At 41.3% G+C, this 57671-nt stretch carries 59 protein-coding genes and 2 pseudogenes (1 of these 61 only partly in view); 40 read left to right on the top strand and 21 right to left on the bottom strand.

Translation table 11 applies throughout. The features are described from left to right. From stlA to AM629_RS01485, 4 genes are all read left to right on the top strand, one after another. On the top strand, window positions 1-76 hold the end of the coding sequence (gene stlA / locus AM629_RS01500; protein ID WP_054475488.1) for a phenylalanine ammonia-lyase StlA. Its footprint begins 1523 nt before the window's first position; the window shows 76 of its 1599 coding nt (coding positions 1524-1599); its start codon lies off the left edge, out of view; the stop codon is at window positions 74-76. A gap of 101 nt (window positions 77-177) precedes the next feature. After that, entirely contained in the window at window positions 178-927 is a 750-nt protein-coding gene (ydfG, locus tag AM629_RS01495) for a bifunctional NADP-dependent 3-hydroxy acid dehydrogenase/3-hydroxypropionate dehydrogenase YdfG (RefSeq protein ID WP_054475486.1), read from the top strand. Between the two features lie 114 nt (window positions 928-1041). Beyond that, complete coding sequence (locus AM629_RS01490; RefSeq protein WP_054475483.1) at window positions 1042-1404, top strand: DUF1283 family protein; 363 nt, start codon at window positions 1042-1044, stop codon at window positions 1402-1404. A gap of 22 nt (window positions 1405-1426) precedes the next feature. After that, the gene (locus AM629_RS01485) at window positions 1427-1699 is read left to right on the top strand and encodes a DUF1161 domain-containing protein (RefSeq protein ID WP_054475481.1); all 273 of its coding nucleotides are present in this window, start codon (window positions 1427-1429) and stop codon (window positions 1697-1699) included. Between the two features lie 63 nt (window positions 1700-1762). Here the strand turns inward: AM629_RS01485 and bioD are convergent, their stop codons facing one another. The 3 genes from bioD to AM629_RS01470 form a co-directional block, all read right to left on the bottom strand. Next, window positions 1763-2434, bottom strand: coding sequence for a dethiobiotin synthase (bioD, locus tag AM629_RS01480; RefSeq protein ID WP_054475479.1), 672 nt, complete (start codon window positions 2432-2434; stop codon window positions 1763-1765). Between the two features lie 109 nt (window positions 2435-2543). After that, on the bottom strand, window positions 2544-3761 hold the full coding sequence (gene mlc, locus AM629_RS01475; protein ID WP_161804201.1) for a sugar metabolism global transcriptional regulator Mlc: 1218 nt from the start codon (window positions 3759-3761) through the stop codon (window positions 2544-2546). A gap of 123 nt (window positions 3762-3884) precedes the next feature. Next, entirely contained in the window at window positions 3885-4799 is a 915-nt protein-coding gene (locus AM629_RS01470) for a LysR family transcriptional regulator (RefSeq protein WP_054475475.1), read from the bottom strand. A 144-nt stretch (window positions 4800-4943) separates the two neighbouring features. On the opposite strand from AM629_RS01470, the gene AM629_RS01465 reads away from it, so the two are divergent. Beyond that, window positions 4944-6194, top strand: coding sequence for an MFS transporter (locus tag AM629_RS01465; protein WP_420806651.1), 1251 nt, complete (start codon window positions 4944-4946; stop codon window positions 6192-6194). 269 nt (window positions 6195-6463) lie between these two features. On the opposite strand, the gene arsH is transcribed toward AM629_RS01465, so the two are convergent. Then, entirely contained in the window at window positions 6464-7162 is a 699-nt protein-coding gene (gene arsH, locus AM629_RS01455; RefSeq protein ID WP_054475471.1) for an arsenical resistance protein ArsH, read from the bottom strand. 84 nt (window positions 7163-7246) lie between these two features. Between arsH and AM629_RS01450 the strand changes: the two genes are divergently transcribed. The 3 genes and pseudogenes from AM629_RS01450 to AM629_RS21705 all read left to right on the top strand — a co-directional run. Further along, window positions 7247-7567, top strand: a complete 321-nt coding sequence (locus tag AM629_RS01450; protein ID WP_054475469.1) for a transcriptional regulator — start codon at window positions 7247-7249, stop codon at window positions 7565-7567. A 44-nt stretch (window positions 7568-7611) separates the two neighbouring features. Further along, window positions 7612-8901, top strand: coding sequence for an arsenic transporter (locus tag AM629_RS01445; RefSeq protein ID WP_054475466.1), 1290 nt, complete (start codon window positions 7612-7614; stop codon window positions 8899-8901). Between the two features lie 111 nt (window positions 8902-9012). Further along, a pseudogene (locus tag AM629_RS21705) lies at window positions 9013-9165 on the top strand (Tn3 family transposase); the annotation flags it as partial. 35 nt (window positions 9166-9200) lie between these two features. Here the strand turns inward: AM629_RS21705 and AM629_RS01440 are convergent. The 8 genes from AM629_RS01440 to AM629_RS01405 form a co-directional block, all read right to left on the bottom strand. Beyond that, entirely contained in the window at window positions 9201-9713 is a 513-nt protein-coding gene (locus AM629_RS01440) for a GNAT family N-acetyltransferase (RefSeq protein ID WP_054475464.1), read from the bottom strand. Beyond that, on the bottom strand, window positions 9710-9991 hold the full coding sequence (locus tag AM629_RS01435; protein ID WP_054475463.1) for a type II toxin-antitoxin system TacA family antitoxin: 282 nt from the start codon (window positions 9989-9991) through the stop codon (window positions 9710-9712). Before AM629_RS01435 ends, AM629_RS01440 begins: the two co-directional genes overlap by 4 nt. A 131-nt stretch (window positions 9992-10122) precedes the next feature. Continuing rightward, window positions 10123-11289: a glutathionylspermidine synthase family protein gene (locus tag AM629_RS01430; RefSeq protein WP_054475461.1), complete on the bottom strand. Its 1167-nt coding sequence runs from the start codon at window positions 11287-11289 to the stop codon at window positions 10123-10125. Between the two features lie 148 nt (window positions 11290-11437). Next, complete coding sequence (locus AM629_RS01425; protein WP_054475459.1) at window positions 11438-12358, bottom strand: DUF1190 domain-containing protein; 921 nt, start codon at window positions 12356-12358, stop codon at window positions 11438-11440. A gap of 12 nt (window positions 12359-12370) precedes the next feature. After that, window positions 12371-12808, bottom strand: coding sequence for a DUF350 domain-containing protein (locus AM629_RS01420; protein WP_054475457.1), 438 nt, complete (start codon window positions 12806-12808; stop codon window positions 12371-12373). Beyond that, window positions 12809-13471: a YjfK family protein gene (locus AM629_RS01415; protein ID WP_083451847.1), complete on the bottom strand. Its 663-nt coding sequence runs from the start codon at window positions 13469-13471 to the stop codon at window positions 12809-12811. Between the two features lie 61 nt (window positions 13472-13532). After that, complete coding sequence (locus tag AM629_RS01410) at window positions 13533-14219, bottom strand: PspA/IM30 family protein (RefSeq protein WP_054475455.1); 687 nt, start codon at window positions 14217-14219, stop codon at window positions 13533-13535. A gap of 20 nt (window positions 14220-14239) precedes the next feature. After that, complete coding sequence (locus AM629_RS01405; RefSeq protein WP_054475453.1) at window positions 14240-14626, bottom strand: DUF2170 family protein; 387 nt, start codon at window positions 14624-14626, stop codon at window positions 14240-14242. A gap of 753 nt (window positions 14627-15379) precedes the next feature. Between AM629_RS01405 and AM629_RS01400 the strand changes: the two genes are divergently transcribed. Beyond that, window positions 15380-15979 (top strand): lytic polysaccharide monooxygenase, encoded by a 600-nt coding sequence (locus AM629_RS01400; RefSeq protein ID WP_054475452.1) that lies wholly within the window; start codon window positions 15380-15382, stop codon window positions 15977-15979. Window positions 15980-16052: 73 nt separating this feature from the next. Here AM629_RS01400 and AM629_RS01395 read toward each other — a convergent pair whose 3' ends face one another. After that, on the bottom strand, window positions 16053-16643 hold the full coding sequence (locus tag AM629_RS01395; RefSeq protein ID WP_235525369.1) for a LysE/ArgO family amino acid transporter: 591 nt from the start codon (window positions 16641-16643) through the stop codon (window positions 16053-16055). A 361-nt stretch (window positions 16644-17004) separates the two neighbouring features. Between AM629_RS01395 and tus the strand changes: the two genes are divergently transcribed. Continuing rightward, complete coding sequence (gene tus, locus AM629_RS01390; protein WP_054475448.1) at window positions 17005-17931, top strand: DNA replication terminus site-binding protein; 927 nt, start codon at window positions 17005-17007, stop codon at window positions 17929-17931. Between the two features lie 60 nt (window positions 17932-17991). Here tus and AM629_RS01385 read toward each other — a convergent pair whose 3' ends face one another. Both AM629_RS01385 and AM629_RS01380 read right to left on the bottom strand, forming a co-directional pair. Next, window positions 17992-18363, bottom strand: a complete 372-nt coding sequence (locus tag AM629_RS01385) for a VOC family protein (protein WP_054475446.1) — start codon at window positions 18361-18363, stop codon at window positions 17992-17994. Window positions 18364-18505: 142 nt separating this feature from the next. Then, entirely contained in the window at window positions 18506-19075 is a 570-nt protein-coding gene (locus AM629_RS01380; protein ID WP_054475444.1) for a hypothetical protein, read from the bottom strand. Between the two features lie 317 nt (window positions 19076-19392). Here AM629_RS01380 and xre point away from each other — a divergent pair, with 317 nt between their 5' ends. Continuing rightward, complete coding sequence (gene xre / locus AM629_RS01375; RefSeq protein ID WP_054475443.1) at window positions 19393-19842, top strand: type II toxin-antitoxin system antitoxin Xre; 450 nt, start codon at window positions 19393-19395, stop codon at window positions 19840-19842. Then, window positions 19839-20318 carry an RES family NAD+ phosphorylase gene (locus AM629_RS01370; RefSeq protein ID WP_054475441.1) on the top strand — a complete coding sequence of 160 codons (480 nt, stop codon included), beginning with the start codon at window positions 19839-19841 and terminating at the stop codon, window positions 20316-20318. The genes xre and AM629_RS01370 overlap by 4 nt, the downstream gene beginning before the upstream one ends. A 62-nt stretch (window positions 20319-20380) precedes the next feature. Here AM629_RS01370 and fumC read toward each other — a convergent pair whose 3' ends face one another. Next, the gene (fumC, locus tag AM629_RS01365; protein WP_054475439.1) at window positions 20381-21775 is read right to left on the bottom strand and encodes a class II fumarate hydratase; all 1395 of its coding nucleotides are present in this window, start codon (window positions 21773-21775) and stop codon (window positions 20381-20383) included. A gap of 233 nt (window positions 21776-22008) precedes the next feature. On the opposite strand from fumC, the gene manA reads away from it, so the two are divergent. The 3 genes from manA to add all read left to right on the top strand — a co-directional run bounded on the left by manA (window position 22009) and on the right by add (window position 25947). Then, on the top strand, window positions 22009-23184 hold the full coding sequence (gene manA, locus AM629_RS01360) for a mannose-6-phosphate isomerase (protein ID WP_054475438.1): 1176 nt from the start codon (window positions 22009-22011) through the stop codon (window positions 23182-23184). 135 nt (window positions 23185-23319) lie between these two features. Continuing rightward, window positions 23320-24867, top strand: coding sequence for a YdgA family protein (locus tag AM629_RS01355; protein WP_054475436.1), 1548 nt, complete (start codon window positions 23320-23322; stop codon window positions 24865-24867). Between the two features lie 78 nt (window positions 24868-24945). Beyond that, window positions 24946-25947 (top strand): adenosine deaminase, encoded by a 1002-nt coding sequence (gene add / locus AM629_RS01350; RefSeq protein ID WP_054475434.1) that lies wholly within the window; start codon window positions 24946-24948, stop codon window positions 25945-25947. A gap of 135 nt (window positions 25948-26082) precedes the next feature. Here the strand turns inward: add and AM629_RS21700 are convergent. The 3 genes and pseudogenes from AM629_RS21700 to vapB all read right to left on the bottom strand — a co-directional run. Beyond that, window positions 26083-26343: pseudogene (locus AM629_RS21700) on the bottom strand (CcdB family protein); the annotation flags it as partial. Window positions 26344-26396: 53 nt separating this feature from the next. Then, the gene (locus tag AM629_RS01345; RefSeq protein WP_054475432.1) at window positions 26397-26816 is read right to left on the bottom strand and encodes a type II toxin-antitoxin system VapC family toxin; all 420 of its coding nucleotides are present in this window, start codon (window positions 26814-26816) and stop codon (window positions 26397-26399) included. After that, the gene (gene vapB, locus AM629_RS01340; protein ID WP_054475430.1) at window positions 26813-27046 is read right to left on the bottom strand and encodes a type II toxin-antitoxin system VapB family antitoxin; all 234 of its coding nucleotides are present in this window, start codon (window positions 27044-27046) and stop codon (window positions 26813-26815) included. Before vapB ends, AM629_RS01345 begins: the two co-directional genes overlap by 4 nt. 307 nt (window positions 27047-27353) lie before the next feature. Here vapB and AM629_RS01335 point away from each other — a divergent pair, with 307 nt between their 5' ends. Both AM629_RS01335 and AM629_RS01330 read left to right on the top strand, forming a co-directional pair. Next, window positions 27354-27755 carry a hypothetical protein gene (locus tag AM629_RS01335; protein ID WP_054475428.1) on the top strand — a complete coding sequence of 134 codons (402 nt, stop codon included), beginning with the start codon at window positions 27354-27356 and terminating at the stop codon, window positions 27753-27755. A 166-nt stretch (window positions 27756-27921) separates the two neighbouring features. Further along, window positions 27922-28314, top strand: coding sequence for a hypothetical protein (locus AM629_RS01330; RefSeq protein ID WP_054475426.1), 393 nt, complete (start codon window positions 27922-27924; stop codon window positions 28312-28314). 253 nt (window positions 28315-28567) lie between these two features. On the opposite strand, the gene AM629_RS01325 is transcribed toward AM629_RS01330, so the two are convergent. Together AM629_RS01325 and AM629_RS01320 are read right to left on the bottom strand one after the other, a co-directional pair. After that, window positions 28568-29545, bottom strand: a complete 978-nt coding sequence (locus AM629_RS01325; protein ID WP_054475423.1) for a bile acid:sodium symporter family protein — start codon at window positions 29543-29545, stop codon at window positions 28568-28570. Between the two features lie 65 nt (window positions 29546-29610). After that, window positions 29611-30648, bottom strand: a complete 1038-nt coding sequence (locus AM629_RS01320) for an oxidoreductase (RefSeq protein ID WP_054475421.1) — start codon at window positions 30646-30648, stop codon at window positions 29611-29613. A gap of 185 nt (window positions 30649-30833) precedes the next feature. Between AM629_RS01320 and AM629_RS01315 the strand changes: the two genes are divergently transcribed. From AM629_RS01315 to AM629_RS01205, 23 genes are all read left to right on the top strand, one after another. Beyond that, window positions 30834-31274 carry a DUF2569 domain-containing protein gene (locus tag AM629_RS01315; RefSeq protein WP_054475420.1) on the top strand — a complete coding sequence of 147 codons (441 nt, stop codon included), beginning with the start codon at window positions 30834-30836 and terminating at the stop codon, window positions 31272-31274. Between the two features lie 108 nt (window positions 31275-31382). Further along, window positions 31383-31964, top strand: coding sequence for an electron transport complex subunit RsxA (rsxA, locus tag AM629_RS01310; RefSeq protein ID WP_054475418.1), 582 nt, complete (start codon window positions 31383-31385; stop codon window positions 31962-31964). Then, on the top strand, window positions 31964-32596 hold the full coding sequence (gene rsxB / locus AM629_RS01305; protein WP_054475416.1) for an electron transport complex subunit RsxB: 633 nt from the start codon (window positions 31964-31966) through the stop codon (window positions 32594-32596). Before rsxA ends, rsxB begins: the two co-directional genes overlap by 1 nt. After that, entirely contained in the window at window positions 32589-34721 is a 2133-nt protein-coding gene (rsxC, locus tag AM629_RS01300; protein WP_054475414.1) for an electron transport complex subunit RsxC, read from the top strand. The genes rsxB and rsxC overlap by 8 nt, the downstream gene beginning before the upstream one ends. A 12-nt stretch (window positions 34722-34733) precedes the next feature. Then, window positions 34734-35813 (top strand): electron transport complex subunit RsxD, encoded by a 1080-nt coding sequence (gene rsxD, locus AM629_RS01295; protein ID WP_054475411.1) that lies wholly within the window; start codon window positions 34734-34736, stop codon window positions 35811-35813. Between the two features lie 9 nt (window positions 35814-35822). Next, window positions 35823-36452 carry an electron transport complex subunit RsxG gene (gene rsxG, locus AM629_RS01290; protein ID WP_054475408.1) on the top strand — a complete coding sequence of 210 codons (630 nt, stop codon included), beginning with the start codon at window positions 35823-35825 and terminating at the stop codon, window positions 36450-36452. Continuing rightward, window positions 36449-37147, top strand: a complete 699-nt coding sequence (locus AM629_RS01285; protein WP_054475405.1) for an electron transport complex subunit E — start codon at window positions 36449-36451, stop codon at window positions 37145-37147. The genes rsxG and AM629_RS01285 overlap by 4 nt, the downstream gene beginning before the upstream one ends. A gap of 1 nt (window position 37148) precedes the next feature. Continuing rightward, window positions 37149-37787: an endonuclease III gene (nth, locus tag AM629_RS01280; RefSeq protein WP_054475403.1), complete on the top strand. Its 639-nt coding sequence runs from the start codon at window positions 37149-37151 to the stop codon at window positions 37785-37787. A 135-nt stretch (window positions 37788-37922) separates the two neighbouring features. Further along, a complete protein-coding gene (locus tag AM629_RS01275) occupies window positions 37923-39866 on the top strand; it encodes an exoribonuclease II (RefSeq protein ID WP_054475400.1) in 1944 nt (647 codons plus the stop codon). A gap of 852 nt (window positions 39867-40718) precedes the next feature. Then, window positions 40719-41168, top strand: coding sequence for a phage tail protein (locus tag AM629_RS01270; protein WP_054475397.1), 450 nt, complete (start codon window positions 40719-40721; stop codon window positions 41166-41168). Between the two features lie 130 nt (window positions 41169-41298). After that, on the top strand, window positions 41299-42381 hold the full coding sequence (locus AM629_RS01265) for a phage tail sheath family protein (protein ID WP_054475395.1): 1083 nt from the start codon (window positions 41299-41301) through the stop codon (window positions 42379-42381). 64 nt (window positions 42382-42445) lie between these two features. Next, window positions 42446-43627 (top strand): phage tail sheath family protein, encoded by a 1182-nt coding sequence (locus tag AM629_RS01260; protein ID WP_054475393.1) that lies wholly within the window; start codon window positions 42446-42448, stop codon window positions 43625-43627. An 18-nt stretch (window positions 43628-43645) separates the two neighbouring features. Continuing rightward, window positions 43646-44104, top strand: a complete 459-nt coding sequence (locus AM629_RS01255; RefSeq protein ID WP_054475391.1) for a phage tail protein — start codon at window positions 43646-43648, stop codon at window positions 44102-44104. Further along, a complete protein-coding gene (locus tag AM629_RS01250; RefSeq protein WP_054475389.1) occupies window positions 44101-44280 on the top strand; it encodes a DUF5908 family protein in 180 nt (59 codons plus the stop codon). Before AM629_RS01255 ends, AM629_RS01250 begins: the two co-directional genes overlap by 4 nt. Next, entirely contained in the window at window positions 44267-44950 is a 684-nt protein-coding gene (locus tag AM629_RS01245; protein WP_054475387.1) for a CIS tube protein, read from the top strand. Before AM629_RS01250 ends, AM629_RS01245 begins: the two co-directional genes overlap by 14 nt. Further along, window positions 44947-46482: a phage baseplate assembly protein V gene (locus AM629_RS01240; protein WP_235525368.1), complete on the top strand. Its 1536-nt coding sequence runs from the start codon at window positions 44947-44949 to the stop codon at window positions 46480-46482. Before AM629_RS01245 ends, AM629_RS01240 begins: the two co-directional genes overlap by 4 nt. A gap of 12 nt (window positions 46483-46494) precedes the next feature. After that, window positions 46495-46917 (top strand): GPW/gp25 family protein, encoded by a 423-nt coding sequence (locus AM629_RS01235; protein WP_054475379.1) that lies wholly within the window; start codon window positions 46495-46497, stop codon window positions 46915-46917. Beyond that, window positions 46914-47330, top strand: coding sequence for a contractile injection system spike tip protein (locus tag AM629_RS01230; protein WP_054475378.1), 417 nt, complete (start codon window positions 46914-46916; stop codon window positions 47328-47330). The genes AM629_RS01235 and AM629_RS01230 overlap by 4 nt, the downstream gene beginning before the upstream one ends. 83 nt (window positions 47331-47413) lie before the next feature. After that, window positions 47414-50110, top strand: coding sequence for a baseplate J/gp47 family protein (locus AM629_RS01225; protein WP_054475377.1), 2697 nt, complete (start codon window positions 47414-47416; stop codon window positions 50108-50110). 26 nt (window positions 50111-50136) lie between these two features. Then, a complete protein-coding gene (locus AM629_RS01220; protein ID WP_054475375.1) occupies window positions 50137-52854 on the top strand; it encodes a baseplate wedge protein in 2718 nt (905 codons plus the stop codon). 304 nt (window positions 52855-53158) lie between these two features. Beyond that, on the top strand, window positions 53159-54592 hold the full coding sequence (locus tag AM629_RS01215; protein ID WP_054475373.1) for a contractile injection system tape measure protein: 1434 nt from the start codon (window positions 53159-53161) through the stop codon (window positions 54590-54592). 9 nt (window positions 54593-54601) lie between these two features. Continuing rightward, window positions 54602-56683, top strand: coding sequence for an ATP-binding protein (locus tag AM629_RS01210; RefSeq protein ID WP_054475371.1), 2082 nt, complete (start codon window positions 54602-54604; stop codon window positions 56681-56683). 24 nt (window positions 56684-56707) lie between these two features. Next, window positions 56708-57607: a Pvc16 family protein gene (locus AM629_RS01205; RefSeq protein WP_054475368.1), complete on the top strand. Its 900-nt coding sequence runs from the start codon at window positions 56708-56710 to the stop codon at window positions 57605-57607. The last annotated feature ends 64 nt before the right edge of the window (window positions 57608-57671 follow it).

Raw genomic sequence — 57671 nt, 5'->3', positions numbered from 1 at the left:
TAAAGATATAATTCGGATTGCAGATGCAATTATTAATGATCAACTTCCTTTGCCAGAAATCATTCTTGAAGAATAAGAATAAAGTTACTGAAATTCTTCAATGATCTCTTGACTAAAAATGCAGAACCCCATTTACTTGCTGGGATAAAAGCAATATCGGTAAATAAGGGGTTTTGTATGATTGTTTTTGTGACAGGAGCAACTTCAGGTTTTGGTGAATCAATCGCTAGAAAATTCATTCAGCATGGTTCTAGTGTTATTGCTGCTGGACGCCGTAAAGAACGATTAAAAAAATTAAAAGAGGAATTAGGGGATAAATTTCACTTTGTTCAACTTGATGTTACTGATCGGATGGCTATTAACCAAGCTATACAGCAATTGCCAGCATCACTCCGTGATATTGATGTTTTAGTTAATAATGCAGGTTTAGCGCTTGGATTAGAACCCGCGTATCTGGCGAACCCGGATGATTGGGAAATGATGATTGACACCAATACCAAAGGGCTTGTAAATATGACCCATGCTCTGCTGCCTAAAATGGTAAAACGAGACCGTGGGCATATTATTAATATCGGTTCTACTGCTGCAAGTTGGCCATATTCAGGCGGGAATGTTTATGGCGCCACTAAAGCATTTGTAAAACAATTTAGTTTGGGTTTACGGGCAGATTTACAGGGGAAACAAATCCGTGTTACTGATATCGAGCCTGGTTTAGTTGGTGGCACCGAGTTTTCTTTAGTACGTTTTAAAGGTGACAACGATAAAGTGAATAAAACCTACGATGGAGCACAGGCATTAACAGCCGAAGATGTAGCAGAAGCTGTTTTTTGGGTTGCCAACTTGCCTGATCATGTCAACATTAATACATTAGAGATGATGCCAGTTTGCCAGTCATTCGCAGGGCTTAATGTACATAGAAATATATAATCACATTCTTCTTGATATTTTGTTGAATATCTCAATGCTATCTTATAGTTTATCTATCTGATAATTCCCTATTGTGCCATTAATGGGTCCCACTTTCTTTCAAGAGGATAAAAGATGAATATTTATAAGTCTTTGATATTAAAAATTATATCAGCTATTGCTCTGGTAATTCCTTTGCTGTGGCAAGCGCCAGCATTGGCGGCAACTTGTACCTCCAGCAGTACCTGTGTCACAGTAAATGGTAGCGGTGATACGGCTATGGAGAAAGAAGCAGCCCGTCAAAGTAAAGAGCAATGGGATGAAACCAAGAATATTCGTACCAAGGTGAATAAACGTGCTGAGAAGGAATTTGATAAGTTAGATAAAGCGATTGATAACCGTGATGCATGCATGAAAAGTACCAATATAAACGCTTATTGGGAGCCGAATACCGAACGTTGCCTAGACAGCAATACAGGTATGCCTATTAGACCGTAAAATTTGAATAAAGGTGATGACCATGAAGAAAGCGTTTTTATTTAGTGCATTGATTTTTACTGTATCTCCATTTGCATTTTCTGCACAAGCTTCATGTGAAAGCGTGAAAGCACAGATTGCGCAAAAAATTATCAATAATGGTGTGCCGGAATCCAGCTTTAAGTTGGAAATTGTTCCTAATGACCAAGTTGAACAAGCCAGTGGTAAGATCGTTGGACATTGTGAGAATAATACCCAAAAGATTGTATATACCCGGCAAGTAAATCAATCCCCAAATTCGCCAGTTGCAAAATAAACTCTCCGTAGAGGGCTTTGGATGCCCTCTTTCCATATCTTATTTAATATTTCAAATCCATAATTATTCTCCAGTTTGTTTTAATATGGTAGAAATATCCAAATAGCTGGATAAATCTTTCTCTTCTGGACGTAAAAGATAAGGAATTTCACCCAATTGTGGTGCGTTGATGTGACGGCGTAACCTATCCAGAACTTTTGCATAGTAAGATAAACCAGGATTAGTTCTGTTTGCTACCCATCCAACTAACTGCAAACCATCATTTATTATTGCCTGTGCGGTCAGAATCGAATGATTTATACAACCAGGCTGAATTCCAACAACTAAAATTACTGGGATTTTTTCCCGAATAACCCAATCAAAATAAAAAGTCTCATCATTTAGCAATACACGCCAACCGCCATTACCTTCAATAATAACGCGATCAGCTTTATTGTTAAGGTTACTTAATCCTTTTTTCATCTGTTCGAAATCAATCTGATTTTCTTCACAGTAACTGCTTTTCCAGATAACTGGGTTTATTTCTTCATATTTAAGCTGGATGGGAGAGGATTTTTGCAAAACTACGGCATCTCGATTGCGCATTCCTTCTTCTGTTTCATACCCTTCTGTAGCTATAGGTTTATAACCTACTGCTGTTGCTCCGTCACGATTAAAAACTTGTAATAATGCACGGGTAACAACTGTTTTACCGATGTTGGTATCTGTCCCCGTCACAAATAAGCGAGTTAACATAAATTTTGTTTTCCATAATGACAGATAAAATCCAGTTAATAAGGAGTTAAGTTTAGAGTATGTGGCTATCAAGGAGATTGCGTTAGCTCAATGTTTAGGTCAATTATCATTATCCTTTCATCAAATTGATCAATAATGAACCATCATATAAAGCTTTTTTAACTGAGGCTACAGCCGATAATGTTCCAGAGTTATTGAATTCCGTTGCAACCAACGTAACTTGTTTACTATAAGCAGGCAAAGATTGCTGTTTAATACATTCATTGATGATCGGGTATAAAATCTGCTGGCAAGTGTTAAGAGGAGAACCAATCAAAATTTTCTCTGGATTAAATAGGTTCACCATAATTGCGATAATACGACCAATTTTCACACCTATATCACGAATAATATCCATGGCTAAAATATCGCGTTTATTGGCTGCCTGACAGAGTGACTCAATAGTTAGCGACTCATCATTAAGTAAAGAATCTGGGGCAGTTGTTAACAACTGTTTTGTTCTGGATAAAATATGGCTGATATTTGTAACGGTTTCCAGACAGCCTAAGTTTCCGCACTGGCAGAGTTCACCGTTGGGTTCAGATTGGATATGCCCTATTTCCATTACACTACGGTTACCTGAATGTAATGTTTGTCCTGCAATGATAACGCCAGCACCGATATTATCATCAATAACAATTTGGATAATATTCTGGCAGTTTTTTGCCGCCCCATATAATGATTCAGCTATCGTCCAGGCGGTTATTTCATGTTGAAGAAATATCGGTAGTCCAGTGCGGCGATGCAAATATTCACTTATTGGCAATTCCTGAACCTGATAGTAAGGAAAACTATGGATGAGTCCTTTGGTTGGATCAACAATAGCATTTATAGTAATACTGATTGCCGTCAAACGCTCAAGACAGGATTGATAGCAGCTGAAAAATGAATCAATTTCATCAACAATTCTGTCTAAAAAGGATTTGTCATTGTTGGCAGGTAATGGCAATACATCTTCAACAATTAATTTGCCACTGAGATCGCGAAGACCCAACATCAAATTTCCCAGACTAATACTGACACATAAAAAATGCCAACTTTCAGAAGCAAGCCTCAGCCCGGTTGCTGGACGCCCTCTGAATCCTAAATCCAGAAACTCTGTTTCCATGACTAAATGAGCATCAACCAGCTCACGGACAATTTTGGTAATACTGGCTGGAGCTAGTTGAGCTTTTTTAGAGAGCTCAATACGGGAAATCGGGCCATATTGATCAATTAATCGGTAAACAGTACCAATATTATTCTGCTTTATTTGATCAATGTGACTTGGTTGTCCATCCATATTCACCCTTTTGCTCGTTAATTAATTCGTGCTCCAAAATAATTGAAGGCTGATTATGTCGATGTTTTAGGCAAAAGGTATCATTCTTTCAATCAATATGTGATATTAAACACGAAATTTAGCTAATTTCTACTCATTTTTCTCGTTCAAAATGTTAGATATGAGTAATTTTATCAGCCTGTTCGCTGCTGCTGATACCGGTCGATTTTTATGGTTTACCAACCACACTTCAGAAAAAGAGTGATTATCCGCTATTGGAATATATTGGACACCATCGACTTTCATTCGCGTAAAGGACTCGGTAACAACACTTATCCCTAACCCAGCAGAGACAAGACCGAGAATTGTCATTGCTTCGCCTGCTTCCTGTGAGATCATAGGTGTCACGCCAGCTTCAGCGAGTAAAGTGATTATTTCATCATATAAAGCCGTCCCGACTTCGCGCTCAAAAAATACCAATGGATAACCAGCCAGCATTTCGAGTTTTATTCCCTGCTGGGTAAATTCCAACAAAGGGTGTCCATCACAAACAGCAAGTACAAAAGATTCGCGAAATAATAGCCGATACTCAAGGTTATCTGGTAATTGAGTATTACGCATGATACCGATATCTATCCGCCCAGTGAGTAATGGTGAGATCTGTTGTTTAGTATTCATTTGGTGCATATGAATAGATACCTCCGGATAACACTCCCGGAATTGGCGTAAACTAAGAGTGACCTTCGGCATAAAAGGGGTTGTAGAGGTGAAACCGATTGATATTTCACCTAATTCCCCTTTTTGCATTCTCGCTGCTTTTGTTGCAGCAGCATCAACCTGAGCCAGAATTTGGTAAGCTTCCTCCAGAAACATGTTACCTGCCGGAGTCAGTTTCACATTTCGGTTATTACGTTCTAGTAACTGTGCGTTTATACTATTTTCAAGCGATTGAATTTGTTGGCTTAATGGCGGCTGTGAAATGTTAAGCCGTTCTGCCGCGCGACCAAAATGTAATTCTTCTGCAACTGCAATAAAGTAGCGTAAATGCCGTAATTCAATAGCCATAATCACCTTTAATATTTAATACATATCATTATGAATGATTAATATATTAGACAAAATATTTCACAATTCATATGCTTGATTTAGTCAAAACCAAAGTTACTTATTATGAGTTAAGTAAGGATTCATGTGAGCACTATCCATAGCATTAGTGAAAACCGGGTTTCTGGTAAGAATCTTGTCCAAAATATTCAAAATGAGAAAAATTATATTCAGAAAAAAGACGCTTTGTACATTAGAGTGACGTTGTCACTCTTTACTGTAGGATTAGCCTCGTTTGCCTTGCTCTATTTTGTTCAGCCGATTCTACCGATGTTATCAGAGGACTTTGGTGTTTCTCCGGCAACCAGCAGTTTATCTTTATCACTTTCGACTGGCATGCTGGCTTTGGGATTATTGATAACGGGTCCTTTGTCTGATGCCATTGGTCGTAAAAATATCATGGTAACTGCATTGTCTGCCGCTGCAATTTTCACTTTACTAAGTGCATTTATGACCAGTTGGTCTGGAATTCTAATTGTACGCATTCTGGTTGGTTTGTCTCTCAGCGGTGTAGCTGCTGTTGCTATGACTTATCTTAGTGAGGAAATTCATCCAAATTTTGTTGCTTTATCAATGGGGCTTTATATCAGCGGTAATTCTATTGGTGGAATGAGTGGACGATTAATATCGGGTATTATCACTGATTATTTCTCATGGCGTATTTCTATCATCGTATTAGGTGCATTTGCATTGATTGCTGCCATTATGTTTTGTCGTATGTTACCTCAATCGCGTCATTTTCGTCCAAGCTCCTTGAAACCAAAATCTTTATTGATAAACCTGAAGTTACACTTTCGTGATAAAGGATTGCCATTATTATTTTCTGAGGCATTTTTGCTGATGGGTGGCTTTATTACGGTGTTTAATTATATAGGTTATCGTTTATTAGACTCACCTTATCATTTCAGTCAGTCAACTGTAGGTATATTATCCATTGTATATCTTGCAGGTACATACAGTGCATCTAAAGCAGGCGCATTAACCCGTAAATATGGACTTGGAAAAGTTTTGATAGCTACGATTAGTATGATGCTGGTTGGTATTCTTATTACTATGCTATCGTCTGTAATGATGATTATGATTGGCATAACAGTATTAACCTCCGGTTTCTTTGCAGCACATGCTGTCGCTAGCAGTTGGGTTGGACGTCGTGCTCGCCGGGCTAAAGCCCAAGCTTCTTCTCTTTATCTCTTTTGCTACTATGCTGGCTCAAGTGTAGCAGGTACCCTTGGTGGTATATTCTGGCTTCAATTAGGTTGGAATGGGGTTGTGTTATTTATTACCATTCTTACCCTTTTAGCCTTATTTTTGGGGTTTAAACTCATTAAGTTACCTGATGCAAAAATAACATATTAGGAAATATAACCACCCAATTTGGGTATTGCTGAACTGCACCAATGTAGCAATACCAGATTGAATCAACGTGAAGCGAAACCGTTATTCATGGATATTGAACAACAGGCCGGGTATGGATATAAAGCTCTCCTAGAGGTCCGTTTGGAAAACGGAAAATATCCCACGCTAAGCCTGTTTTTTATACAGCCATGTAATGATGCTTGATTTCGCTGACTGCACCATGAAGGGCGCAAACTTCACGACAGCAAAGCAGAGACATCACACTTGATTTAAATTTTTGTCTGATTAACCCGCACAGACAGCTCCTCGTGACTTTCTTTTCGCTCACTGTATCTGTCGGCAAGGTATCCCGTATGCCCTTTCAGCAGGAGCGTGACTTTAAACAGCTCTTCAGTGACGTCGACGATACGGTCGTACCACGAGGAGGGCTTCATACGCCCATTGTCATCGAACTCCTGCCAGGCTTTTGCCACCGAGGACTGGTTGGGGATGGTGAACATACGCATCCACCGGCCCAGAATCCGCATCTGGTTAACGGCATTGAAGGACTGCGACCCGCCGCAGACCTGCATCACCGCCAGCGTTTTTCCCTGAGAGGGGCGAACGGCACCTTCGCTTAATGGTATCCAGTCGATCTGTGCCTTCATAATTGCGCTCATCGCACCGTGCCGTTCCGGGGAACTCCAAACCATCCCATCACACCATCTGACCAGCTCACGGAGCTCGACGACCTTTGGATGTGTTTCCGGTGCATCGTCGGGTAATGGTAGTCCGGAAGGGTTAAACATTTTCATCTCCGCCCCCATAGCGGCCAGTAGTCGTCCCGCTTCCTCAGCAGCAAAACGGCTGTACGAGCGTTCTCTTACCGAACCATACAAAATCAGGATTCGTGGTGGTTCCTGTAGATGCAGGCGTTCCGCGATACGTTCATCAAAGCAATCAGCGTTCAGGGCAGGAAATTGTTCCATTTTTCTCCTCCGAAAGATTTGGGGATTCAAATCTCAATATATATGATTTACCATATATGTATTCTAAAGGGAACGGAGTAAAAAATGCTACAACCTGTTCAACTTTTCAAAATCCTGTCGGACGAAACGCGACTCGCTATCATCCTGCTTCTCAGGGAGTCCGGAGAACTATGCGTCTGCGATATTTGTGCAGCCACCTCGGAATCACAGCCCAAAATTTCGCGCCATATGGCAATCTTGCGCGAGGCTGAGCTGGTTATGGACCGCCGTGAAGGGAAATGGGTTCACTACCGTCTGTCACCTCACATGCCTGCCTGGGCGGCTGAAACAATCACGACTTCCTGGCTGTGCCTGCGGGAGGATGTACGTAAATGGCTGGACAAATCGGCCTGCACCTCCTGCTAGGGAAGGAAAACACATGCATATGATCATATTTATTGGAGTCTGAAATGCTTTTGGCAGGGAGTATATTTTTACTGACGCTGGTACTCGTTATCTGGCAACCCAGAGGGCTTAGCATCGGCTGGAGTGCAAGTATCGGGGCTGTACTGGCACTGGCTTCTGGTGTTATTCACCTCGATGATATCCCCGTTGTCTGGAACATTGTCTGGAACGCGACAGCTACATTTATCGCAGTGATTATTATCAGCCTGCTGCTTGATGAGTCGGGTTTCTTTGAATGGACAGCACTGCATGTTTCCCGCTGGGGTAATGGGCGCGGGCGCTTATTGTTTACCTGGATAGTCTTGCTTGGCGCCGCCGTAGCTGCGCTATTTGCCAACGATGGTGCGGCGCTGATCCTGACGCCGATAGTGATAGCCATGCTGCTTGCGCTGGGGTTCAGTAAAGGGACTACGCTGGCTTTTGTGATGGCCGCGGGATTCATTGCTGATACCGCCAGCTTGCCGCTCATAGTCTCTAATCTGGTGAATATCGTTTCGGCTGATTACTTTGGCTTGGGCTTTACGCAATATGCTTCTGTCATGGTTCCCGTAGATGTGGCGGCGATTGCAGCCACACTGATGATGCTGCATCTGTTCTTTCGCAGGGATATCCCGACGACATATGACGTTTCGTTACTGAAGTCACCCACAAGCGCAATAAAGGATTTAGCGACGTTCAGGGCAGGCTGGATTGTCCTGCTGTTCCTGCTGATCGGTTTCTTCGTTCTGGAGCCTTTGGGTCTTCCCGTCAGCGCGATAGCAGCAGTCGGAGCCGTTGTACTGTTTGTCGTCGCGAAGAGAGGCCATGTGATTAATACGGGAAAAGTGCTGCGTGGAGCGCCCTGGCAGATCGTTATTTTCTCCCTAGGCATGTACCTGGTGGTCTATGGACTCCGCAACGCGGGCCTCACGGAGTACCTGTCTGGCGTGCTGAATATGCTGGCAGATAAGGGCTTATGGGCTGCAACGTTTGGTACCGGCTTCCTGACGGCCTTCCTGTCGTCGATCATGAATAATATGCCAACAGTGCTGGTTGGGGCATTGTCGATTGACGGGAGCACAGCTTCTGGTGTTATCAAAGAGGCCATGGTCTATGCCAACGTGATTGGCTGCGATTTAGGCCCGAAAATCACCCCGATTGGTAGTCTGGCCACGTTGCTGTGGCTGCATGTGCTCTCGCAGAAAAATATGAAGATCACCTGGGGATATTACTTTCGTACCGGCATTGTTATGACCCTGCCGGTTCTATTTGTTACTCTGGCCGCGCTGGCTCTGCGGCTCTCTGTCACTCTGTAATGAGATACTGTTATGAGCAACATTACTAACCTCAGCTTCGTTTAAAAATAGCGATATCACAATCCCGTAAATTCAAGCTCGGTTTGCTGGACTGGTTTCGCGATCCCGTCCCTGCGTCGACGTGTGCAGGCGGGACTGAATAAAGGTAAGGCCCTTGCCCGAGCCGTTTTCATGCATCGGTTGGGGGAAATCAGGGATAGTGGGCTGGAAAATCAGAGCTACCGCGCCAGTGGGCTGACATTGCTGACTGCGGCGATCTCACTTAGCATTTGACAATCGTTGGATGTCTTTATAATTGCTCACAGCAAGGTACTGGCAACTTCTATACAGGTTTTAATGGGCAGCCACATTCCAAGACATGAAGGGTCGTCTGGCTCGACGGGTAAAAAATCATACTGCCGATAAAACGAAATGACCTCTGGGGTCATAGGATCAACAAATAGTCCGATAGCTGATATTTGTTGTGCGACCAACACGGTGCGATAGATGGCATCAATCAATAATTTTTCGCCTAATCGTTTCCTCTGGCACGAATGATCCACCGCAAGACGGGCTAGTTTTACTGCATTAAGTGGATGAGGATACTTTTTATAGTCTTTATGGGCGGGCGGCGTTGTTATTGAATACCCAGTCAGCGTGTGATAACCGATGATAGCTTTGGGTGTCGAATCCCAGCAGGCCACGTAAGTTTTTGATATGTGCTTTACGGTTTTCTGCCGGGCTTGTTGCTGTAAGAACTTATTTAATTCATTGACGCGGCAATCAAACACTTTGCGATTATGTTGATGGGTTATTTCTTCAATGGTTATCATTTCACTGCATCCTTGTAGCCCAGCGCTGCTTTAAGTAGCTTCTTGTTTGCTTTTGGAGGATTTTCCAGCGCAGCGAACAGTGCATCCGCACCGGCCATCGACAAATGTAATGTTTCAGTTCGTTCAATCACGTTACGGGCCTTATCCATTGCCGACTCAATAAGGAATTGTGAAAGGGTTGTACCGGAGTAATCAGCCGCCCTTTGAATAATTTCTTGTATCTCTGCGGATGTTCGTGCAACCAAGCGAGTTTCTTTACGTTCTGCGTTAGTGGTCATAATTTTACCTATTGTCATCAGTATTAATAAATTCCATCAGGTATCATTATGGCACGCGAAAATAATGTATGCCACAATGACACACAAAAATAGCAATAAACTCCATTTTTAATCCATCATATGAGGTTCAGCTAACCTAAAATAATGTGAGGCACAAATAACGATGTATCTTTTGTGATTCGGCCAATATCTTCCCTCACCGATAGACCAGCGGGTCTGTCATTAATAAGCCAGCTACCGATAAGTACATGGTTCTCACCGAATTTTGGTAACGGAGTATATTGTTGCACGATGTAACCCTCTTCCCCATAAGGTCCATCGATTTTCTCAATCACTTTGCCGTCTTTATAAATACTGATATTCGACCCCTCACGACTAAATATTGGCTTCTTGACATAATGAGTCAGGCGTTTGGCTTTTGGGTCATCGGCAAAGTAAGCCTCAAGCAGGTTTGGATGTCCTGGGAACATATCCCAAAGCAACGGCAAGATGGCTTTATTTGAGGTAATACACTTCCACATTGGCTCAAACCAGTTAACACCAGCAGTTGCTAGATGCTGAGCATATTCCTCGCGGAACATAAACTCCCATGGGTATAACTTGAACATAGAATCGATGATTTTACTATTGTTGTCCGTAAACTTGCCGCATTCGCTTAGGCCAATGTCTTCAACATAGACAAACTCAGTATGAATGCCAGCATCCTTAGCACAATCAGCCATATAATCGACTGTACCCTTGTCTTCTTCTGTACCCTTGCAGCATGTAAAATGAAGTGTGTTGAATGGCAAAAATGGTTTAAGTTCGTGGAAGCGATTCACAAGCAACTCTTGCAGAAGGTTGAACTGATCTGCCGAGCGCGGTACTTTGCCGCGATTAACCTTATCTTCCAGCCACAACCAACCAAAGAAACCCAGTTCATAGATCGAGGTCGGCGTATCTGAGTTGATTTCTAATAACTTGGCTGGATTTTTACCGTCATAGGCAAAATCGAGTCGACTGTAGAGGCTCGGGTCTTTGCGTTGCCAAGATTCACGCACCAACCGCCACATTATTTCTGGAATTTGGAATTTAGCCATCAGCTTGTCGCTGTTAATCACTCGTTCTATCGCTTGAAGGCTCAGCTGGTGGATTTCCTCTGTCGGATCTTCAATATGTTCCTCTATCTGCTTGAGAGTAAATTGATAGTAACGGTCTTCGATCCAGTACGGTTCATCATCAATCGTGTGGAAACCAAAACCGAATTCTTTTGCGCGTTCTTTCCAATCATGGCGTGGTGCCGTTGAAATTTGTAGCATTCTTTAACCTTTCGATACTTCTTATCTGAATATCGGAGAAAATTATCGCCCAGACGTCTAATTCCGTAATTAATGATGAGCTTATGCAAAATTCTGATAACAAAGAGGCTTGATAAAAACAGCCTCCGAATTAGATGTCAGAGTGGGTTTAACTGCCCCATCCTCCCCAGCTTGACTTTGCTGAGGAGGTTGAGCCAAAACCACCTTTAGATTTGGTAGTTACGATGGGTTTACTATCTGCGGTCTTAATCATGTCCTTGAATCCTGTTGAAGGGCTGACATGAGTGCCACCGTAGTAACCTGTTTCTAATTGCTGCGCTTTCTCACGATTTAGGCGCTCTCTATGCATCCTCTCTCTCTGCTTACACTCTGAATAATTGCCTATTTCAGAAGCTATATAAGCATTTCCCAGAGTGTTTATGTTTAATACTGAGTTTGTCGCAGAGGTATTTTCTGCCCTCTTGCCTGAGTTTTGAAAAACCTCTGGCAGGCGAACAGTCTCTAGGGGATGTAAATAACGTTGGTTCATCTCGAACTGGATATTGTCCATATTAGAGTAAGAGCCAATGACTTTGCCATCAGCGAAGAACAGCTTATCATACAGGTCGCTGTAGCTTGATGTTGAAGTGAATATTGGCTGGTAGAACACATTACGGTATTGGTCAGAAAGGTTGTACTTGTTGAAATCCTCAGGCTTTACATCAGCCATCATAAAGGCAGCCATTTTTGGTCGATAACCAAGCTTGTCCGGCATCTCTTTACATTCGCCGTACTCAAGTTTACACATTGCTTCTTGCCTGAATTTTTGTGATGTACGATCTGCTTCACGTAATGCTGCCTTGTACGTGGCTTCACATTCAGTAGTGATAGTATTCTGTGGATCATTTTGGCAAGCCGCTAAGTCCTTATAGATCCTGATTGACAGTTTGTCGGTTGATTGGCTACAGCTAGCTATACAACCAACACTAAGCGCTAGCGAAGTGAATGAGAAAGTTCGCCAGTATTTACGCTTATTCTCAATGTTGATGTCTGTGCTGCGCATTCTGCGCTTTTTATTCTTGCTCGTCATACAACCTCTGAATTAGTAAGTCATACAAGCTGCGTTTAGAAGACCAACAGAAATTGAAACGGCAGCCAGAACTACAGCTGCTGGGATCTCATTGTTTTCAATACGAGATACGATTTTCGGCATCATGAATACGCGCACCATGAAGAAGCCAGCAATTTGAGCGAGTAATGCAACAACACCCCACATAACGAAATCAGTCACGCCGACAGAGTTGCTTGCTGCACTTGCAATTGCGATGGTATAACCTACCAAAGCCCCTCCCAGCGATATTGCAGCCGCTGTGTTCTTTTCTTCTTTGATCAGCTTCCATTCATCATGTGGAGTCACCATAATGTAAACGAATTTGAATATAATGAAGAAAACGAGCGCCAGACCAAAGCATAATCCAAAGTTGGCTACACTATTAATAAATTGAGTTAAAGCTTGTTCTTCATTTACTAGTGTAATCATTTATGCTACCACTCTAAAACCTGTTTGATTAAGTTGAATACCGGTACTTTGTACCATTAGTCTGTCTAAGTTATTGCTTACAATTTTCTCTTCGCCGGCAATCAGAAGCTCTTCTGTTTTGTTATCTGAAACCTGACGTGTGTAAACCATTACAAACTGGTCTGTTTCAGTCATGTTGCTGTTCTTATGGTAGGTTTTCTCCGTCATAGCTACCGGTTTCGTATTACTCCACAACTGAGAAAATTGAGTGCCATCGAGGTCATATTGACCGTTCGGTGTGATGATGCCATTTTCAATCAACGCATCCCACTGGGTTTGGGAATCGATCGGTTTAGTTTCGTAGAAGTACCAAAGGCTCACTTCTTTCACACCATCATCGTTCTCACCTTCTTGAAGTACCTGGAGGTAGCCTTCATCATCGGTGTAGTAGCGAACCAAGCGCATATTATCGCCAAGGTCAATAACACCAACAGCGCATATAAGCTGAGTTGAGGCCGCATTTTCGATGGTAAGATCAGACTCAATCAGTTTTAGTATGAGCGGGTCTATCTCAAATGCACCACCAATCCGCAACCCCAATATTTCTGGTACCTTCGGACCAACAGGCACAACTTCCTTGCGGCGAAGTGCTTTATTAAACGCGTCAGCGATTTTGGAAAACATAGAAACATCCTTTGAAGAGGAAGACCCTAAGGAACAGGGCCTTTATCTAACAACCAGGGGATTACTTGCCAAGAATACGGGCAAGTTCGTCTTCCGCAGATGCAGAACTTGAGGTAATGCCAGCTGCTTTAAGTTTTTTGTCCAAATCGCTTGAAGTTGCGTTATCGTGAAGCTCTTGCTGAGCCTCGAACTGGGCAGCTTTCTCAGCCTGGCGTGCTTTGATACGTTCAAGCGAATCAAGAGCGGTAGATGTTTTAGATGATGCGCCAACGACAGAGTTGTGGGTAGCAGCCTGTGCTTTTTGTACCTGTTCAGTTGCTTTAACAAGGTCTACTTGGTTCTCAAGCTGAGACACTTTTTCTTTAGCTTCTTGCACAGTGCGGCGGTGGGTAACTTCAACTTTCTTGAAAGCTTCAAGCTGTGATTGCTCTGTTTCCAATTCACCACGCAGGCCAGCAACTTTCTGAGCACATTCTAAAGCAAGCCCATTGTCACCTTTATTAGCCGCAGAGCGAGCGTGATTTTCGTATTCACTGATACTGGTTTCGATAGATGAAACCTTTTTTTCTGCCACTTTGCGCTTAGCGATAATGCCAATCAGGCTTTCATCAGCGCGGCGAATTTCTGCTTTTGTTTCACGAAGCTCCTGATCAAGAATGGTCAGCGCTTTCCCATCAGCTACAGATTCTGCTGCGTTGTTTACAGTTCCTTTAATTGCTTTGAAAAGCTTTTTCCATACACTGCTCATAATATTTTTACCCTATGTTGTTATTTTAGAAACTCAGAATACGCATCAAGAAGCTCAGCAATGTTGGTGAATAACATAGAAACTTCGATGACAATACTCTCCATTTTTGATTCTGAAGATAAAGCGCCAAAAGCTGCATAGTAAGATTGACCATCTACTACAGTAATTCCAACAGAAGTCAGAGGGATCATCTTGTGCGTTTCTAAAATGAACTTATTTAAGGCCGCTGTATCCGAAACATATTCTTCCGAGAACAGCAGCGCTTCTACTGTGATTTGTTTTCCACAAATGGCTAAATGTGCCTTAATGCCGTCTTCGTTAGTGATTACGAGACATTCACCTATTTGCTCTACAGTCCAATTGTTATCAGACTTTTCAAGCTCAGTTATTACTTGATTTAATTCCAAGTTACTTACTCCAATCGTTTGTGTAGTTTTCCAGCCACAACCCGTATTTTACAGCACTAATTTTAACAAATATCGTATCCAGATAAATAGTAGAACACTTAAGCAGTTCAACTAGGTTTTGAACTATCAGAACTATCGCTGAATAATACAAGATCACTAACCAGACTGAATTATGCTTATCATAACATCGATACTCCGTAATTCGCCAAAACGTTTTATTATGCTCCCCCGCTATATTGCTGCTATCCCCACAAACAAATTCATTTGCCAGCCAAATACCATTTTAGGAACTATTGTGTGGATGATTGAGTTCATACTTTGCAATGACTCAATAAAACAGACTGACGGTGACACATCACCATACTATATACCTGTTATCTTTCAAGTTGCCTCTTTATTGGCTGCATTCACTCACCCCGGTCACAGAGTTATCTATGCTCCCTTGCCGTCGCCATCCATCTTGAAATCTATTGGGTATAAATACGTGTTTTTAAATGAGCAGGCGCCCCGTTCAAAATGCAAAAATTGTCTTTTTCATCAGTAAGGTAGAATAAATTATAGAAATCTTATCCTTTTATATTACAAAAAATAATAACAGGCACTTTTAATGAAAAATTTCAATACCTTAATGTAATTAGATTATTAATTAATTTATGAAATGGATAATCATATTATATTCATCTAGGATAATAATTAAGTCCCGGGGCTTTGTTTGTCATAGACTAATTATCCTGTCTAATGGAGGGCACTATTATGTACAAACATAAAGTGAGAATTATGACTTTAGCCACTACTGTAATCGCAGCTTTATTTAATGGAGCATGGGCTCATGGTTACATTGATAGTCCAGGAAGTCGGGCATTCCTTTGTTCTGCACAGGGAAATAAACAAAATACAGATTGTGGGTTGGTAGAATATGAACCTCAATCTCTTGAAGCTAAAAAAGGCTTCCCGCAAGCTGGCCCAGAAGATGGTCATATTGCCAGTGCGGGTATTGGTCACTTTGACGCATTGGATGTTCAAACAGCAGAGCGATGGAAGAAAATTCCCATTACTACCGGTGATATTGAATTCAAATGGGAAATTGTAATCCAACACAAGACTTCAAGTTGGGAATATTTTATTACTAAATTAGACTGGGACCCCAATAAGCCTTTAACCAGAGAGCAATTTAATAGTACACCTTTCTGCTTTGAGGATTACCAGGAAAAAATGCCGGGGAATGAAGTTATTAATAAATGTACTTTGCCAGAAGGTTATCAAGGTTATCACGTTATATTGGGTGTCTGGACAGTTGCAGATACCCTGAATGCATTTTACCAAGTGATTGATACAACAATTAACCCTGCCTGATATCCAATAGATGTTGCAAGACAATAATTATTGGGAACAGCATAACGCTGTTCCTTTTTAGTTTCAATTTAACTTAAATGATGAAAGTACGCTGTACTAACCAGCAGGCCGTAATAAACAGAGTGACTGCGGCAATGCATTCTATAATACGGTACTGCCATGGTTTCGATATGAAGGCTGAGAACTTGCGAGAACTATAGGCCAGACCGTAGAACCAAACAGACGAGGCCGCAAGTGCACCAGCCATGAACAAAATTCGATGACTGGCAGGATAAGGCGCTGCTGTTGATCCCAGGATGACAACGGTTTCCAGTAGCGCTAAAGGGTTCAGGAACGAGAGAACGAGTCCGCGTTTCACCATGTTAAAAGGTCTGGTATTTTGTTTCTCACTGAGGGTAATAGCCTCCCCACTCTCACTTATAGATCGACGCCCTGCCTGGAACGCCAAGAATAGAAGGAACACTATGGTAAATGACATCAAAACCATAGTTATTTCTCGATTCAACGCAATGATACTTCCAACACCTAAAGCACCTATGGTAATCAGGATTGCATCACAAGCCACAAACACTGAAGCGAGCAGAATTGCACGGTCATTCAGCAGACCGACCCGAAGGATTTCTATATTCTGAGGACCAATCGAAATTACCAGCCCTAAGCACAAAATAAAACCATTAATTAATGCCAACATAATCCTTCCAAAGTATTGTTTTAAGTATCACCCGGTATATCTAGATTTGCTGGAAAATCAGGTCGTCTCGATGCACTCTTGCTACCTGATTATCAAATTATTCATGATATTGACCTCCAAAGAAACATCGACACAGCGGCCTACCCCACTGGCAAGTCGCCGCAATGTTCTTTAAGCATAAAACAATCAATGCTGTTACACTATTGGAGCAACAGTTTATGTGATATGGGTATTTATTTAATTTTACTTAGCTGTTTTAGTGGACAGACGAGTTTGATGTTTATGTTTTTTGTTCTATAATGAAAAGCATGTTGTAACTAAAACTGTTACTTATATGAATAAATACTTATCAATTGAAAACTTGAATAGTTGCTTTCAAAAACAAGAAAGCAGATTGAAACAATTGTATGAACTTCTTCATAGTTACACTTTGCTGGCCGCCCATGTATTTGTTCTGCCCAATGTAGAAAAAGGCAGTGAACATGATCCAATAACAGAAATAACTGTTAATAAAACGACAGGTAATGAAGCATTAGATTTAGGTTTAAGCCATTATCTGAAGCTATTTATCCATCACAACAATCAAAATATCAGCAGTAAAGCAGCTGTTCGCCTTCCTGGTGTATTGTGTTTTTCTGTGAACCAACCACAATATCACTCTGCTTTACTTTTGATTGAAGAAATTAATAAGTTGAAAGCAGAACTTGAACATATCGTAACTATTCAATCAGGCGTAAATAAAGAACAACGATTTGAATTTGTTCACAATCAATTACATGGATTGATTACACTAAATGCCTACAGAACCATAACTCCCCTTCTCAATCCTGATTCCGTTCGTTTTGGTTGGGCAAATAAAAACATCATCAATAAAGTCACAAAAAATCAAATTCTGCAACGTTTGGAGAAAAGTTATCACTCTGGGCGTGCAGTTTCTCCTTATTCTCGGGAACAATGGGCAGAATTAGTTGCCAGAGAAATCATCGATATAAAAAAATTGTCCAATGATGTGGTTTTAAAAATAAAACGCCCTGTAAAAGTGCAACCTATTGCACGAGTCTGGTATACCGATCAACAAAAGCAGGTGCAATATGCTTGCCCTCTACCAATTATTGCGTTTTATGTTAACTCTGGTGATAACAAACCAAAGATAGGTGAACTTAGTGATTACAATGCTAATACAATAGTACATCGCCATAAACCCAAAGCTAAACCACTGGAGCTGATTATTCCCAGACTACATTTATATCGTGAAATTTAAACGAAAAGTAGCCAACAATAATTGCAAATTGCAGGGCAAGAAAATTGCCCTGCAAGATTTTTAATCCAAAGGACATACCCGAATAATATGACCATCGGGATCTTCAGCAAGGAAAGTACGGCCAAAAACTTCAGTGTAAGGTTCCTGCACAATCTTGATGTCGGGGTTCTTCTGCCATTCTGCAAAAAAGCGATCTACATCTTCGCTGGATGGCAACATAATACCGATCTCAGAGAACCGCGGGACAGCAACATCTGGTTTTGTTCCCCCCGACCAAATGGCAAACAATGCTTCGTCGCCAGCAGAAAATGCCACATAACGGGGACTCGAAAACACCGGTTCAGAATTGAAAAGTGTCTGGTAAAAGGCCGTTGAACGATCAATATCAGATACGTAGACAAGTTGAAGGTTAGGTTTAGAGGATATTGTCATTATGTAATTCTCATGCAAGTTTGATTCATCTAAGAGAGTAAAAATAAATTGTTATAGGGTTTGAGGTTCAATGGAACAATGGAACAATGGAACAATGGAACGAAAACATACTTAACTATATAAAAATATAAATCGACTCTAATTAACGTAAGTTTCGATTAATATTCCAGTATTCGAGTGTATGGGGTGCGCTAATGCCAAAGATATCGCAAATTTTTATTATCATATAATCAAAATCATTTTTACTACCAACAAAGACATCAGGGAATTCTTTTAGGATTTTATTTGTTTTATCAAACTCCATTTCTGTTGCTTCTGCTTTAAAAAACATTTGCTTATAAGATGGCTCAATAATATCAATTTGGTCCTTGCTCAAAACAAAATAGTGCTCTTTAGATGGGTTAACTTTTTCATAATATTTATCATCAACATATTGCAATACCTCGTCGGAACATTCTCCACAATACCCCTTTCTACTTTCGAGGAGTATTTTCCGCTCGTATGGGTTTTGCTGGTAATAATTAAACCCGAACATTTCATTGTTTTTTATGATGATATCATTTAATCGAGCCTCTACTTTATTGTTCAGAATACCTCCTGTTTCATTATCGCTTCCATAGAGGGAATGAACGTCTACTCTCCGGGGAAGTGAATCTTCAGTGCTACTGATTTTAGTTGAGATATATTGATGATTCGATACTGGTCCTAACATGTAGTTTGTCCTTTTTGGATTCAAAAATAATCGATGGAGTATAATTCACAATCTAAATTCAGTATAGTGAATGCCACCCGCCGTAAAGAGAGTTTACGGCGGATTTGCTAAAAAAGCGTATGAATTTTTCAGAATAACGTATTGAGTCCAAAGCCCTCCCTATGCCGGGAATACGAAACTACTACATCAGCTCCTGCATTTCAAGGGAAAACTGTATGTATACACAGTTATTATGATTTATCCTCAAATCACTTGTTATTTGACCTATTCAGGTCATCTGTCTATTATAAAATTGACAGATGACCAACGAGGTGCTTATGCAAGTTTTTACACCAAGCCATAAAGTCCAAAGTCCTCCCCCACTTTGGCGAACAGTGGGTTTTCCTTCAAGCAGTGGACCACATTTGAATGCAGTATTAAACGAAGGGTTACCAGTCACGATAGTTGAGAAAATACAAAATTGGTCCACATTCGGTAAAGGAGATATCCTGCGGATCGCGGGTATTCAAATACGCAGCTATTCAAGGCGCCGTTCAGGTAAAGGTAAATTCACGGCTGACGAAAGTCAGCGGATTGCCCGATTCGTTCGTGTAATGGATCACGCGGTAGATCTGTTTAACGGTGACAAAGATAAAGCAACTCAATGGATGAAGCGCCCAATCCGAGGTCTGGGATACGTCACACCTGAGTCAATGCTCGATACAGAAAGTAGCGCACTAGATGTCATGAATCTTATAGGAAGAATTGAGCACGGGATTGTATCGTGATCCTATACCGACTTACCCGTTCAAAGTATGTCGAATCAGCATGGAGCGGTACTGGAGGAAAACTGTATGGTGGCCGCTGGCACAATATAGGAAGACCAGCGGTCTATGTCGCCACTTCTATTTCTCTTGCTGTGCTGGAAATACTTGTCCATGTAGGAGATGATGAGCTTCTCGCTGATTTTTCGCTGTTGAGTATCGATATCCCAGAAAACCAAATTGATATTTTAAACATCGATACGTTACCGCCTGATTGGAATGATCCCATCCCTCCGGCTTGCACAATGGAAATAGGCAGTGAATGGTTCGAAGTTAGTCATTCCATTGGTCTGATGGTTCCCTCTGCCATCGTCCCCTACGAAAATAATGTCATGTTGAATCCCATGGCGAAGGATTTTCATAAGTATATCAATACGGTTAAACTCCTTGATTTCGGCATTGATTCTCGATTAGTAAAGGAAAAAAATAATCTGAGATGAGATAGTAAAACAAAAAACCGGAGCACCCGTCTCCGGTTAGTTTTTCATGGTAAAAGCAGCAATTATTTCAAGCTACCAACCATATCTTCAGGACGAACCCACTCGTCAAACTCAGCTTCTGTCAGATAGCCCAGTTTCATTGCTGATTGTTTCAGTGTCAGCCCTTCTTTATGCGCTTTCTTAGCAATTTCGGCGGCTTTGTCATAACCGATATGCGTATTCAGCGCCGTTACCAGCATCAGAGATTCATTCAGCAGTTGAGTGATACGCTCACGGTTAGGCTCGATACCTACAGCGCAATGCTCATTGAAGCTACGCATCCCATCAGCCAGTAAGCGGATAGATTGCAGGAAGTTATCAATAACCATCGGGCGGAACACGTTCAGTTCAAAGTTGCCAGATGCACCACCAATATTAATAGCAACATCATTACCCATCACTTGGGCACAAAGCATAGTGACGGCTTCACACTGAGTCGGGTTAACTTTACCTGGCATGATCGAGCTGCCTGGTTCGTTTTCAGGAATTGAAATTTCACCAATACCACAACGTGGCCCGGAAGCCAACCAGCGAACATCGTTGGCAATCTTCATCATTGAAGCCGCCAGACCTTTCAGTGCACCGTGTGAATGAACCAATGCATCACAGGTAGCCAGAGCTTCAAATTTATTTGGTGCAGTCACAAACGGATGGCTGGTTAATTCAGCCAGCTTCTTAGCAACGCGAACGGCATACTCAGGATGTGTATTCAAACCTGTACCTACCGCAGTACCACCTAGTGCCAATTCACAAACATGAGGAATACTGTCTTCAATGTGTTTCAGATTATGAGTCAGCATGGCTACCCAGCCGGAAATTTCCTGACCCAGTGTTAGTGGCGTCGCATCTTGCAAATGAGTACGCCCAATTTTGACGATATCCTTGTAAGCTTCAGCTTTATCAGCCAGTGTTTTTTGTAATACTTTCAGCTCAGGGATAAGATGCTCACGCAGCGCGATAACTGCGGCAACATGCATTGCGGTTGGGAAAACGTCGTTAGAACTCTGGCTCTTATTGACATCATCGTTAGGATGGATAAGACGTTCGCTACCCCTTACCCCACCAAGAATCTCGCTACCACGGTTCGCCAACACTTCGTTCATATTCATGTTACTTTGTGTTCCGGAACCGGTCTGCCAGATAGCAAGCGGAAATTCTGTTGGATGTTTACCTTCCAGTACTTCTTTTGCGGCAGCAATAATTGCTTCACCCCGCTCTTTCGACAGAAGGCCCAAATCCATATTTACACTGGCCGCAGCCTGTTTGGTTAATGCAAGAGCGTGGATCAATGCAACCGGCATTTTCTCCTGCGAAATGCGGAAATGCTCAAGTGAACGTTGAGTTTGCGCTCCCCATAATTGGTCAGCAGGTACTTCGATAGGCCCCATTGAGTCTTTTTCAATGCGAGTGGCTGCCATTACTATCTCTCCTTAACACACAGAATAATCGAATATGCATATACCTGTTATCTTTCAAATTGCTGCTTTGTTGGCTGCGTTCACTTGCCGCCGCGCTGCAAATTGAAATTTATTGGGTATAACATTCTGTTATCATGCCATATATTAGTTCCTGATTATGCCGACCAAGTCGTGTTTATCGTATTGTAGTCGCAAGGAAATAGATTGATTTTTTAAAAAAGAGAGTAACGGCCATGTTTAAAATGATAAATCAGATCCAACACTATTCCTGGGGAAGCCAAACCGCCCTGACTGATATTTATGGTGTTGAAAATCCAGATAATCTGCCAATGGCTGAATTATGGATGGGCGCTCATCCTAAAAGCAGTTCGATTGTCGTCAATCCTGAAACGGGGAAACCGGTGGCCCTAAATGAATTCATTGCCAGTGATCCAGAAAAATATTTAGGGAAAGAGGTTGCAGATACATTTCACCGTTTACCTTTCTTATTTAAAATTTTGTGTGCAGCTCAACCGCTCTCTATTCAGGTTCATCCCGATAAAAAATCGGCAGAAGAAGGTTTTACCAAAGAGAATGTCGCAGGTATTCCACTGGATTCACCTGAAAGAAACTATAAAGATGATAACCATAAGCCTGAGTTAGTTTATGCCCTGACCCCTTTTCGGGCAATCAATGGATTCCGTCCGCTAAACGAAATCGTACAATTACTGGAATTTGTTACTGCGGCGCATCCCAAGATTCGATTTTTTATCCAAAAACCGAATGAACAAAATCTTGCTTTTTTATTTTGCCAATTACTCAATATGAGCGGCAAACAAAAACAGCTGGCTCTTGGCGTATTAAAGTCAGCATTAAACAGCCGCATCGGAGAGCCTTGGGATACCATAAAAAAAATGGCGGAGTTTTATCCTGACGATAATGGTCTGTTTAGCCCACTTTTGCTAAATGTTATTGAACTTAAACCAGGTCAGGCCATGTTTTTATGCGCCCGTACACCTCACGCTTATCTGGAAGGTGTTGCTCTTGAAGTCATGGCAAACTCAGATAATGTCCTGCGGGCTGGATTGACCAATAAACATATAGACATTCCAGAGTTAATGGCAAATCTTGATTTTGTATCAAAACCAGTAAACACATTATTAACCTTACCAAAACAGCAAAAAACAGCGCAAACCTTCCCTGTTCCCATCAATGATTTTGCATTTTCCATTTATCCTTTATCAGAACAGCCAATTACTCTTGAGAACAATTCAGCATCGATTGTTTTTTGTATTGAAGGTCAAACAGTTATACAATCTGGCGAACACCAATTAAGGATTTCCCCAGGCGAATCAGCATTTATATCTGCTGCCGAGAAGATTGTGATTATTCACGGTTGTGGTTTGGTTGCTCGGATTTTTAATCAATAATACGCTAATCTGGGTTTAAAACTTATTCACAGGCTGTTAAGTGCGACTTAAATTTCAAGTGATGTTAACAGCCATTTTTATACTAGAAGAGTACATATTATTTGCAAATATGTACTAAAAGGATGGATCTCCATTATGAAAAAATCGTTAGTGGCAGTAGGCGTTATCGTTGCCTTAGGTGCAATCTGGACGGGTGCTTCATGGTATACTGGTAAACAAATCGAGCAACATATCGGCCAATCTGTTGCCCACGCAAACGCGGAGCTGGAAAAAGCATTCCCTGAAACTGGTTTGGTATTACAGAGTAAAGATTTCCATCGTGGAGTGTTTAGTTCTGATGTACGTCTTGTCCTGACGGTTAAAGCAGGTATTAAAAACGCAGAAATCAAGCCAGGTGAAGAGATTGCAATTAAATCTGTGATTGATCATGGCCCTTTCCCGCTGGCACAAATAAAGAAATTTACCCTTATTCCTAGCATGGCTTCCGTTCATTCCGAATTGGAAAATAATGAAGATCTAAAACCATTATTTGAAGTCACGAAAGGAAAATCCCTGTTCACGGCTGATTCTCGTGTCAGCTATAGTGGCTCTGTTATTTCTGATGTTGATATCATCCCCGTCGATTTTGCAAAAAATGGCGTTAAATTCAATTTCTCTGGCGCCAAACTGACTTCAGATCTCAGCCGCGAGCTGAAAGATATCTCACTAACAATAAAGAGTGACCAACTGACCATCAACAAAAATGATGAAAACTTCGTTGTTAAAGGTGTTGATTTAAACCTGTCCAATAAAAAAGGCAAATTTGATATCTATGTGGGTGATCAAAACATCAACATTCAGGAAATCAGCCTGAAAGGTATCAACAACCAAGATATCGTTCTCTCTGGCCTTAAAATGGGTTCAAATATCAGTGAAGACGAAACGAATCTGAAAGGGAAAATTACGTATAGTTTAGATGGTTTCAAACTAAAAAATATTGATTTCGGTTCAGGGACATTTGCTATTACAGCGGATCGTCTGGATGGTGAAGCCGTGCGTAAATTTACCCAAGCATATAATGATGCCACAGCCAAATCTCTCGCTTCTGATCATCTCTCTCCCGATGCTGTAGACACAGCGGTTATTGACGCTGTTTTTTCTAATTTGCCTATCCTGCTGAAAAATAATCCGCAATTTGGTATCGAGCCATTAACCTGGAAAAATACCAAAGGTGAAAGCACGATTAATTACAAAGTGAATCTACAAGACTTACCGAAAGATAAAAGTAGCTTATCTTCAATGAAAACAGAGGAAGCTATCCGCACTTTGATTCAGGATATGTCTCTGCATGTGACATTACCAAAACCAATGATACTTGAATTCGCCACCCAAGCATCATTGGTTAATGGTATGGATAAAGACAGAGCTGAAGAAAATGCGGAGCAACAAGTAAAACAATTGGAGCAATTTGGGAAATTGTTTAAAATCACCACTGTTGATAATGACGCCATTAGCATCAAGTTTAACTATGCAAACGGTAATGTAGAAATGAACGGTGAGAAAATGTCCTTACCTAAGTTCTTGTCTGAGTATGGTTTATCCGAATCTTCTGATGATGAAGTACCAGAGCAAACGATGCCAGAAGATGATACCCACAGCAGTGGAAATATACAGGTAGAAGGCACTGTGCCGCCGGCACAATAAAACAGCCATAAACGCTTTCGCTAAAAAGCCAGTCAACAAACCTGACTGGCTTTTTTATATAAAAAAAGGACCCAGAATATGATTGATATACAGCTCCCATTGACAGATTTACACCGCCATCTTGACGGCAATATCCGGCCAGCAACCATTTTAGATCTTGCCCACCAGCATAATATTCAACTTCCGGCTAATAACCTGGAATTACTGCGCCCTCATGTACAGGTGATTGGAAATGAACCCGATCTCGTTAGCTTTTTACAAAAACTGGATTGGGGTGTGGCAGTACTGGCTGATTTAGATGCTTGTCGTCGTGTTGCTATCGAGAATGTTGAAGATGCCGTAAATGCTGGTCTGGATTATGCAGAATTACGTTTTTCCCCTTATTACATGGCAATGAAACATCAATTACCTATTGAAGGGGTTGTTGAAGCGGTTATCGATGGTATCTATTCTGCCCGCCAAAATAATGATATCGACATTCGCCTTATCGGTATTCTAAGCAGGACTTTTGGAGAAAAAGCCTGTACTCAGGAATTGGCGGGCTTGCTGGCTCACCACCAGCATATTACAGCACTGGATCTGGCAGGTGATGAATTAGGTTTCCCCGGCCATCTTTTCCAGTCTCATTTTACTAAAGCCCGTGATACTGGCTGGAAAATAACTGTCCATGCTGGTGAAGCGGCTGGCGCCGAAAGTATTTGGCAAGCCATTCGTGAGTTAGGCGCAACTCGTATTGGTCATGGGGTAAAAGCGATTACTGATCCGGCGCTAATGGATTATTTAGTTGAAAACCGTATCGGAATTGAAGCCTGTTTAACCTCAAACCTTCAAACCAGCACCGTGAATTCTTTACTGGACCATCCACTAAAAAGATTTTTGGAAAAAGGTATTCTTGCTTCCATTAATACAGACGATCCGGCAGTTGAAGGTATCGAAATTCGCCATGAATATGAAGTTGCCGCCCCTGCCGCAGGTTTATCTGCCATTCAAATCCGTCAGACTCAGATAAACGGATTAGAAACTGCTTTTATCAGTGATACAGAAAAACAAGCATTACGAATAAAAGCAGCAAACCGTTAAACATTAAACAGTGCAGGAATGGGTTTTCCATTCCTGATTTTTGTCAGTGAAGCGGCTTCGTATGGCACCATAATTATTCGCTCTTTTCTGTTTTTTTATTTGATATACGCCAAAGCAATAGTAAGCAATACTGATTTATAATGTTTCTCTACTCATCCCCCCATTGATTAATCGAGAAATATTTAACGGATTACGGTATTGCGATGCATCGCAAAATTCAGCCCCCAAAGCATGAACAAATATACTAGCCAGTTCGTGGGTCATGACAGCATATTCTTTGTTGTCTATCAGCCTGATAAGGGGGATCATTCGAACAGGGCGACTGTTGTCAGGATATTTTTCAACTGGCAGCAGTGGGATCACAATTCGGCGGTTTAACTGCCCGATAATGTCACTTATTTCCTATCATAGATTTATATCTATTAAGGTTAAAAAATTTAATTGTAGTATTAGGGTTTCATCCAATCTTCGAGTTTAAGCCCTTCGACTCGTGAAAATTCACGGGTATTATTTGTTACCAATATTGCATTAACAGCAATTGCATGTCCTGCTATTGCAGTAGCATTATTACCTATTGGCATTCCGACATCAGATAAGCATTTTTTTATCATAACTGTTGCGTCTATTGCTTCTTTATCCCAAGGTAGAATCGCATCAAGACGTTCACAAAATGCGTCAACTAAAACATTATGTTTAGGTGATGCTTTCCTTCCTATTGCCCCAAAGCGTATTTCTGAATAGGTAATTGCTGAAACCACAATAGTATGGCGTTTCATTACACACGCTTGAAGTTTTTCAAGCAGATGTACAGGTTGTTCTCTCATAATGAAAGAACAAATATTTGTATCAAGCATGTAGACTTTTTTCACAGAATAACCCGTCCATCTTCGATAACATCATTACGTTCAATCAAGAAATCATTATCTGCTTTTTCTTCTTCTTTAAATGAGATCCAATTAGGTTTTGCTGGGCGTAGGATGATGCTATCACCATCACGGATAATCTCTAATTCGTTCACTCCATCAAAATCAAGATCTTTCGGTAAACGGATAGCTCGGTTATTACCATTTTTAAACACTGAAACTGTTCTTGTTCTCATAATGTATTCTCTCCATTAACTTAATAAGTTAGCATATGCATAGTATATGCCAAACCGTGCATATGTCAACATATGCTCCTTTATTCATATCCACTAAGCGCTTTCCGAGTTGACTCACCTGCCACACGAAAATAGACAGCAAAATTACCCTCTTTAGAAGCCGGAATAGATAAAATAAGATGTAAAAGCTTTTCTACAGGACAAAATGTTATTGTTACTTGGGATTGGTAAGAGTATATTATTAATGGCCCTACTTAGTTTTTAAGTGGGGCTATATGTAGTTTCTAAATATGACAGGTTCGAAATTATGAAAAATCTATTTGTTATTATGATGTTCCTCTCCGCAATAGCCGGATGTTCCGACAAAAACAATCGAAATAATCTAATTCAAACGAAAGAAGGGTTAAAATTCGAATTTTCATCCGGTGACAAATTTGTCTTAACACAAGCGTGTACAGATCAAATCGATTATTTAGGAGCACATGATGGAATGGATAATGAGTTATCAGTAGTCATGAAGAAAGATAAACAATGTTTTCCTAAATTTAATGCTCTAATCACTAAAAACATTGGAACCAAAATGACAGTATCATTCAACGGTATTCCTATGTACACGACGACTATTCAAACCGCTTTATCGCCTTCATTTAGAATGGGGGCAAACGATAAAAAACAAGCCATGAGTATTGTAAACACATTAAAAAATTAAATGGTTTACCCTAAATAGTTTTCAAAATAATAGAGCACCGGAAACTCAGTTCAATTTAAAAAATATATCCAATCTGAACATCACAATTACTTGCGTAAAAGAACTTAGTTTGGTAACTATAATTGAGAATACTAATGTCAAAAGTCAAAAATGGGGGCAAACCGCTATGACTAAGTTAATTCTTATACTATCTACTATTCTTGGTCTTACAGGGTGTGTTTCACAGAAAAAACCACTTTCCCTTGATTATACAGCAGGTAATGAAACATTCCATCTATCTAAGTCGTGTGTAGAACAGGCTCTTTCTGCAAGAGAAACTGGTAATCAGTTATCTGTAAATTCCAATAACATTTTTATTAAGGTTAAAAAAGGATTGAATTGTAATGATAAGTTCAAGCTTTTTTTAGAAAAAAACTTAGGGAAAGAGATGTTCATTTATTTTGACGGTAAGCCTGTGATAAAAACAAGAATTGTTTCTACGTTTTCTCCAGAAAAGGGATTTTATCAAGCAATTGAATCCAAAACATTATCAGATGAAATTCTTAGACATCTGAATTAATAAAAAGCCTATGGTTTTTACCTTTTGTGTTTTATTCATCCTGAAAAAAGGTAAACCATAGGCTCACTTTAACCGTTATAGGTAATCCTAATATATACTGAACGTCCCGAATCTATTATTATATACATGCCCATTTTTTATATTTTTTGTAGTGATATATATCACATCTTTGTGTTATTTGCATATTTTACACAGCTGTAAAACTGATGTATTCCTTCGATCTAATGAAAGTGTTTTCCAACCATTTACATATCTATTCCCGTTTTAACCTCCGGGCATAACGCTGCGCTAATACCGCGCACACCATCAATTGAATTTGATGAAAAATCATCAATGGCAACAACATCACGCCAACTGTCGCAGCCGGGAATAAAACATTCGCCATTGGCACACCATTAGCCAAGCTCTTTTTCGAGCCACAAAAGACAATGGTAATTTCATCTTCTTTACTAAAACCCAACCAACGGGAGATATAAGTATTAATAACCAACACAATCGCCAACAAGATACAGCAAACAACGCCAATCATCAGAAGTGAATAACCATCAATCTTGTGCCAGATACCTTCTACCACCGCCTCACTGAAAGCCACATAAACCACCAAAAGAATTGATGACCGGTCCGTCATATTAACCAGTTTTTTATGTCGCTCAACCCAACGAGCAATCAATGGCCGCGACAAATGCCCGACAATAAAAGGAACCATCAATTGAAGAATAATGGATTTTATGGCTTCCAGCGTATCAGTGCTGCCTTCTCCCTGTGTATGGATCATTAGCCCGACGAGTATTGGCGATAAAAATACCCCCAAAATACTGGATGCCGAAGCGCTACAAATAGCAGCAGCAATATTACCACCAGCAACAGAAGTAAAAGCAATCGCCGACTGAACCGTGGCCGGTAATGCACAAAGATAAAGAAATCCCCAATAAACCGTTGATGTCATTATCTCAGGTACCAACAGACCCAACCCTAACCCCAGAATTGGAAACAAAACAAAAGTACTGAGAAAAACGACCAAATGAAGCCGCCAATGCGCCATACCCTCAATAATGGCTTGACGGGATAATTTGGCACCATGCATAAAGAACAGCAAAGCAATAGCCGCCGTCGTTAACCGTTGAAACCAAACTTTAATTTCACCTTCACAAGGAAAGAACGTCGCAATAACAACGACTGTCACTAATACCATCAAAAAAGGATCTATTTTTAATCTTTGCCACCAGGTCATTTATCATTTTCCTTGCTTTGCAAATAATTAGCCCGGTAAACCGGACTAATCAATAAAAGTCACGACTAAACTGCCACTGTACGTTGTTGTTTTGCCGATTCTGAACCAGCTTCAATTAGCTTCATGATTTGAATAGCTTCACTTGCCGTTACTGGATTGAGTTTACCTAACGTAATCGCATCACGAATCGCCGCATAATAAGCAGAATAATTACCGGGCAAAGTCGGCACATATTCAGTTACTAACTCCTCTCCACGTGACACCGTCATAATTCCATCACGAATATCATATCCCCAGTCAACATGTGGCGGTCTTTCTCCTGCTTTCAATCGTTCTTCCTGAGGATCAAGACCATATTTCACATAGCTGCCTTCCATACCATGCAATGTATAAACAGCAGATTCAGCCGCTGCCACTGTTGTCGCATGAAGAACCACTTTAATATCCGGGTAATTCAGCAATACATGGAAATAATCTGCCGCTTCGGCTTGTGGACGGATCATCCCCAAATCAGCCGTAATAGATTGCGGTTTACCAAACAATTGAACCGCCTGATCAAGCAAATGAGGACCTAAATCATACCAAATACCACTTCCTTCCCCTGCCGCTTCACGCCATCTTTGACGTATAACTGGACGATAGCGATCAAAATGAGATTCAAAATATTTCAATTTGCCCAGCCGATTTTCTTTAATTAAAGATTTTATGGTCAGAAAACCAGAATCCCAACGACGGTTATGAAATACAGAAAGGAGTAATCCAGCTTCTTCAGCTTGTTGTTTTAAAGATTCAGCTTGTTCAACTGTGATAGTAAATGGTTTATCCACTACAACATGTTTACCCGCTGCCAGCGCCTTCTGAGCCAGTGGGTAATGAGTATCATTAGGTGTTGGAATAACGATTAAATCAATGTCAGGATCATTAAAAAGATCTTCAGGGCTGGATACCACCGGAATATTTGACCAATCTGATTTAACTTTCTCTGCATCACTGCTGGAAATTGCTGTCAATTTAACACCCGTAGTCCCAGCAATTAATGGCGCATGGAACGTTTTACTGGCATAACCATAGCCTACCAACCCAACCTTTAACAAACCACTCATGACAGCCCCTCAAATTTATTCTTAATAATAACTGCAATGTTATATCAGTAAAAAATATCACCCTCGACAGCCGTCTCACAAATTATCTCTGAACTCAGCTCTGAAAATCTTTCAATCAATCTATTTCCTAACCCAACAGAATCGCCTATTATTCTTCCTTCGCATAGTTTTAAATGGAATGATTTATGTATCAAGCCCATGACTACCAAAGAATTAATGGCTGGATTCTGGCCCCAGCAGCTTACCTGATCATGACATTTCTCAGTGCCAGTGTCATGCTTGCCTTATACATTATGATTTTTTTCAGTCAGAACAATATGTTGAGTACTGGAAGTCATCACTTTACTCTAATGTGGTTTCTTTCCGTCGTCATTACGGCGGTAATGTGGTGCTTCACCCTATGGGTCCTAAAACTGCTTTTTATTCGGTCAAAAAGATTCCCTCAAACTTTTATTATTTGGCTTATTGTTACCGTATTAATTGCATTGAAAACTTTCACCTTTTCCCCTATTCCTGATCAAATGGCTCTACGTGCATTAGCATGGCCATTACTGGCAGCCGCTATTTTTGTCCCCTATATTAAACGCTCTCATCGGGTCAAAATGACTTTCACACAAGATCGATAACCGCAACTTTCTTTGATTGTTATCATAACAATAGATTGCCCCTCAGTAAGATGAGGGCATATTTATAATTTTATAAAAAGTAAACAAACTTCATTTTCAGGCACAGCAATGACTGACTATTTTCTTTTATTTGTTGGAACCGTATTGGTTAACAATTTTGTCCTGGTGAAATTTCTCGGCTTATGTCCTTTTATGGGCGTCTCTAAAAAGCTGGAAACTGCCATCGGGATGGGATTTGCGACAACATTCGTGATGACACTGGCCTCAGTGTGTTCATGGCTGGTGAATACGTTTATTTTGTTACCACTGGACTTAATCTATTTGCGTACCCTGAGCTTTATTCTGGTCATTGCCGTTGTCGTGCAATTCACAGAACTTGTTGTACGCAAAACCAGCCCGACATTATACCGGCTGTTGGGTATTTTCCTGCCGTTGATTACCACTAACTGTGCCGTACTCGGCGTAGCGCTGTTGAATATCAACCAATCACACGATTTTCTACAATCTGCCATTTATGGATTTGGTGCTGCCGCAGGCTTCTCTCTGGTTATGGTACTGTTTGCCGCTATTCGTGAACGCCTGGCTGTTGCTGATGTACCGGCGCCTTTCCGGGGTTCATCCATCGGTCTTATCACCGCAGGTTTAATGTCCCTGTCTTTTATGGGCTTTAGCGGTTTGGTGAAGTTCTGATGATATCGTTATGGATTGCTATTGGTGCACTAAGTGCACTAGGGTTAATTTTTGGTTTAATCCTAGGCTTTGCTGCCCGTCGTTTTCAAGTGGAAGAAGATCCTATTGTTGAAAACATCGACAATATTCTGCCTCAAAGTCAATGTGGGCAATGTGGTTATCCCGGCTGCCGCCCTTACGCTGAAGCCATAGCGAATAATGGTGATATGATTAACAAATGTGCGCCCGGTGGTGAACAAGCAATGCTGAAAATCTCAGAATTACTTGGTGTCGATCCACAGCCACTGGAAGGAGATGAAAGCGTACAAAACCCAATCCGCAAAGTTGCATTTATTGATGAAGAAAATTGCATTGGTTGTACCAAATGTATCCAGGCATGCCCTGTAGACGCTATCATCGGCGCAACCCGTGCTATGCATACCGTTGTTGAAGATTTATGTACTGGATGCGACCTATGCGTTGCCCCCTGTCCTACAGATTGTATTGCCATGATCCCGGTGGCAACGACCACTTCCAACTGGAAATGGGATTTGAAAACCATTCCGGTAAAAAATATCCCAGTTCAGCCATCTCAAGATGTTTTCGTTAAAAACATTCCTGTTAACAATATTGAGGCTGAACACCATGTTTAATTTGTTAAATTTACTCCATAAAAACAAAATATGGGATTTCGACGGTGGAATTCATCCACCGGAAATGAAGCTGCAATCCAGTCAAACACCATTGCGCATTGCACCACTACCGGAAGAGTTAATTATCCCATTACAACAACATTTGGGAACGGAAGGCGAATTACTGGTTAAAGCAGGTGATAAGGTGCAGAAAGGCCAACCTCTGACATTTGGCTCTGGTCGTACTGTACCGGTTCATGCATCGACTTCCGGTACAATCATTGCCATTGAACCTTGCATTACAGCGCATCCATCTGGGTTGAAAGAATTGTGTGTTCGTCTACGCCCAGATGGTGAAGATCAATGGTGTGAACGCATTCAGACACCTGATTATCAATCACTTGATGCAAACACTATTCTTAATCGAATCCATCAGGCAGGTATCGCGGGTTTAGGTGGCGCGGGTTTTCCCACCGCCGCCAAACTTCAAAGTGGCCGTTCTGGTATTAAGACGCTGATTATTAACGCCGCAGAATGCGAACCTTATATTACCGCTGATGACCGCCTTATGCAGGAACACTCAAACGAATTAATTGAAGGAATTCGTATTCTGGAACATCTGCTTAAACCTGAGCAAATACTGATTGGTATCGAAGATAATAAACCAGAAGCAATAAGAGCACTGAAAACCGCACTAAAAGGCGATAAAACTATCATCGTCCGGGTTATCCCGACCAAATACCCCTCCGGTGGTGCAAAACAACTGACCAAAATCCTGACAGGTGAAGAAGTGCCATCCGGTGGCCGTTCCTCAGCTATTGGTGTTCTGATGCAGAACGTCGGCACAGTGGTTGCTATCAAAAGAACCATTATTGATGGCGAACCCTTAATTCAACGTGTGGTGACCGTCACTGGTGACGCTGTAACCTCCCCCGGTAATTTCTGGGCGCGAATCGGTACTCCAGTTCAATTTCTTCTCCAGTTAGCCGGTTTTGAACCACAATCAGAACAGATGGTGATTATGGGTGGCCCGCTAATGGGATTCACTCTGCCCGATCTGAATGTACCTGTTGTCAAAATCAGTAACTGTATTCTGGCACCCTCTCATCAAGAAATGGATGCAAATACTGCGGAAGAAGCATGTATCCGTTGTGGATTATGTGTGGAGGCTTGTCCCGCTAGTTTATTGCCACAACAACTTTACTGGTTCAGCCGTGGTCAAGAACATGAAAAAGCCCGCGATCACAACTTGTTCGACTGTATTGAATGTGGTGCCTGTGCTTATGTCTGTCCCAGCAACATTCCTCTGGTGCAATACTATCGCCAGGAAAAAGCGGAAATTAAGGCATTAGATCAGGAAAACCGTCGTTCAGCAGAAGCCAAAATTCGTTTTGAAGTTAAACAAGCTCGTATGGAACGAGAAAAGCAGGCTCGTGAGGAAAGACACAAAAAAGCGGCTGTTCAGATTGATAATCAAGATAAAAATACAGTACAAGCGGCACTCTCCCGAGCAAGGGAAAAACAGGCTGACACAGGCAAAATTGTTTCCATAGAACCGGGACAAGTACCGGATAATTCAGCAGCAATAGCGGCTCGTCAGGCAAGAAAAGAGCAGATTCGGGTTCGCCAAGCGGAAAAACAAGCGGCTGAACATATTCATACTGCTACATCGGTACAAACAGAATCAGAAGATCCACGCAAAGCCGCATTAGCCGCAGCCATTGCCAGAGCTAAGGCAAAGAAAGCTGCTCAGAGCCAAGAGGTGACAACGTCACCTGAAATAGCAGAACCAGAATCTATAACCAGTGAAAAGCCAGATCCCCGTAAAGATGCAGTGGCTGCCGCAATCGCTCGCGTTAAAGCGAAGAAAACCGCGCAAACGCAACAAGTTACTGAAACCCAAACCGAAGTTCCACCTGCATCCGTAGAAGAAATCGATCCTCGCAAAGCAGCAGTGGCTGCCGCTATTGCCCGCGTTAAAGCTAAAAAAACCGCGCAAACGCAGCAAGTTACTGAAACCCAAACCGAGGCTCCACCTGCACCCGCAGAAGAAATCGATCCACGCAAAGCTGCGGTGGCTGCCGCTATTGCCCGAGTTAAGGCTAAGAAAGCAGCTCAGGAACAGCAGAAAATTTCAACAGAATAGTGATTGTTATAAATGAAATTCAGACCCGTTCAAACTGATAATAAAAAGCTAAAAGTCGCCAGTTCGCCTTTTACACACAACCAGCAAAGCACCAGCCGTATTATGCTGTGGGTCGTGCTGGCAGCTATACCCGGTATAGTTGTACAAACTTACTTCTTTAGTTACGGGACATTGTTCCAGCTCCTGCTTGCAGTGATTACCGCCCTGCTTGCGGAATCACTTGCCTTGTCTCTGCGTAAACAAGCAATTATCACGCGCTTGAAAGATAATTCTGCTCTACTGACAGGCTTACTTTTGGGGATCAGCCTTCCGCCGCTCGCTCCCTGGTGGCTGATTGTATTGGGAACAGTTTTCGCGGTGATTATTGCTAAACATCTATATGGCGGTCTTGGACAAAACCCATTTAACCCCGCAATGGTAGGTTATGTGGTGCTGCTAATATCGTTTCCTGTCCAAATGACCAGTTGGTTGCCTCCCATGGATTTACTGGCAACTCAAATTACCCCACTAGACAGCCTGATGGTGATCTTCACCGGCCACACTCCCAATGGCGCGACATTACAACAGTTGCAACAAGGTTTCGACGGAATAAGTCAAGCCACCCCCTTGGATAGTTTCAAAACGGGTTTACTCACTCATAATATTGATGACGTTCTGCATCAACCAATATTACAAGGCTCTCTGGCAGGTATTGGCTGGCAATGGGTCAACATTGCTTATCTTGTTGGTGGATTTATTCTGCTAAACAGAAAAGTTATCAGTTGGCAAATTCCAGTAGCATTTATCCTGGCATTAGGTCTGTGTGCACTCGCAAGCTGGCTGGTTGATCCAACTCGTTATTCCCCGCCATTGCTGCAATTGCTTTCAGGCGCAACCATGCTGGGCGCATTCTTTATTGCCACAGATCCTGTTAGTGCCTCCACGACCCCTAAAGGCCGTCTCATTTTTGGCGCTATGATTGGCTTGCTAGTCTGGGTCATCCGTGTTTATGGTGGTTATCCTGATGCAATCGCATTTGCCGTCTTACTGGCAAATATCACCGTTCCACTCATCGACCATTACACTCAACCCCGCGCTTACGGGCATAAATAAGGAGCCGTTATGTTAGAAACCATGCGACGTCACGGCATCACACTAGCTATCTTTGCTGCATTTACCACCGGACTGACCGCAGTCGTGAACTCATTAACTCAAAATACTATCGCTGAGCAAGCCGCATTACAGCACAAGTCATTGCTTGATCAGGTCATTCCTCCAGAACTGTATGACAACGATATACAAACCGAATGCTATCTGGTAAGTGCTGATGCTCTGGGAAATAACTTACCTCATCGTCTCTATCTGGCCCGCAAAAATGGCCAGCCAGTAGCAGCTGCGCTGGAAAGTACAGCACCGGACGGCTATTCAGGTGCCATTCAGTTGCTGGTTGGTGCAGATTTCTCAGGAAAAGTGTTCGGTGTTCGAGTAACAGAACATCATGAAACCCCCGGCCTGGGCGATAAAATCGAAACCCGAATTTCAGACTGGATCAATGTGTTTTCAGGGAAAATCATAAAATCAGATCATGACCAACACTGGGCAGTGAAAAAAGATGGCGGTGAGTTTGATCAATTTACCGGTGCCACGATTACCCCACGTGCTGTGGTAAACTCTGTCAAACGGACCGCTCTTTATTTAAAAACCCTACCTGAACATCTCTCTTCTTTAGAATCCTGTGGAGAAAAATCATGAGTGAAACCAAAAACTTATTTGTCCAGGGATTGTGGAAAAATAACTCCGCTTTAGTGCAGCTTCTTGGACTATGTCCACTACTGGCGGTGTCTTCTACTGCAACCAACGCTCTTGGCTTAGGGCTGGCAACCACATTGGTTCTGGTCTGTACCAACATTGCAGTTTCCTGCCTACGCCGTTGGGTACCCAATGAAATCCGTATCCCGATTTATGTAATGATCATTGCTTCGGTTGTCAGTACCGTACAGATGCTGATTAACGCCTACGCTTTTGGTCTGTACGAATCATTAGGAATTTTCATTCCATTAATCGTGACTAACTGTATTGTTATTGGTCGTGCGGAAGCCTATGCCGCTAAAAATCCGGTTATACCTTCTGCCATCGATGGCTTGTCAATGGGATTAGGCGCTACTTTTGCCCTGTTTGTTCTCGGTGCCATGAGGGAAATTCTCGGCAACGGAACCTTATTTGATGGCGCTAATCTGCTTCTGGGCCATTGGGCTAAAGCATTACGAATAGAAATCGTCCATATGGATTCCCCTTTCTTGCTAGCCATCCTACCGCCCGGTGCTTTTATTGGCCTTGGATTAATGCTGGCAGCGAAATACCTTATTGATGAAAAAATGAAAACCAGAGCAATAAAAGAAAAAAGCAATGCAGTTGCTATGTCACAAGGATCGGAGAGCGCTACTTAATATGAACAGCCAAAAACGTATCGAAATTTTAACGCGCTTACGCGATAACAACCCAAAACCAACGACTGAGTTGGTTTTTACAACACCATTCGAACTGCTTATTTCAGTATTGCTTTCAGCCCAGGCTACCGATGTGAGTGTTAACAAAGCCACAGCGAAGCTCTATCCCGTTGCCAACACCCCTCAGGCAATACTTAATCTGGGTGTTGATGGGCTGAAAGAGTACATAAAAACCATCGGCCTGTATAACACGAAAGCAGAAAACACCATTAAAACCTGCCGAATCCTGCTGGAAAAACATGCAGGCGAAGTTCCTGAAGATCGCGCTGCGTTAGAAGCATTACCGGGTGTTGGCCGCAAAACAGCCAATGTGGTATTAAACACCGCTTTTGGCTGGCCAACGATTGCTGTCGATACACATATCTTCCGGGTTTGTAACCGTACCTACTTCGCTCCCGGTAAGAACGTTGATGAAGTCGAAAAGAAGTTACTGCAAGTTGTTCCCGCTGAATTTAAAGTGGATTGTCATCACTGGCTTATTTTACATGGTCGTTATACTTGTATAGCCCGTAAACCTCGCTGTGGTTCTTGCATTATTGAAGATCTATGTGAATTTAAAGAAAAAATTTACCCAGAGTAACTATTATAATTTTTACCGCAATTTCCATGCTGTTTTACGCTATTTTGCAGATGTTGCTTGCTCGACACCGCCGATTCGCGTAAAACTATTGTTCCAAAACTATCTGATAATAACCTCCAACTTTCTCCGGATATTATGTTTCAAAACAACCCGCTGCTTGCGCAGCTAAAACAGCAACTTTACTCCCAAACCCTTCGTGTAGAAGGTTTGGTCAAAGGCACCGAAAAAGGTTTCGGATTTCTGGAAGTCGATGGGCAAAAAAGCTATTTCATTCCTCCTCCACAAATGAAAAAAGTGATGCATGGCGATCGGATTACCGCGGCTATTCATACTGATAAAGAAAGAGAGATCGCTGAACCAGAATCATTGATCGAACCATTTCTAAATCGCTTCGTTGGCCGTATTCAGAAAAAAGAAAATGACAATCGACTGTGGATCGTTCCTGACCACCCGCTGATAAAAGATACTATCCCTTGCCGCCCAACCAATCAGGTTACTCATTCGTTTCAGAATGGTGACTGGGCCGTCGCTGAAATGCGCCACCATCCATTAAAAGGAAGCCGTGGCTTTCATGCAGAAGTTACCGGCTACATTACTGAAAGCAACGACCATTACGCCCCATGGTGGGTAACACTCACCCGCCATAATCTGGAACGCAATGCTCCAACCATGACGGCTGATTGCCAGATGGATGATGGTACTCTTGAGCGCATAGACTTAACTTCTCTGGATTTTGTCACTATCGACAGTGCAACCACAGAAGACATGGATGATGCTTTGCATGTTGCTAAGCAAGACGACGGTAGCCTGAAACTCAGCATTGCTATCGCTGACCCAACAGCTTATATCGCCGTTGACAGCGAACTCGATAAGATCGCCCACCAGCGGGCTTTCACTAACTATCTGCCAGGTTTCAACATTCCAATGTTACCGCGCGATCTGTCAGAAAATCTATGTTCATTGCGCCCCAATCTTCGCCGCCCAGCACTGGTTTGTCAGGTTTCCATTCTCGAAGACGGGCAACTTGGTGATGATATTGCGTTTTTCTCCACCTGGGTTGAATCAAAAGCGAAGCTAGTTTACGACGAAGTTTCTGACTGGCTGGAAGAAAAAGGTAACTGGAAACCTTCTTCTGAGTCCATTGCTACTCAAATTACTCTTCTGAAAGAAGTGAGCGATCGTCGTAATCAATGGCGCCATCAGCATGCACTTATTTTCAAAGATCGCCCTGACTACCGTTTTGTCCTTGATGAAAATGGTTATGTACTGGATATCGTTGTAGAACAACGTCGGGCAGCCAACCGCATTGTTGAAGAAGCCATGATCACAGCCAACCTATGCGCAGCAAAGATACTATGTGATAAGTTTGGTTTCGGTATCTACAATGTTCATACAGGTTTTGAACCACTCCAAATTGAACAAGTGATTGAATTACTAAAAGAAAACGATATTGATGCAAATGCGGAAGAATTATTGACACTGGATGGCTTCTGCAAGTTACGTCGTGAATTAGATAAACAACCCACCCAATTCCTCGATAGCCGTATTCGCCGTTTCCAAACTTTTGCAGAAATTAAATCTGAGCCGGGTCCTCATTTTGGCCTTGGTTTTGATTCTTATGCTACCTGGACATCCCCAATCCGTAAATACAGCGACATGATTAACCATCGTTTACTGAAAGCCATTATTCAAAAAACGGATGCAGGAAAACCAGCAGAAGAAACTTGTCTGCAACTGGCGGAGCGCCGCCGATTGAACCGCATGGCTGAACGTGATGTCGGAGATTGGTTGTATGCGCGTTTCCTACAACCACATGCAGGAACAGAGCAACCATTTACCGCAGAAGTCATCGATATTACCCGTGGCGGTTTACGTGTCCGTTTGGTAGATAACGGCGCAGTTGCCTTCATACCCGCCCCATTCCTGCATGCCGTGCGTGATGAACTGCAATGTAGTCAAGAAACCGGTACCGTGCTTATCAAAGGTGAAGCTATTTACCGATTAAACGACATTATCGATGTTCGTATTGAAGAGGTAAGAATGGAAACCCGCAATATTGTCGCTCGCCCTGTTGCCTGATTTTTCTCATTGAATCTATTTATAGCAATAGATTTCAAGATAGATCGCGACGGCAAGGGAGCGAATCCCCGGGAGCATAGATAACTCTATGTGACTGGGGTGAGTGAACGCAGCCAACAAAGCAGTAGCTTGAAAGATGACGGGTATATATCAAACTACAGCGTGATCGCTGTAGTTTATATTTAAAAATATTCTCTATTATATGAAAACTATAAATCCCCCACTCTTCGTTATTAAAACTTAATAACCTGACATATTAAACCTGATAAAAAAGCATACGTAACCTTCTGTTAATAAATCTCTTTACTTAAACTCGTCATCATTTATATATCAAAACTTATAACACACTATTTATTCATCCTTTCATAGAAAAATATAACAATATGATTGCAAAATGATTTATATCGCAATGATTTTATTGATTGATAATTTTAAATATTAATAATTGATATTTGAAATTAATACGAGTTGACTATAATCCAACGTGATCATCACTGTGATCTCAAATTCACCGAGTAACGTTTCTATACCCAATAGATTTCAAATTGCAGTGCGGCGGCAAGTGAACGCAGCCAACAAAGCAGCAGCTTGAAAGATAAAGGGTATAAAAAGCAACCAAGGCAAAACAGGTTAGTGCGGTAGCTATTGCCTATAGCTCAGTGCTAATAAAAACAAAACAATAATCGCTTTTAATTCGCAATATATACCCTATGGATTTCAAGATGCATCGCGGCGGCAAGGGAGCGAATCCCCGGGAGCATAGATAACTCTGTGACCGGGGTGAGTGAGTGCAGCCAACAAAGAGGCAATTTGAAAGATAATGGGTATAAATGAAAAATAAAGGAAATAATTATGACCACAACTACAGATCAAATCGCTGTTGATTATCCTATTCCTACTTATCGATTTGTTGTCTCCGTTGGTGATGAACAAATCCCTTTCAACAGTGTTTCAGGACTGGATATTACGTATGACATAATAGAATACAAAGATGGTACCGGTAATTACTATAAAATGCCGGGTCAACGTCAGTTAATCAATATTACGCTACGTAAAGGCGTATTCCCTGGGGATACTAAACTTTTTGACTGGCTTAATTCCATTCAGCTTAATCAGGTTGAGAAAAAAGACGTTGCAATTAACCTGACCAATGAAGCCGGTACCGAGATTTTAATGACCTGGAGCGTAGCAAATGCGTTCCCAACTTCATTAACTTCCCCTTCTTTTGATGCCACCAGCAATGATATTGCGGTTCAAGAAATAAAATTGACTGCGGATCGGGTAACCATTCAGGCAGCTTAAAGCATCTCTATGACTGATATATCAGACGGGACAAAATGATTCTCAAAATTTGGCACGACTGCTATCCGTCCAACTAAATTCACCATCCTACAGTTCACGCAAAATATCTCACAATATAATTGGAGGCAATATGCCAACAACAACTTATCCCGGCGTTTATATTGAAGAAGACGCTTCACTGTCACTTTCCGTTCGCTCAAGTGCAACGGCAGTGCCCGTTTTTGCCGTTGCAGATGGCACAGACGACAGTAAACTTAATACTCCTATCAGAGTTAATAGTTGGTTAGAATATCTGACCCGAAAAGCAGATAAAAAATTTGATCCCGACAATAAACTTGATATCGCCCTGCGAGCCTATTTTATTAACGGCGGCGGATATGCCTACCTTATTAAAACCAAAGACTTAGAAAAACAAGTTCCAAAACTTGACGATGTCACATTACTGGTTGCTGCTGGAGAAGATATCAAAAGCGCTGTGACTACACTTTGCCAATCGGGCAAAGGATTATTCGCTATTTTCGATGGCCCAACAGATCAGATACCCTCAGACAAAGAACCGGATAATATACTCACACCTTATCCTTCTACCCACCATGCCGCAGTTTATTACCCCTGGCTAACTGCTGATTGGGGAGCAAATAAAACCAGCGTTGATATTCCGCCCAGCGCCGTAATAGCCGGTATTTATGCCAGTGTCGATAACAGTCGTGGCGTTTGGAAAGCACCCGCTAACGTCCCTATTCAAGGCGGATTACAACCTAAATACCCAGTAACTGACGACCTGCAAGCACAATATAACAAAGGTAAAGCGTTAAATATGATCCGCACTTTTCCTAAGAGTGGCACGTTGGTTTGGGGCGCCAGAACACTTGAAGATAGCGATAACTGGCGTTATATCCCGGTTCGCCGCCTGTTTAACAGTGCAGAGCGAGACATTAAAAATGCCATGAGTTTCGCGGTCTTTGAGCCTAACAACCAACCCACCTGGAAAGCCGTACACCGGGCTATCGATAACTATCTCTATGCCCTCTGGCAACAAGGAGGACTAGCAGGCAACAAAGCTGAACAGGCTTACTTTGTCCAGATTGGTAAAGATATCACCATGACCGATGACGATATCAAGCAAGGCAAAATGATTGTCAAAGTTGGGATGGCCGCCGTGCGTCCGGCTGAATTTATTATCCTTCAATTTTCACAAAACGTAGCACAGTAATCGTACTGAGGCGCGGTTTAACGCCGCGTCCATTCAGTCCAGTGTTGAATAAGAGGAGACAATAATGATAACGGAGATAAAACAGCCTGGCATCACGATAGCGGAAAATTCAATATCTCTAAAACCAAACAATGAATTTATCGGCATACCCGTTTTTATTGGCTATACCGAAAAAAATTCAAGCCATAAAACGGCTGTAAAACTAAATAGCCTGATGGACTTTACCCAATCTTTCGGTGAATCAGAATTAACGTATTATTCAGTACGCCACTTTTTTGAAAACGGCGGACAGCAAGCTTATATATTGTCACTGGGGATCAATGAACAGTTAAAAGATTTTCAATCATTAATTACTGCCCTACAACAAGAGTGGGTGAAACAAGCGATTTCCGCAGAAAGTGAAATTACGCTGATTGTCACACCTGATATCACTCGTTTTAATGATACCAACGCTCAAAAAGCCCTTTGGCTACAATTCTGGCAATCAGTTCTCGACCTTTGCAAAAGCCGACGCGGCATCATGGGATTACTGGACGCCCCGGACGATCCAACATTAGCCGCTAATTGTCTGGCTGATCTTTCTTCAAATGATCGCCAATGGGGTGCCGTATACTGGCCGGGGCTAAAAAGCACTTACCAAAAAAAGGGGGAATACATTGTACTTTCGCCTACCGCTGCGGTCGCCGCTGTTATACAACGCAATGACAACCAGAAAGGCGTATGGACGGCTCCCGCCAATGTCGCTTTAGCTAAAGTGATCGGCCCGGTACGTTCTTACCTTGAAGCGGGGACTCTCCTTAACCTTAATCAAGAAGGCACTTCGTTGAATCTGGTTCGCAGCTTCCCTAGCAAAGGTATTAAAATCTGGGGTTGCCGCACGCTGGACAACATGTCAGGTTCCCCCTGGCGCTATATCCAAATTCGCCGTCTGGTTTCCTATGTCGAAACCCATATGACCCAATTGGGCCGAGCCTTTGTCTTTGAACCCAATAACGCCATTACCTGGATGAAATTTAAAGGTCAAGCCCACAACTGGTTACGTCAATTATGGTTAAAAGGTGGATTGCGAGGCACTGAGGAAAATCAGGCATTTGAGGTGTTACTGGGTGTTAATGAATCAATGAATGAAGCGGATATTTTGGCCGGAAAGATGATCATGAAAATCAGGCTGGCCCTGTTAATTCCAGCAGAGTTTATTGAGTTAAGTCTGACATTTGATATCCATAACAATACCGTACCTAGCTAATCTAAACAGGGGAAAAACATGCACAACCTATACACCCCGTCAGTATCACACCGTTTTATCGCCAGTTTTCTGTTTAACAATATTCCCAGCCCACTTGATATCGCTTTTCAGCGCATATCGGGCCTGAGCCGAGAGATGCAAACCACCCAACACAGCCAGGGCGGAGAAAATGCCAGAAACGTCTGGCTAACCGAAAAGATCCAACATGGCAGCCTGGTGCTGGAGCGTGGTGTCATGACCATTACGCCCCTCACTTTGATATTTGATCGCGTACTGCGTGGTGAGAAAGCGGTGTATGCCGATGTCGTCATCATGCTACTGAACGAAAACACGTTACCCGTGGCGAGCTGGACGGTCAGTAACGCACTCCCCGTTCGTTGGTCCACCAGCGACTTTGATGCTAATAGCAACACCGTACTGGTGAACTCTCTGGAATTACGTTATCAGGATATGCGCTGGTTAGGAGTAAAAGCATGACTGTTGAAATTAAGGAACTGATTATTCAGGCAAAAGTCACCGATCCGACGAGTGATCAACTCTCCCCACCAACATTAGCTCAGGAAAAACTGGATAACACCCGTTTGATTGAGATGGTGAAACGGGAGGTATTAGAGGCATTACGTGAAACAGGAGGTGATTATGAGTTTAATTGAACGCGGTTTATCCAGACTCACCCTTTCCGCCTTCAAAGACCGGGAAGGAAAAGTCTCCGTGGGTAGCTTACAGGCCATGTATAACCCCGATACGATCCAGCTTGATTACCAAACCCGTTACCAACAGGATGAAAGTGTTAATCGTACCAGCCAAAGCAGCCGTTATGTATTATCTCAGCCTGCTGGATTATCCTTGGTCCTGCTGTTTGATGCCTCAATGCCCGGCAATAACACACCCATAGAAACACAGCTTGCAACCCTGAAATCCCTGTGTGCGGTGGATGCCAGCACCAAAGTACCCCACTTCCTTAAAATTAAATGGGGTAAAATGCGCTGGGAAAACAAAGGTTATTTCGCTTGCCGAGCCAGTAGTCTGGCCGTCAACTATACTTTGTTTGACCGGGATGCCACACCACTGCGCGCCAATGCGACCTTATCCCTGGTGGCAGACGAGAGTTTTGTTATTCAAGCTACCGAGCGACAGTTAAAATCGCCTCCGGCTACTGCGGTTAGCGTAACCGATATGCTTTCCCTACCCTTGATCGCCTTAGGTGCTGGAGCTTCGCTGGCCGGTGGTATCGATTATCTCTCGCTGGCCTGGCAAAACAGTCTGGATAATCTTGATGACTTTACCCCCGGACAAACCCTACAAGCTCGGGGGGATACATGAAAATACCCACAGTAACCCTCAAAATAGGGGGTAAAACCCTCAATCAATTTACCGTAATCAACTTGACAACCAACCATCACATCAACGGTATCCCTTCGGCCAACATCACTCTGGGTATCGCCGGTGATGCCAACCCTATTTTTGACACCAAGACACAGGCTGAATTGGCAAGCTGCCGCCCGAACCATGAAATTATCGTACAAATGCAAAAAACCGTGTTGTTTAAGGGAATCATCGTTCGGCAGACATTGGGGCTTAAAGGTCAGGACAGCATCATTACCCTGACGGCAAAACATCACCTGCAAAAATTAACCCATAGCTTTCACTCACAGCTATTCAATAAACAGAGTGATGAGGCAATTATCAAAAAACTCTTCAATCAGAATGGTATCCAAACAACGATAAAGCAGGCCCCTCAACTCAAAACCGTTCATGAACAAATGGTGCAATTTCGTTGTAATGATTGGGCATTTCTAAAAAGCCGATTAACTGCCACTAACACCTGGCTGCTGCCCGGCAATGAGTCAGTGACCTTGATAACCCCCAAGGCCCTAAATCAATCAACGGTACATACCCTTCATCGACATGCCAGTCGTGTTCAAGATATTGTGCTATTTGAAGCGGATCTCCAATGGAATAACCAATACAGCCCTAAGACAGTGAGTGTCCGTGCCTGGGATATTGCTCAACAAAAGCTTTCTCAAGCAATCAATACTCAAAACAGCAGGCTTGGCGGTAATAAATTGGCGGTGGACAGTATCGCCGCACTGGCCGATAAAGAGTGGCAATGGGCTTACAGCTATCCATTGGATAATGAACAAGCCAAACATCTTGCTCAAGGCATTATGGATAATCTACGCAGTCATAATATATCCGGTAGTTTTGAAATCGAAGGCAATCACCATTATCAACCAGGGGATGTTCTGGCGTTAAATGGCTTTGGTCAAGGAATAGATGGTCAAGGGATCATCACCGGTGTAAATCAGATAATTAACCAGCGGCAAGGCTGGCGTACCCGATTAACCTTAGGCATGTTGCCAGATGTGGCCGCCCCAGTGCCACAGGTGAAAGAGTTACATATCGGTATCGTGGAAAAATACCAACAAGACAGCCAATCGCTGGGGCGCATCCCGGTCAGAATACCGGCATTAAACCTGACCCAAGGTGTCCTTTTTGCCCGGTTAGGTAAACCTTATGCCAGTCATGAAAGCGGATTTTGCTTTTATCCAGAACCGGGAGATGAAGTGATTATCGGATTCTTTGAATGTGATCCCCGTTTTCCAGTGATATTAGGTTCCATGCATAATCCGAAAAATAAACCGCCGTTAGAACCCAGCGAAAAAAATCCGGTGAAAACTTTAGTTATCAAGCAAGGAGATAAACAACAGGCATTAATATTCGATAATAAAGAAAACACAGTGGCCCTTAATAGCGGAGAAAATAAAGTTTCTCTGCAACAGGATAAAGATATTACGCTCAATTCAACGAAAAATCTCAATATTAAAGGTACGAAAATCAACTTAACACAGTAATGAGGTATTGAAATGACAAACAAAATATTAGCCGATATTTATGGTTGCGGCTGGAAATTTCCGCCACAGTTTTCTCTTGAGACTGGAGTAGCAATGGAAAAAGGAGCCGAAAACGTTCGCCAAAGTATTAAAATCCTTTTTTTAACTGAACCCGGTGAACGGATTATGCATGAGGATTATGGCTGTGGTCTGAATGATTATATGTTTGAAAATATCAGTGATGAATTATTATCGGAGATTCAAACCCGCATTGAAGAACGCGTATTGCGTTATGAACCCCGCGCAGAAATCACCGATATTCAGGTAACTCAGAAAACAGATTCACCGAATACCTTACATATTCAAGTGACCTATGCCCTGAGAGGCAGCCAAATCAGTCAACAGCTTAACGGGGTTCTTGAGATCAACGAAGGTCAGGCAAAGGTGAATCTATGAGTAAACAACTCATTATTGATGGCGACAGCCTGCTATTCGAGCCATTCTTCGGCAACCGGCAGGTCACCATTTTGGGACTAGCAACCATCAGCGGCAGCGGACACGCGCAAATCCAGGGCAAAAAGATCGCCATTGTGGGGGATGAAAAAAAGGTACAACTTCAAGCACAATACATTACCCCAAGCCACCCGATACCCGGCCTGGGGATGGTCACCATTGCGCAATTGGATGCAAGCCAACAAGTAAACTTTTGCCGTAGCCCTGCCACAGTGATAGTTGTCGGGCAGCAATTTACCGCCCGTTTTACCCCATCACAACCAGCGAGTAATCCGTCAACCGGACCAGATATCACAACACCTAGTATGGGAAAAGGCCGTTTTATTGCCAGTCAATATATCGTTAACGCAGGATAAATAACCTCTAAAAACTCATTATTAAACAACGATCCTATTGCTCAAAGCTATCAGCAATATATTTAAATAACAGGTGGTATAATATGGAACTCACCGAATTAAAAAATAAACTCGCCGCTATCGTACCAGAGACAGATTTTAAACTTGATGAAAGAAGTACGCTAGATATTTTAAACTGGCTACAAGAATATGCTAAAAACATCCCTTTCGATCAAGAGAAAAGACAATTCTGGGATAGTTTCTATTTTATTCAGGAAAATAGTCCTGAAAAATTAGCCGATCTTTACCAAAACGTTAATAAAGCAAATGGTCATTTACCGGCCCATCAAGCTTTTGTTTTAGCCTTTTTAAAGCTTTTAGAAACCACCAAAATATTATTTAATACTTTTCCGGCACGACATCGTGATCTTTATTACCGGGAATTATTGGGACTAAAACCAAGAAGTGCTCAAGCAGATAGCGTTGCTTTAGGCATTACCTTAAATACAGATAATGCAGAACATCTCATTCCTAAAGGAACCTTGTTTGATGCCGGGCAGGATAGCGCTGGAAACCCATTACAATATGCATCAGATACCGATCTATTAGCGAACCAAGGGAAACTAACCGATCTGCGTTGGTGTCGGAAAGATAAAGATAACGGTGGCTGGAAATCAGCAATACTGTTAAGCGACTCAGACAATATTGAATTACCTGAAAACGGTATTCGACTTTTTAGCCCAACGCCTGATGATGCTCCAGTTTTGTCCGGTTATCTGATCACTTCGCCTTTATTTGCTATGTCGAAAGGAGAGCGCATTATTAAGATTAAATTAGCAAACGAGTGGACGGATAATCCTGATCACATCACCGCTAAAATCAGTTCGGGAGATCATTGGCTTTCATTATCAGTAGAAAAAGAAGAGGACAAACATCTTAAACTTTGCTTAACAGCTAAGGATGATCCTATCAACCCGCCTAACAACCTTGATAATATGACGTTTGATATACCGGTATTAAAGCTGAGCGTCACTCAGGGGATTCTACCTAATATTACCGAGATTGAGATCAATATTAACGGCAACCACAATGTATTCTATGCCTCTGATGCAGGTACTGAACAAACAGATGCAACTAGTTTCCCTTTTAGTCAATCACCATCGTCAGGTTCTGGTTTTAATTTGATTGCCCCTGAATGGTATGGCACTAAAAACGCAACACTTACCCTTACTCCTCAATGGGTTGACTTGCCTACAGAGAGCTTTAGAAAGCGGTATGAAGCATACAGCCCTAAGCCCTCCAATAATGGCGTGTTTAAAGTAAAAGGATATTTAGTTACTTCTCAAAAAACGAAAGAAGGACTTAATAACAATGAAGCTCAATCATTATTCAGTGAAGATGAAAATAATAAACCACAAGGAAAAAGCCTAAATTTTACTTTACCGGTAATGAATTACTCTCCTGTAGACAAGCCATCACCCTATGACTGGCCTGCGTCAATACGCATAGAACTGACTGAACAGGATTTTATGCATGCTCAATATTGGCAAAATCCTACTGGTAAAAATCAGCCCTATACCCCGAAAATTAGCACATTACAGATTCAGTTCAGTGCTAAAGTTAAACCCGAACAATTTTCCGTTTACTCTCTCACGCCTTTTGGTTGGGACAAAGCAGGAAAAGATATAACATCACTAACCGACGACGCATTCTATTTAGGTTTTACTGATATATTACCAGGACAAACTTTATCCCTGTACTGGCAGTTAGAAGGTTCTGAAAAACTCCCTTTATCCTGGTTTTACCTCAATAAAAATAACAGTTGGCGTCCACTGGATAAATTGGTTGACGATAAAACTCGCAACCTGTTTGACCGAGGAACCTGGAGTACTTTGTTACCACAAGATGCTTCAAATCAAACCTCTCTAATGCCAACAGATAAATATTGGCTAAAAGCTGAGATGATATCAAAGGTATCTGGTAAAAAACCGCCTAATTATCCAAGCATTAAAGGGCTATTATATAACGCTATAACCGCCACTCTAATTAACGTAGACACCATTGAACCGGATCACTTAATCAATGGATTAGCCATCAGCAGCATTAAACAACCAGTAAACTCATCCGTTGCAATCAATGAAGTGACTCAACCTTGGACCTCCTGGAATAGTCGTCCGAAAGAAGACGAGCAAACCTTCCTGAAACGGGTTCCCTCCCGGCTGTCCCATCGTAACCGAGCATTGAATTGGGGAGATATTGTCACCTTATTAAAAGAGCGATTTGTCAGCATATTTGATGTCAAATACCCTTCTACCAATGAATTAACCAAAATACCCGCGCCAGAAAAGCGCCAATTAATCGTCATCCCTGATAATCGCTATAAAGATAATGATGATTTACTCCGCCCAGAATTGAACCAAGCCCGATTAACTGAAATGGTCGAATGGTTAGATCGATTAAGCAGCCCCTGGACAACCATTGAAATTAAGAATCCCACATACGTTGATGTCCCGATTAGCTATGAATTGATATTTACTCCAGGAGTTAACCCCGATTACGGCCGCCATCAATTACAACAGGAACTGAGTCGAATCTACATGCCGTGGGGAGAAAATATTGCTATCGGCGTAACGCCAGGTAATCGCATTGACTACTACCAGTTATTAGCCACCATTCAACAATCACCTTGGGTTGAACGGGTCACTAGTTTGACTTTAAAAAAAGGCAGTCCATCCACTGATGTCATAGGTAAAAGTGTAGAAGCCGACGATGACGAAGTATTGATTTTAGTCTGGAAATAAAAACCCCTAAACGAAGGAGTTCACAAATGAATAATCGAGATATACTATTTCCCATTATCAAAGACGATATTGCCTTTGATTCTTTACTTGCTCAGGCAAAAACCGTTATTGAACAACAATCCGGCCAATGTTGGAACGATATGGGGGAAAATGATCCGGGGATCACCTTATTAGAAGCTTGTTGTTATGGCGCATCTGATTTAGCTTACCGCCATTCATTACCACTGAAAGATCTTCTTACGCCTAAACAAGAGGAACAAACATCCAGAGACGGTATTTTCCCTAAAGAGTTTGGCCCACAACAAATATTGACTTGTGGCCCCATCACCGAAGAGGATTATCGCCGGGCTTTATTGGATTTGCATAGCAACGACAACAGTGATGGTTATTTTCTCTTTAATGATGTACAGCTTATTCATGAACCTGAAAATCAACGCTATACATACTGGTATAGCAAAAAAAAGCGGCAATACAGCTTTATTGAAGACCAATACGAAAACACACCACAATTAAAATTAACACTGAGGGGAAACTATTGGCTTTATTTGCTCCCTAGCCGGGAAATCGAAGAAGATCAAAATAAAAAAAATCAAGCTCAGGAAAAGTTGGAAGATTTTCTGAGGGACAATCGCAATTTGGGTGAATCAGTCAGCAAAATTATTTGGCTAGAACCCATCGATCTCTCATTGAAGATTGATATTCAGCTTGATGATGATGTCAAAGATATCGCTGATATATTTGCTAAAGTTTATACAACAGCGGAACAAATGATTCTTGAAAAACCACTACGTTATACCACCCAAGAAATGAAAGAAATGGGTTACGATCATGAAGAAATTTTTGATGGGCCTTATTTGAATCATGGCTGGATACTCAAACTACCTCCGGTTAAGGATTACAACAACCCTATGATATTAAATCCAAGCCCTTTGGTTAACCAATTATTAACAATCAAAGGCGTTCAAAGCATTGCCCGATTCACATTAGATGATAATAATGAAAAGATTTCTAAGTTACCAAATGATAATTGGTCCTGGAAAATCGATCAGGGATACTATCCCAGACTATGGGGCAACGATCCATTAGCATTAATTACCTCAGAATCAAGCCCTCTCATCATTACCGCCAAAGGAGGGATTAAAGCCAACGTGATTAAACAACAGGTAAAAGAAAAAATAATTTCAGAACCTCTGATTAATACACAGCCTGAACTATTAAATTGGGGAAAACATCGTAAGGTTCTGGATTACTATCCGGTGAGTAATAAATTACCTGCTTGCTATGAATTACAAACTAATACTCAACAGAAAATACAATTACATCAGTTCATGTTACCTTTTGAACAAATGCTAGCTAATAACTGTGCTAATCTCGCCTTGTTACCAAAACTATTGGCTTTTAAACAACGAGGAAATAATGTACATGGTACTCAATGGCCTTTTCAAGAAAATAATGTGGGTCAAAATGTTCATCAAAACATAAAACCTAACTTAATTGACCAAGTGAATAACGAAGCTAAAATTGATAATAATAAAAACTATGCTAAAGAATTAATCATTCTAGATTATCTATTACGATATTTTGGGGCGCAATGTGCAACCCCTCTCCTATCACAAAACTCAAATTCTCGGGAAGATTTTCTATCTACTCAGCGCGAATATCTTGCTCAACAACCCGAACTGGCCTATCAACGTAATAATATTCGTATTGATAAGGTGTCAGCACTGCAAAAACGTATTGCTGCCCGGTTGGGTCTGGGAGGAGAATGTTTCAAAGAAAAACCAGACTTAGCTAACCTTCCTTTTTATTTAATTGAACATAAGCAACTCTTACCAGTAAAACCTACGCAGGAATACAATAATAAGACAATCCCTAATAATATCGAAGTCAAAAATGAGCAATTAACAATCACGCAAATAGGTTCCTCAGGTAAGTTACTACGAGGTCAAGTTATTAACTTAATTATCAATATAGATTATGCTAATCTCCTATTGCTTAATCAGATGATCACTGAGGTAACAGGAAATATATTCACCCTTAACATCAATAACAGTAATGTTTTAAGAGAAAATCTAGAAAATGTGCAACTAGCATTTAAAGAAAATAAACTAAGCTGGGAAAACAGCTCAGAGTGGATGGAAGATATAGATTATCAACTGGTTTATGCCGATCATCTCCCTTCAAGTGAAGCAGAAAATGAATACTGGATTACTATCAGCAACAAAAGCCACTTCCCTGCCATGATTGGAAAGGATGACGAAGTCACGCTAAATGATAATAAAAATCATGAAATTAAAGCATACGTAAAGAAATTTAATCCTATTAAGAGACAAATATTACTTAAAAAAAAATCAGACTCAATAAATAATTTCCCAAGAAAGGAAATAGCATCACTCTATCACTGGCATTTTTCCGGAGAAAGATATGTCCAAGCTGATCATTTTTCATTTGTGGTCAGTGTGGTACTGAATCGCGAGCTAATTGGCAGTGACAAAGTTGATCTATACGAAATAGAATCTTGGGTGAAAGCTGAGATTTTAGCCGAATTACCAGCTCATATTTCACTCGTTATTCATTGGCTTTCACCAGAACATTTTAATGATTTTGCCAACACCTACAAACGCTGGCAAAACAACGGCGCTTCCTTAGGGGACGCAGCATATGAAATTTTAAAAACATTAACACTCGGAAAACCACCTACTACTTCATCATCCGAAGAAAATTTTATACCTGATGCAGTATAATAATAAAAAATTACAGCCTAAAATCAACGTATTATAATATACCCTATGGATTTCAAGTTGCATCGCGACGGCAAGGGAACGAATCCCCGGGAGCATAGATAACTATATGACCGGGGTGAGTGAGTGCAGCCAACAAAGAGGCAGCTTGAAAGATGACGGGTATAATTAATAAACATTTAGAACAATGTGCGCCTTATAATATGAGATATATTATAAATAAAAACTCCAGTTAATTATGATGACATATTTCATATTCATATTTTTACGATTAATTACATTTACTAACCATAAAGGAAATATAAACATGGTCTCTGAGCCAAATCTGTTAAACCGGATAATCATTACTATTTCAGCTAATAACACGCAGGCAGCTAAAAAAGTATTACATGGCTCCCTGCTTAATCAATCCAATATAAATAAATTAATCAACTCCTATTTCAACCAATATATCATTAATAAAAATATCTATTTAGAAAAACTCACCCTGAACCTTGGAGAAATAAGATTAGATGATTTTAATTCATTATTCCCTCTTCGGCTTAATGCTACTTTAAGTCAAGCATTAAACCAATATCAGGTAAATAATCAGACTGATATTGAGAAATTTATTCATTACTTACATCGAAAAGATTCCACATTAAACCCAATGGAGAAAATGAAGAAGAATGAAATTACTGATATCAACATTAAACAATTAATCAATCAATTACCAAAAATACAAAACAAATGGACACTATTATTGGCAAAAAGCTGTTTATCTGAACACAGTCTGCAAAAACTTCTGGCTATCAGGCAACCAGTTTTATTAAACGCCATTAATTGTAAGTTAGTAGAAAAAACAACCAAACCACAACATCAGGAGGAGCTTGTCTCCTCCGAACAATTGATACTTAATGCACTGGAATATATCCAGCAGTATAATACACAGGAAATGCCTAAACCCGATACGAAAATTATCTCACGTATCACGACTGAACTTAATAATGGTACGATTAATATAGCCTCTATTATTGCGTTATTTCGCCAAGCTGCAACCCGTAATTCTGCATTAAATAACTGGTTAAAACTACTCTGGCAAACAGTACCCGTTTCACAAAATTGTAAAAAACATCTATCGGTTGAAGAATACCAATATCTGTCGGAATACTTTATTACAACAGGAGAAAATAACCACGACCAACATAGAACTGATGACACGCAACTCTCTGAACCGACTTTATTACCTGAACAAACCCTTCCACATCAAGTGAGTCATGCTGGAATATTAGTTTTATGGCCGATATTACCTGTTCTGTTTAATCAACTCGGTCTACTCGAAAAGCAAAAATTTATCCATCGTCAAGCTCAATTCAGTGCCGTTGCCCTCCTTGATTATCTAATTTGGGGAACCGAAAAGGCACCAATAGAACGTAAGGAATTAAATCCTATTTTATGTGGACTCATGGTTGATGAGAATATTGAATCAGCGCCCATTGATCCAGAAAAACAGTTGGCAACAGAACAATGGCTGGATGGGGTTATCAGCCAACTTCCTGCCTGGAAAAAATTAAGCCTCAATGATGTTCGCCAATTATTTTTACAACGCCCGGGAGAATTACGAATAGATGAACAGGAAATCAAAATCACGGTGCAACCTCAACCATTCGATGCACTGTTAAACGACTGGCCATGGCCATTAAATATCGCCAAACTGCCTTGGCTAGATCGCCCTCTATTAATCAACTGGCAAAACATTTAAAAGGTTTATATGAACTTCCCTCTAAAAAATAACCACTGTATGGCAGCAGAATCACGTTGGATTTATCCTCATTTGGAGCGTATTGATCTGCTATTACAACGCTACTATTATCAAAAGAGAGATTGGTACGACTCCTTACCAGAGAGTTTTTTACTTACCGAAGATGAAATAGAACAACGTTTGGTAAAACCATTAGGCATACCTCATTGGTTAAAACAAAGTGATATTATTGATTACAAGGAAATAGAGAATGAATCTATCACCGGTACATTATCATTGTTGATAGAACGTTTTGAACTCACTGAATTTGAACGTGATGCCTTATTATTAGGTTTATTGCCGCATTTCGACAACCGTTATCATGCGCTATTTGCTACTCTACACGGTAACAGTAAAAAACAGTGGCCCAGTTTTGCTTTAGCAATTGAATTATTTAGTCAACACCAAAGTGATTGGCAATTATTTCAAAACCATTTTTTACCGCAAGCTCCATTAATCAGTAATCATTTATTACGGATCAACAACCAAGAGGAACCCATTTGGCTACAAACGCAATTCTTAACGCACAGTAGCGTCTGGCATTTTTTATCCGGCCAACGGGTTATTTTACCTCCCCTGATAACCTGTGCTTATTGGCATTCTTCTATCTCACAGACTTGGTATCCGCAAACCCTTTATCATTCACTTAACAAGATATTGTTAAATGAAATAGATGAAGTACGCCCACTGGTGATCCTCAAAGGAAAACAGGACAGTGCCAGAGAATTAGCGGTCAGTAATATTATGGCATTTCATAATATCAGTACCTTAGTTCTTGATTTAACCCATCTACCGGACGAAGGGAATACCAATACTAAACCTAGCCTGTTAACAGATGCAATACGGGAAGCCCGGCTACACGATGCTTGCTTATTAATTCGTAATTTTTCTTTACTTGCAGGGGAAAAGAAAATATGGCAAAGCGAATTATCCACCCTGCTGAATCAACCAAAATTACGCGTGGTTTGTCTGGTAGAACCGGGAGATTCATTCATATGGATTCAACACTTGCCAATGGTACACATTGAGATGCCTATAGCCACGCTGGCAGAGAAAAAATCGATGCTGACAGAAAATCTGCCAGATAATACCGATTGTGAAATTAATCTTACTCAGTTATGTCAGCGCTTTTCATTTACTCCCGAAACGTTACCGTTAATTATTAAAGAAGCGAGTCAATATCAAATACTCCGGCAACCGGAAGACCCATTAAAGGAGATCGATTTGCGTAAAGCGTTAAATTTCCGCGCCCAACAAAATTTCGGCAAATTAGCCCAACGGATAACCCCCAAACGCCGTTTTAATGATTTAGTGATTTCAGAGGGATTAACTCAACAACTGAAAGAAATTATTGCCGCCATTCATTACCGAGACCAAATATTAAACGCGGGTTTTCAGGAGAAAATAGGTTATGGTACCGGTATTAGCGCCCTATTTTACGGCGAATCAGGGACGGGTAAAACAATGGCCGCAGAAGTGATTGCCGGGCATCTTGGCGTTGATCTGATTAAAGTCGATCTCTCTACCGTGGTGAATAAATATATCGGTGAAACCGAAAAAAATATCTCCCGTATTTTCGACCTGGCCGAAGCCGATTCCGGGGTGTTGTTTTTTGATGAAGCCGATGCTCTATTTGGCAAACGTAGTGAAACCAAAGATGCTCAAGACAGACATGCTAATATTGAAGTTTCTTACTTATTACAGCGATTAGAAAATTATCCGGGGTTGGTGATTTTAGCTACCAACAATCGCAGCCATTTGGATAGTGCGTTTAATCGCCGTTTTACCTTTATTACCCGCTTTACTTACCCCGATGAAATATTACGCAAAGCCATGTGGCAAGCTATTTGGCCTGAACAACTTAATTTATCAGATAAACTTGATTTTGAGCATTTGGCTAAACAAACAAATCTAACCGGTGCTAATATCAGAAATATTGCCTTATTATCATCAATATTAGCCGCGGATGATAATGGTGATCACATTGAAAATAAACACATAGAGCGAGCTGTGATACTTGAATTAAATAAAACTGGTCGATTGGTTTTTTAAACATTTAATAGAATTGGAGTTAATATGATAAATATAATTGATCCTAACAATGCTATTATTGAAGTTAATAACGCATTAAATAATATTTTATCTCAGTATTTAAAGAATATTGATATCCGCTTTGATCTACCCGAAATAAATTCAACCCCAGAAGCCCCCACAGTCAGTGTATTTCTTTATGATATACACGAAGATCTACAATTACGCGCTGCTGAACCAAAGAGCTATAATCCCATCACCAACTCATTATTGCCAGGATGGGTAAATATTAATTATAACTACTTAATTACTTACTGGCATCCAAGTAAATCATCAAGCGATAGCGCTAATCCTGATAGTCAACCAAATAATCAAGCTGCGCAAGTCATGACAGCGATTTTAAATGCATTGGTTAACAATCGACAATTACCTAAAATTCCTGGTGCATATACCAGAGTCATTCCACCACAAGAAAATCTAAATAGCTTAGGTAACTTTTGGCAAGCGCTCGGCAATCGCCCTCGCCTTTCTTTATTATATTCAATTACCGCACCGGTAAAACTGCAAGATATTAAAGAGACCATAAAACCCGTTAGCCAAATTTCCACTTCTGTGGATCAAAAATCAAATCTGGATAATGTGCAAATCAACCAAGCTTTATTTAACAAATTGTGTGCCGATTTAGGGGGTACAGAAGATGTTCACCTTGCCCTTGCGAAAGTAAATCTGATAACCAAATCTATTAAGGAAAATAATGAAAATCAGAATAATAAAAATATTATTCTTGAAGTTTCTGGCATTACCCACTTTGATTATTCATCCAAAATAAAAGATATTCTTTCAACCTGGAAAAATAGCCATAGTGCTGTTGTCAGGATAAATAATATTGATATTATTGTTTCAGAATACAAATCAGAACAATTAAAAGGAGTTCAAAACCTTTAATTTACATTAATATATACCCAATAGATTTAGAGTTGCAGCGCGGCGGCAAGTGAACGCATCCCCA

The sequence above is a fragment of the Photorhabdus heterorhabditis genome (assembly GCF_001280945.1).
GTDB classification, from domain to species: domain Bacteria; phylum Pseudomonadota; class Gammaproteobacteria; order Enterobacterales; family Enterobacteriaceae; genus Photorhabdus; species Photorhabdus heterorhabditis.
The sequence above is the reverse complement of the archived record's forward strand: the minus strand, read 5'-3'. Positions and strand labels throughout refer to the sequence as shown.

Excerpts from the sequence above, each read along its gene's own strand:
- ydfG (WP_054475486.1), top strand. The coding sequence starts at position 178 with ATGATTGTTTTTGTGACAGGAGCAACTTCAGGTTTTGGTGAATCAATC.
- AM629_RS01490 (WP_054475483.1), top strand. The coding sequence starts at position 1,042 with ATGAATATTTATAAGTCTTTGATATTAAAAATTATATCAGCTATTGCT.
- AM629_RS01485 (WP_054475481.1), top strand. The coding sequence starts at position 1,427 with ATGAAGAAAGCGTTTTTATTTAGTGCATTGATTTTTACTGTATCTCCA.
- bioD (WP_054475479.1), bottom strand. The coding sequence starts at position 2,434 with ATGTTAACTCGCTTATTTGTGACGGGGACAGATACCAACATCGGTAAA.
- AM629_RS01470 (WP_054475475.1), bottom strand. The coding sequence starts at position 4,799 with ATGGCTATTGAATTACGGCATTTACGCTACTTTATTGCAGTTGCAGAA.
- arsH (WP_054475471.1), bottom strand. The coding sequence starts at position 7,162 with ATGGAACAATTTCCTGCCCTGAACGCTGATTGCTTTGATGAACGTATC.
- AM629_RS01450 (WP_054475469.1), top strand. The coding sequence starts at position 7,247 with ATGCTACAACCTGTTCAACTTTTCAAAATCCTGTCGGACGAAACGCGA.
- AM629_RS01445 (WP_054475466.1), top strand. The coding sequence starts at position 7,612 with ATGCTTTTGGCAGGGAGTATATTTTTACTGACGCTGGTACTCGTTATC.
- AM629_RS01440 (WP_054475464.1), bottom strand. The coding sequence starts at position 9,713 with ATGATAACCATTGAAGAAATAACCCATCAACATAATCGCAAAGTGTTT.
- AM629_RS01435 (WP_054475463.1), bottom strand. The coding sequence starts at position 9,991 with ATGACCACTAACGCAGAACGTAAAGAAACTCGCTTGGTTGCACGAACA.
- AM629_RS01430 (WP_054475461.1), bottom strand. The coding sequence starts at position 11,289 with ATGCTACAAATTTCAACGGCACCACGCCATGATTGGAAAGAACGCGCA.
- AM629_RS01425 (WP_054475459.1), bottom strand. The coding sequence starts at position 12,358 with ATGACGAGCAAGAATAAAAAGCGCAGAATGCGCAGCACAGACATCAAC.
- AM629_RS01420 (WP_054475457.1), bottom strand. The coding sequence starts at position 12,808 with ATGATTACACTAGTAAATGAAGAACAAGCTTTAACTCAATTTATTAAT.
- AM629_RS01415 (WP_083451847.1), bottom strand. The coding sequence starts at position 13,471 with ATGTTTTCCAAAATCGCTGACGCGTTTAATAAAGCACTTCGCCGCAAG.
- AM629_RS01410 (WP_054475455.1), bottom strand. The coding sequence starts at position 14,219 with ATGAGCAGTGTATGGAAAAAGCTTTTCAAAGCAATTAAAGGAACTGTA.
- AM629_RS01400 (WP_054475452.1), top strand. The coding sequence starts at position 15,380 with ATGTACAAACATAAAGTGAGAATTATGACTTTAGCCACTACTGTAATC.
- tus (WP_054475448.1), top strand. The coding sequence starts at position 17,005 with ATGAATAAATACTTATCAATTGAAAACTTGAATAGTTGCTTTCAAAAA.
- AM629_RS01385 (WP_054475446.1), bottom strand. The coding sequence starts at position 18,363 with ATGACAATATCCTCTAAACCTAACCTTCAACTTGTCTACGTATCTGAT.
- AM629_RS01380 (WP_054475444.1), bottom strand. The coding sequence starts at position 19,075 with ATGTTAGGACCAGTATCGAATCATCAATATATCTCAACTAAAATCAGT.
- xre (WP_054475443.1), top strand. The coding sequence starts at position 19,393 with ATGCAAGTTTTTACACCAAGCCATAAAGTCCAAAGTCCTCCCCCACTT.
- fumC (WP_054475439.1), bottom strand. The coding sequence starts at position 21,775 with ATGGCAGCCACTCGCATTGAAAAAGACTCAATGGGGCCTATCGAAGTA.
- manA (WP_054475438.1), top strand. The coding sequence starts at position 22,009 with ATGTTTAAAATGATAAATCAGATCCAACACTATTCCTGGGGAAGCCAA.
- AM629_RS01355 (WP_054475436.1), top strand. The coding sequence starts at position 23,320 with ATGAAAAAATCGTTAGTGGCAGTAGGCGTTATCGTTGCCTTAGGTGCA.
- add (WP_054475434.1), top strand. The coding sequence starts at position 24,946 with ATGATTGATATACAGCTCCCATTGACAGATTTACACCGCCATCTTGAC.
- vapB (WP_054475430.1), bottom strand. The coding sequence starts at position 27,046 with ATGAGAACAAGAACAGTTTCAGTGTTTAAAAATGGTAATAACCGAGCT.
- AM629_RS01335 (WP_054475428.1), top strand. The coding sequence starts at position 27,354 with ATGAAAAATCTATTTGTTATTATGATGTTCCTCTCCGCAATAGCCGGA.
- AM629_RS01330 (WP_054475426.1), top strand. The coding sequence starts at position 27,922 with ATGACTAAGTTAATTCTTATACTATCTACTATTCTTGGTCTTACAGGG.
- AM629_RS01325 (WP_054475423.1), bottom strand. The coding sequence starts at position 29,545 with ATGACCTGGTGGCAAAGATTAAAAATAGATCCTTTTTTGATGGTATTA.
- AM629_RS01320 (WP_054475421.1), bottom strand. The coding sequence starts at position 30,648 with ATGAGTGGTTTGTTAAAGGTTGGGTTGGTAGGCTATGGTTATGCCAGT.
- AM629_RS01315 (WP_054475420.1), top strand. The coding sequence starts at position 30,834 with ATGTATCAAGCCCATGACTACCAAAGAATTAATGGCTGGATTCTGGCC.
- rsxA (WP_054475418.1), top strand. The coding sequence starts at position 31,383 with ATGACTGACTATTTTCTTTTATTTGTTGGAACCGTATTGGTTAACAAT.
- rsxB (WP_054475416.1), top strand. The coding sequence starts at position 31,964 with ATGATATCGTTATGGATTGCTATTGGTGCACTAAGTGCACTAGGGTTA.
- rsxC (WP_054475414.1), top strand. The coding sequence starts at position 32,589 with ATGTTTAATTTGTTAAATTTACTCCATAAAAACAAAATATGGGATTTC.
- rsxD (WP_054475411.1), top strand. The coding sequence starts at position 34,734 with ATGAAATTCAGACCCGTTCAAACTGATAATAAAAAGCTAAAAGTCGCC.
- rsxG (WP_054475408.1), top strand. The coding sequence starts at position 35,823 with ATGTTAGAAACCATGCGACGTCACGGCATCACACTAGCTATCTTTGCT.
- AM629_RS01285 (WP_054475405.1), top strand. The coding sequence starts at position 36,449 with ATGAGTGAAACCAAAAACTTATTTGTCCAGGGATTGTGGAAAAATAAC.
- nth (WP_054475403.1), top strand. The coding sequence starts at position 37,149 with ATGAACAGCCAAAAACGTATCGAAATTTTAACGCGCTTACGCGATAAC.
- AM629_RS01275 (WP_054475400.1), top strand. The coding sequence starts at position 37,923 with ATGTTTCAAAACAACCCGCTGCTTGCGCAGCTAAAACAGCAACTTTAC.
- AM629_RS01270 (WP_054475397.1), top strand. The coding sequence starts at position 40,719 with ATGACCACAACTACAGATCAAATCGCTGTTGATTATCCTATTCCTACT.
- AM629_RS01265 (WP_054475395.1), top strand. The coding sequence starts at position 41,299 with ATGCCAACAACAACTTATCCCGGCGTTTATATTGAAGAAGACGCTTCA.
- AM629_RS01260 (WP_054475393.1), top strand. The coding sequence starts at position 42,446 with ATGATAACGGAGATAAAACAGCCTGGCATCACGATAGCGGAAAATTCA.
- AM629_RS01255 (WP_054475391.1), top strand. The coding sequence starts at position 43,646 with ATGCACAACCTATACACCCCGTCAGTATCACACCGTTTTATCGCCAGT.
- AM629_RS01250 (WP_054475389.1), top strand. The coding sequence starts at position 44,101 with ATGACTGTTGAAATTAAGGAACTGATTATTCAGGCAAAAGTCACCGAT.
- AM629_RS01245 (WP_054475387.1), top strand. The coding sequence starts at position 44,267 with ATGAGTTTAATTGAACGCGGTTTATCCAGACTCACCCTTTCCGCCTTC.
- AM629_RS01240 (WP_235525368.1), top strand. The coding sequence starts at position 44,947 with ATGAAAATACCCACAGTAACCCTCAAAATAGGGGGTAAAACCCTCAAT.
- AM629_RS01235 (WP_054475379.1), top strand. The coding sequence starts at position 46,495 with ATGACAAACAAAATATTAGCCGATATTTATGGTTGCGGCTGGAAATTT.
- AM629_RS01230 (WP_054475378.1), top strand. The coding sequence starts at position 46,914 with ATGAGTAAACAACTCATTATTGATGGCGACAGCCTGCTATTCGAGCCA.
- AM629_RS01225 (WP_054475377.1), top strand. The coding sequence starts at position 47,414 with ATGGAACTCACCGAATTAAAAAATAAACTCGCCGCTATCGTACCAGAG.
- AM629_RS01220 (WP_054475375.1), top strand. The coding sequence starts at position 50,137 with ATGAATAATCGAGATATACTATTTCCCATTATCAAAGACGATATTGCC.
- AM629_RS01215 (WP_054475373.1), top strand. The coding sequence starts at position 53,159 with ATGGTCTCTGAGCCAAATCTGTTAAACCGGATAATCATTACTATTTCA.
- AM629_RS01210 (WP_054475371.1), top strand. The coding sequence starts at position 54,602 with ATGAACTTCCCTCTAAAAAATAACCACTGTATGGCAGCAGAATCACGT.
- AM629_RS01205 (WP_054475368.1), top strand. The coding sequence starts at position 56,708 with ATGATAAATATAATTGATCCTAACAATGCTATTATTGAAGTTAATAAC.